Origin of the sequence: Salinispora sp. H7-4 (assembly GCF_013416675.1) — a bacterium.
GTDB classification, from domain to species: domain Bacteria; phylum Actinomycetota; class Actinomycetes; order Mycobacteriales; family Micromonosporaceae; genus Micromonospora; species Micromonospora vitiensis.
Genome location: NZ_JABZED010000004.1, coordinates 125,164 through 181,217, shown reverse-complemented (window position 1 = coordinate 181,217; position 56,054 = coordinate 125,164). Strand labels below are relative to the sequence as shown.

Sequence of the window (56,054 nt, the reverse complement as noted above, 5' to 3'; positions counted from 1 at the left end):
GGCGCAGGGCCTGGGCAGCGGTGAAGGCCAGCTTGAGGCCACCGCCGGATCGATTTAACTCGATAACATTGATGGTCTGGTGTAGATACGAGGTCGCGGCCTCCACGTCCCGGCGGAGGATGCTGGCCAGGACAAGGTTTCCGAGAATGACTGCAGTGGATTTCCGCTGACTGTGGGTGAACTTCCGGGCAGTCTGCAGCGCGGCAAGGGCCTTGTCGGGCCTGTTCAGGAACAGCCAGCAGGAACCTTCGAGCTGTGCGAACTGACTGGGAGCGAAAAGGATTTTGGCCGGATCATTTTGGTCGGCCGCGCGGAGGTGCGTCTCCGCCAGGCTTAGGGCTCTGGAGCAATCCCGGTCCTGACCGAGGATCGCGTGTGCCTCGGCGCGATGAAGGTGGGCGAGCCCGGCGATGACATCACTGTCGCCGCAGCTGACCTGCGCAGCCTTGCTGGTCAGCGCCAACGCCTTGGTAGGCTGCCCGGTTCCGTAGAGGGCGAGGAAGCTTTGCCGCAGCAGTGCATTGCCCTCGGTGACGAAATCTCGCGTTTCCTGGGCGGCGTTGATCGCCTGTTCGAAGTAGGCCGCACTGGCCGCGTGTTCGCGGCGCTGAGAGGCGTCCCAGACGAGCTGGCCCATCAGGGTCGCCGACTCGCCGACAGTTGCTGCCAAAGCGTGTTGAACGCCGCTGTTGGCGTGCTGGCGAAGGAAGAGCACCTGGCCGTGTAGCTGTCCGGCGTCGGCGAGTAGGCGGGTCGAGGGCGTGTGGTCGTAGCGTTCGTCGAGGCGCTGGACGCATTCTCGCAAGTAGGCCACGGTGACCAGGTCGACCCGTTGTGGATAGCGCAGCACATATTCGAGGCGTTCGTTCGGTGGTTCTGGCGGCCGGCCTACGTCGGCCAGTAGATCGGCCAGTTCCTCGACCGACACGCGCAGAGTTGTGGCCAGCCGAGGTCGATGACAGGGCTGTGGATCCGTCTCCGCCCGTTCCCACCGGACAATGGTTGATCGATCGACGCCGAGCTTTTCGGCCAGGTGTTCCTGGCTCAGCCCGATCAACTTCCGGCGTTGAGCCAGTCGTTGCCGCTTGCCCGCCACGCGCCGTTCCTTCCGCCGTGGTTGCTTTCCGGTCCATTCATCCAGCTCAGCAGCCATCGCGCAACTGGGTGCGCCACTTTTGCGCAGTTCCCGCGCTGGAGTCCCACAACGATCCACGGTTGCGTAGAGGTATGGCCCGGGGCGGGTGCTGGCCGATGGCACCAGGCGGCACGGCAAGGCCGCCCGTCCTCACTGCCCGCCCGCCCCGGCGCCACTCCAAGCCCCAAGATGATGCGGAGAGATCCAATGCGCATGGCGAGCAAGATGGAGCCAGTTGATGTCGGTGACCACGTTGCCGACGACAGTTCGCCTCACTCGGAATCGGGCGGACCAGTGTCGTCCGTTGGGTCAGAGTGCGGATTGACATTCCGGCAGGAACTCGTTCCGGTTCTCGTGGCGACCGGACCGGACCAGGTTCGATCATGACCGTGTACGTCTCGCGGTACGCCATGACAGGCGAGCTGTCTCGGAGGACTGCTGCGACTCCGCCGATGCGGTCGGACGCAGTCGATCAACCTCTGCTGACACACGTGTGGCGGATGGTGTTCGAACAGCAAGCCCGGAAGTGCGAACGACGGTGAGCGGTACCGGAGATTGCGTTCGAAAGGTGAACCGGCTGATGCCATCGGAGCATCTACCGCTGCGTCCACTTTGGCTGTGCCGACAGTGCGGTCAGCCCTGGCCCTGCGGGCCGGCGCGGCTCGCTCTGGTTGCCGAATACCGCGACAACCGGGTCAGTCTCTTCCTCTACCTGGCCGGCCTGCTCCACGAGGCCATAGAAGACCGGCACCGACTCAACCCGAGTGCCACCGGTGACGTACCGGACCTGTTCGACCGGTTCCTCGGCTGGCCCATCCGGTCGCAGTCGTAGGCGGCTCCGCTGTGTCCTGCTGGAGTAGCCCGTGGATTGCCGCTGCCGGTCGGCAGCGGCGGGCAGCTGTCAGCGGGTGCCGTAGAAGGCGGGTGGGGCGGCGGGGTCGGAGTCTTCCTCGCTGGCCATCTCCCTCGCGACCTCGGCGGCGGTTGGGCTGAGGGCTGCCATGGTGGCCGCGATGCCGAGGGCGGCGATCGCCACGCCGATCGCTGCACTGAGGAACAGGATCTTGAAAGTGTTCATCTGGACCTCCCCATCGGGGTTGTCTCCCGCGAAGCGCCGGGATTCGGCGATGGTTGACCGTCTCCCGCCACCCGGGCGTCCTCTGCTCGTGCCGGGCGATCGGTACCGGCTTCGTTCAAAAGTAGAACCTGTTACATCAATTGAAGCACACAATGCATGCTGTAGAGAATCATGGAGGTAGTAAAAACTAGAACCTGTTCCTGTGATTAGAGGTCCGGGGTGTCGCCGACGACCCACATCGAGAAGAACTGCGACCCGCCGCCGTACGCGTGACCCAGTGCCGTTTTCGCTCCGGCCACCTGGTGCTCGCCGGCCCGTCCCATCACCTGCTTGGCCGCCTCGGCGAAGCGCAGCATGCCGGAGGCGCCGATCGGGTTGGAACAGAGCACGCCGCCGGACGGGTTGACGGGCAGGCGTCCACCGATCCGGGTCTCGCCCGACTCGGTGAGCTTCCAGCCGTGTCCGGCTTCGGCAAAGCCGAGGTTTTCCAGCCACATCGGCTCGAACCAGGAGAACGGTACGTAGATCTCCGCCACGTCGACCTCGGCGAGGGGATCAGTGATCCCGGCCGCCTGCCACAGCGCCTGGGCGGCCTCGGCGCCGGCCCTCGGGTTCACGTGGTCCTTGCCGGCGAAGTAGGTCGGCTCGGTGCGCATCGCCGTCGCCCGGATCCAGGCCACCGGCCGCTCGCTCGCCTCGGCTGCCGCCTGGTCGCCGATCACGATCGCGCAGGCGCCGTCGGAGGAGGGGCAGGTTTCGTCGTACCGGATCGGGTCCCACAACATCGGCGAGGCCTGCACGGACTCCAGCGTGATCTCCGGCTGGCGCAGGTGCGCGTTGGGGTTGAGCGCACCGTTACGCCGGTCCTTTACCGCGACCATCGCCCCGACGTGCTCGGGTGCGTTCGAGCGTCGAATGTAGGCGCGGACGTGCGGCGCGAAGTAGCCACCGGCCCCGGCCCCGATGGGCGCGGTGAAGGGCGGCTGGATGGAGAGCGCCCACATCGCGTTGGACTCCGACTGCTTCTCGAACGCGACCGCGAGTACGCGTTGGTGCACACCGGCCCGGACCAGGCTGGTCGCCACGACCCCGGTGGCACCACCGACCGAACCCGCCGTGTGCACCCGCAGCAGCGGGCGCCCGGCGGCTCCCAGCGCGTCGGCGAGGAACAGCTCCGGCATCATCACGCCCTCGAACAGGTCCGGCGCCTTGCCGAGCACGACCGCGTCGATCTGCGGCCAGTCGACGCCCGCGTCGGCCAGTGCGCGGTCGATCGCCTCCCGGCACAGCCCGGCCATCGACACGTCGGTACGGCGTGTCTGGTGCTGCGTCTGCCCGGTGCCCAGCACGGCTGCTCGTTTCATGACCTTGCCTCCAGCACACAGATGAGGTTTTGCTGCAACGCCGGCCCGCTGGTGGCGTGTCCGGCCGCCCGCCGGGCCTGGCCGGTCATGACCTGTTCGGCTGCGGCGCCGATGCGCGCCAGCCCGGCCGAGAACATGGGGTTGCCGCAGAGCGCACCCCCGGACGGGTTGATCCGGACCCGGTCGCCGAGGCCGAGCGCCGTGCGTAGCAGTAGCTCCTGGTGGGTGAAGGGGGCGTGCAGCTCGGCCACGTCGAGGTCCGCCGGTAGGGCCACCGCCTCGGCCGCGGCGGTCGCGGACGGCACCGTGGTCAGGTCCCGCTCGCCGAGGCCCTGCGGGTCGACCCGGTGCGCCACGCCGCTGATCCAGGCCGGCTGCTCCCGGTGTCGGCGGGCGCGCTCGCCGGCGGCCAGCACCAGCGCGGCGGCGCCGTCGGAGACGGGAGCGCAGTCATGCGCCCGGAGTGGATCGGCGAGGTAGGGGGTGGCGACCAGCTCGTCCACGGTGGGCTGCCCGGACACCTGGGCGTAGGGATTGGTGGTGGCGTCGGCCCGGCTGCGGGCCGCCACCTCGGCCATGGCCTGCTCGGTGACGACCCCGGCGTCGATGGCGAGCCGGGCCTGGAGCGCGGCGACACTCACCGAGTCGGGCCAGAGCGGCGCGGTCACGTATGGGTCGAGTTGGAGTGCCAGCACCCGGCGCAGCAGGCCGGCCGAGGACTTGCCGAAGCCGTAGACCAGTGCGGTCTCCGCCTCTCCGGCCAGAATCTTGACGTACGCCTCGTAGAACGCCCAGGCCGCGTCCATCTCCACGTGCGACTCGCAGATCGGTGGGTACGCCCCGATCGCGTCGATCGCGTTGACGAAGGAGAACGCCCGGCCGGCGAGGTAGTCCGATGAGCCGGAGCACCAGAAGTCCACCTCGCGGCGGTCGAGGTGGGCCGCTGACAGGGCCTGGTGGAAGAGCGGGACGAGGGTTTCGACGCCACTGGTGGTCCCCGCGGAGGGTCGGCAGGGTGCCTGGGCGAAGCCGATGACGGCGACGGCAGGATTCACAGGTGCTCCTGGTAGGACTCGTACGGCGCATCCGGTTCGCCGGTGGGGCGGAAATGCGCGATGTTCTCCGGGGTGGTGGACCAGGTCGCCCGGTCCCGCCAGACCGCGGCCACCCGCATGCCCATCCGGACGTCACCGGCCTGGCCGATGATCAGGTGGGGGATCGGGATGTCGGCACCGTCGAGGAGGACCTGGGCGACCACGTACGGCGGTTCCAGTCGCTGTCCGGGGAAGGGAACGTTGACCACGCAGAAGGTGGTGACCGTGCCGTGATCGCGGACCGGCACCTCCTCCTCGGTCGGCACCCCGTCAGCCGGGCAGACCCGGGGCGGTACGTAGACCTTGCGGCAGGCCGGGCAGCGCTGGCCGAGCAGCCGTCCTTCGGAGAGCGCGTGCAGGTATCGACTCTCCTCGGCGGAGGCGGTGTGCGTGTAGGAGAGCCGAATCGGAGTCACAATGCCGATCACGGGATCAGCGCTGGTGGCGGGGTCGCTGCCGGCCCCGGGTGTGCCGTTGGTGCCGGGTACACCGCTGGTGGTGTCATCGGGCGTGCGGGGCGGGCCCGGGTCGGGCTCGAAGCAGGCGATGTCGCGGATGTCTCCGGATCGCTCCGTGGCCCAGCGGACGCGGACCCGCATGCCGGTTCGCATCGACTCCCGGGTGCCGGCATCGACGGCGTGCAGTAGCGCCGTGTCGGCCCCGTCGAGCCGGATCAGTGCCCAGCCGAACGGTCGGTCGAGGGGCTGCCCGTCGAGCGGTCGGTCGGTCCAGGTCCAACTGGTCACGGTGCCGGTTGGCGAGACGGGAACGAGCTCGGTGATCGGGGTGTGGGTCGCCGGATCGTATTCGAGGGGGGGAACGTGGACGCGGCCGTCGGCGGTGCGGGCGCCGAGCACTCGACGGTCGCGGAGGCCGGTCATGAATCGCCCCAGGACCGGACCGAGGGAGCGGGTGTAGTCGAAGGCGATGTCCAGTGGGGCGGCGAGCGGGGGCGCCGAAGCGGTATCCACGAGGGTCAGTGAAACATGTTCTAGCGAGATGAATCAAGGTCACTCCTTGCCTGCTGTTCAGGAAGTGGAACACGTTATAGAGTCCGGTCCATGACTGGCATCGGGCTGTGGAACATCGCGAGTCAGGATCCGGATGGGATCGCCGTCGTTGACCCGGATGGCCGGGTCGTCACGTATGGCGAGCTGGCCGCCGAGGCCGACCGAATCGGGCGCGGCCTCCAGGCGCTCGGGCTGGCACCCGGGGACACCGTGGCGATGCTGTTGCCCAACAGCGCCGACCTGCTCGCCGCCGAGTTCGCCACCCTGGAGACGGGGCTGTACTCGGTGCCGCTGAACTGGCATCTGACCGCCGCCGAGATCGCCTACATTCTGCGCGACAGCGGTGCCCGCGCGTTCGTCGCGCACGGCCGGTTCGCCGAGGTGGCCGCGGCCGCCGCCGCCGAGGCCGGCGTTCCCGCCGACGGATGCTTCGCGGTGGCGGGTGGGGTTCCCGGGTTCCGGCCGCTCGCCGACCTCGGCGCCGAGGCCTCCGACCGCCCCACGCCGCGCACCCTCGGTGCGCTGATGGTCTACACCTCTGGAACGTCTGGCCGGCCCAAGGGCGTACGTCGTCCGCTGACCGGCGCCGACCCGGACATCGTTCCGCCGGTGTCACAATGGTTCTTCGGGCTGTTCGGCCTCGAACCCTTCGACTCGCACGTGCACCTGTGCTGTTCGCCGCTCTACCACACCGCGGTGATGAACTTCGCGGTCATCTCGCTGCAACTCGGCCATCCGGTGGTGCTGATGGACCGGTGGGACCCGCACGAGATGCTGCAGCTGATCGAACGGCACCGGGTCACCCACAGTCACATGGTGCCGACCCAGTTCCGTCGCCTGCTCGCCCTGCCGGAGAAGGTTCGGACGGCGTACGACCTGTCGTCGATGCGGGTGATGATCCACGGCGCGGCGCCGTGTCCACACGAGGTGAAGCGGCGGATGCTCGACTGGTGGGGGCCGGTGGTGGTGGAGTACTACGCCGCCAGTGAGGGCGGCGGCACCCTGATCACCGCCGAGGACTGGCTGGCCCGGCCCGGCTCGGTCGGGCAGGCCTGGCCGGGCTCGCAGGTGCGGGTGCTCGGCGCGGACGGCACCGACGCGCCGACCGGTGAGCCCGGGACGGTGTATCTGCAGATGGGCGAGACGACCTTCGAATACCTCGGCGACGCCGAGAAGACCCGGCAGTCCTGGCGCGGCCGCATGTTCACCGTCGGCGACATCGGCTACCTCGACGACGACGGTTACCTCTATCTGTGTGACCGGAAGAGCGACATGATCATTACCGGTGGCGTGAACGTCTATCCGGCGGAGATCGAGGGGGAACTCGCCGCCCATCCGGCGGTGGCGGACGTGGCGGTCTTCGGCATCCCGCACGACGAGTGGGGTGAGGAGATCAAGGCCGTGGTGCAGCCGGAGCTGGGGGTGACGGCGGGTCCGGAGCTGACCGGCGAGCTGCTGGAGTTCCTGACCGGCCGGCTGGCCCGCTTCAAGCTGCCCCGCAGTGTGGACTACGTCGAGGAGTTGCCCCGCGACCCGAACGGCAAGCTCTACAAGCGAATACTGCGCGACCCGTACTGGGCCGCGCAGCAACGCTCGATCTGACCTGGCTACTTCCCGTGGAACTGGGGGGTGCGCTTCTCGATGAAGGCGCGCGGGCCCTCCTTGGCGTCGGTGCTGCGGAACACCGCCGTGCCGATCGGGGCCTCCAGAGTGAACGCCTCGTTCTCGGCCAGGCCCTCGGTCTCCCGGATCGTGCGCAGGATCGCCTGCACCGCCAGCGGGCCGTTCGCCGCGATCATCCCGGCCAGCTCGAGGGCCTTGTTCAGGGCCTGCCCGTCCGGCACCACGTGTCCGATCAGGCCCACGTCCCGGGCCTCGTCGGCACCCAACTGGCGTCCGGTCAGCAGCAGCTCCGCCGCGACGGCGTACGGGATCTGTCGGACCAGCCGGACGGCGGAGCCGCCGAGGGGGAACAGGCCCCAGCAAACCTCGGAGACCGCGAAGCGGGCACTGGCCCCGGCCACGCGGAGATCCGTTGCCTGAAGGATCTCGGTGCCGCCCGCCACCGCCGGCCCCTCCACCGCGGCGATCAGCGGTTTGGTCAGCCGCCGACCTTTGAGTAGCGCGTCGATCCGGGAGAGGTCAGCGCCGTTGAACCGGTCACCGGGGTGGGACTGGTTCATCGCGCGGAGGTCGGCGCCGGCGCAGAAGGCGCCCCCGGCGCCGGTGAGGATGCAGGCCCGGATCTCCGGATCGTTGTCCGCGCGGTCCCACGCGTCCCGCATGATCGCGAGCATCTCGGGGGAGAGGGCGTTGCGGACCCGTGGCCGGTTCATTGTCACTATCAGGATTTGTCCACGTTGCTCCACGAGTGCGTGCGGCTGGTCGGCTGCCGATTCCACGGGCGCCTCCTTCGATGATTTCCAAGGCTTGTCAGCGACGATAACAGGTTCTACTTTTAAGCGATGGTGGCAAATATCGCAGACCTGTTTGAGCATGCGGTTGACGCCTTCGGTGACCGTCTCGCCGTGTTCCTCGGCGACCAGGCGATCAGCTACCCGGAGCTGGAGGAGCGCGCCAACCGGCTGGCCCACTTCCTACGTGACCGCGGCGTGCGCCCCGGTGACCACGTCGGCCTCTACGCCGGTAACTCGATCGAGGCCGTGGTGGCCATGATCGCCGTCTTCAAGGTGCGCGCCGCGGTCGTCAACATCAACTACCGGTACGTCGAGAACGAACTGCGCTTCCTCTTCGCCGACGCGGAGTTGTCGGCGTTGATCCACGACCGTCGCTTCGCGCCCCGCGTCGCTTCCGTGCTGGCCGGCGCCGCCGGTCCGCACACCGTGGTGGCTCTACCCGACGGCTCGGCGGAGGAGATCGGCGGGTACGGCGGCGTGCCGTACGCGGACGCGCTCGCCGCCGGCGACCCGGCTCGGGATTTCGGCGAGCGCTCGGCGGACGACCTCTACCTGCTGTATACCGGTGGCACCACCGGCTACCCGAAGGGGGTGCTCTGGCGGCAGGAGGACGTGTGGCGCGCGCTCGGCGGTGGCGTCGACTTCATGACCGGCATTCCGCTCGAGGACGAGTGGGCCCAGTCCGCCCGCGGCGCCAGCGGGACCGCGATGGTACGCCTCTGCATGGCCCCCCTGATTCACGGCAACGCGCAGTGGGCGGTGCTCGCCGCGCTCTTCGCCGGTGACACCGTGGTGCTGCTGTCGCGCTTCGACCCGGAGGAGGTCTGGCGGACGATCGAGCGGCGCCAGGTGAACGTGCTGGTGCTGATCGGCGACGCGATGGCCCGTCCGATCATCGAGGCCTACGCCGCGGGTGGCTACGACGGCTCGTCGGTGGCCGCGGTCTCGTCCAGCGGTGCTCTTTTCTCCCCGGGGGTCAAGCGGCAGTACCTGGAGTTGCTGCCCGACGTGCTGGTCACCGACGCGATCGGGGCGTCGGAGACCGGCTTCATCGGGCTCGGCGTGGTCGCCGAGGTGCCCGGCGGCGCGGTGCAGGACCCGCGGGTCACACCCGGGCCGACCACGGTGGTGCTCGGCCCGGACGGACGGCCGGTGTCGCCGGGCGGGGAGGGGCGCCTGGCGAAGAGCGGCTTCCTCCCCCTCGGCTACTACAAGGACCCGGTCAAGACCGCCGCCCTGCTGATCGAGGTGGAGGGCGTGCGGTACGCGCTCCCCGGTGACCTCGCCCGGCTTGAGGTCGACGGCACCATCACGTTGCTCGGTCGGGGTAGCACCTGTGTCAACACCGGCGGTGAGAAGGTCTTCCCGGAGGAGGTCGAGGGGGCGTTGAAGACGCACCCCGACATCTTCGACGCACTGGTCGTCGGGGTGCCCGACGAGCGGCTCGGGCAGCGGGTGGCGGCGGTGATCCAGCCCCGCGCCGGCGTCACGCTCGACCTGGCGGCGGTGCGAACGCACCTACGGGAGCGGATCGCCGGCTACAAGGTGCCGCGGTCGATCTGGCTGGTGCCCGAGATCTCCCGCACGATCAGCGGCAAGGCTGACTACAAGTGGGCGCAGCGGCATGCGGAACAACACCCGGCCGAGGAGGTCAGCCATGCGGACTGAGCTGTGTGACCGGCTCGGCATCGCGCATCCGATCGTCGGCTTCAGCCCCTCTGAGCAGGTGGTAGCGGCGATCAGCCGGGCCGGCGGGCTGGGCGTGTTGGGCTGCGTGCGATTCAACGACCCGGAGGAGCTCGACGCGGTCCTCACCTGGCTCGACGAGGAGACCGAAGGCCGGCCGTACGGGGTGGACGTGGTGATGCCCAGCACCGAGCCGGCCGAGGGTGCTGCGGCTGATCTGGACCAGCTGATTCCGGCGGGGCATCGCGACTTCGTGGAGCGAACCCTGCTGCGCCTCGGTGTGCCGCCGCTCGGCGGCAACGGCGAGCACCAGGCCGGCGTGCTCGGTTGGCTGCACTCGGTGGCCCGCAGTCATGTCGAGGTGGCGTTGACGCACCCGGTCCGACTGATCGCCAACGCTCTCGGTTCGCCGCCGTCCGACGTGATCGCCCAGGCGCACGCGCGGGGGGTGCTGGTGGCCGCGTTGGCCGGCCGGGCCGACCATGCCCGCGCGCACGTGGCGAGCGGGGTCGATCTGGTGGTCGCGCAGGGGTACGAGGCCGGCGGCCACACCGGTGAGATCGCCAGCATGGTGCTGGTGCCGGAGGTGGTGGACGCGGTCGGTGAGCAGGTGCCGGTGTTGGCCGCCGGTGGCATCGGGAGTGGCCGCCAGATCGCGGCGGCGCTCGCGCTCGGCGCGGGTGGTGTCTGGATGGGCTCGGTCTGGCTCGGCACGGCCGAGTACGAGAGCGGCTCCGCGCTGCGTACGGCGCTGCTCCAGGCCGGGTCGGCGGACACGGTCCGCAGCCGGATCTACACCGGCAAGCCGGCCCGGCTGCTGCGCAATCGGTGGACCGAGGCGTGGAGCGATGAGGGGGCGCCCCGGCCGCTGCCGATGCCACTCCAGAACCTGCTGGTGGCGTCGGCGCACAGCCGGCTGATGGATTCGGATGATCCGACTGTCGTTCCGATGCCGGTGGGGCAGATCGTGGGTCGGATGAATGAGGTGCGCCCCGTCGCCGACGTGGTGGCGGATCTGGTGGCCGAGGCGGAGCAGAGGTTGGTCCACCTCGGAGGGCTGCGCTAGGGGTGGTCCCTACGGGCTTGGTCAAGCGGGGATGGGCAAGTGGTCGTGGAAACTGCACCGTGTGGTGCCGAAAACGGTCCGTTTTCGGCACCATATTGACCACAAAGTAGAACGCGTTCTATTATGGTCTCGTGCTTACTCAGCCGTTTTCCCACGCCATCGCGGAAGCCGAGCGGGTCATCACCGAGGCGGCCCACGTCCGCGGCCAACAGGATCTGCTCGAGGGCTACGACTACCTGGCTGGTGGCATCCGAAGCTCGATCCAGATGGCCTGGTCCTACGACCGCGAATTCCCCTACTTCGTCCGCTCCACCGGCCCGTACACGAAGATGGGCCTCGACAATCCGGACACCCTCTACTTTCACGCGTGGCTCCACGACGACGCGGAGTACGTGGTGACCGGCCGCCGGGGCAGCACCGCCGACCTGAGCTTCCAGATCCTCGACGGCTCCTACTCCCCGGTCAACGTCCCGGGCAGCCTCACCGCCTTCGATGACCGTGAGATCGAAATCGCTGCCGACGGCACCTTTGAGATTCGGTTCGGGCCGGGGCTCTCCGGCCCGAACACGTTCCCGCTCGCCCCCGGCTCGGCCATGCTCGTGGTGCGCGAGGTGTTCAGCGACTGGGCGGCCGAACGCCCCGGGATGCTACGCATTCACCGCCCCGACACCATCGGCGGGACACCGCCGCCGCTGACCGAGGAGACCCTGGCCAAACGCTACGCGGTGGCCGGCAAGATCCTCACCGGTCGGATTCACACCTTCCTCGCGTTCGCCGAGCGCTTCTACCTGAACCTGCCGGTGAACACCCTGACCCCGCCCCGGCTCACCCCCGGCGGGCTGGCGACCCAATACTCCTCGGTGGGGCACTACCAACTCGCCGAGGACCAGGCCATGGTGATCACCGTGCCGGTCTCCGACGCGCCCTACCAGGGCATCCAGCTGGGCAGCATGTGGTACATCTCGATGGACTACAGCAACCACCAGACGAGCCTCACCGTGCCCCAGGCCCGGATCGATCCGGACGGCATGATCCGGTACGTGATCAGCGAACGCGACCCGGGGTTGGCGAACTGGCTGGAGTGCACCGGCCACGATCGCGGCTACGTGCAGCTGCGTTGGCAGCGGCTCTCGCACGCGTTGACCGCCGCGGACGGGCCGCAGGTGGAGGTGGTCGCGGTGGACGACCTGCCCAAACAGGTGCCGTACTACCAACCGATCGGGCAGGCGGCGTGGCAGGAACGCATCGCCGCCCGGCAGGCCGCGACCGCGGCCCGGATGCTGGGCTGAGCCGTGTTGCTCGCGGAGAAGATCGTTGTGGTGGCCGGGGTCGGCCCCGGGCTGGGTCAGGCCATCGCGGTGCGTGCCGCGCAGGCCGGCGCGGACGTGGTGCTCGCCGCCCGCACCGAGTCCTTCCTCACCGAGGTCGCCGGCAAGGTACGGGCGGCGGGTCAGCGGGCCCTGACGGTACCCACCGACCTCACCGACGGTGAGTCGAGCGCCGCGCTCGTGCGGGCCGCCCTCGCCGAGTTCGGCCGCGTTGACGTGTTGGTCAGTAACGCCTTCGAGATGCCGCCGATGCGCGGTCTCGGGAAGGTCGAGTTGGCCGACCTGCGGTCGAGCTTCGAGGTCAACGTGTTGGCAGCGCTGCGCCTGACTCGGCTGCTGACGCCCGCGTTGGTGGAGTCCGGCGGCGCCGTGGTCATGATCAATTCTGCCGTGCTGCGCCACTCCCGGCAGGCGTTCGGCCCCTACAAGCTGGCCAAGGCCGCGCTCCTCGCCGCCGCGCAGAATCTCGCCAGCGAGCTCGGGCCGAAGGGCGTGCGGGTCAACTCGGTGGCACCCGGCTGGATCTGGGCCGACAGCCTGCGCCTCTGGTTCGACTACCAGGCGAACCAGCGGGGCGTGCCGCCCCAGCAGCTCTACGACGAGGTCGCCGCCACCACCGACCTGCGCCGGCTGCCGGTGCCGGACGAGGTCGCCGACGCCGTCCTGTTCCTCGGCTCCGGCCTGGCGCGAGGCATCACCGGCCAGTGCCTCGATGTCAACTGTGGCGAGTTCCATCACTGACCCCGGGAGCGAGCATGAGCAGCACCCGTACGGACGTCGGCACGATCGAGGACCTCCACGCCTCGGCGACCCGGCTCACCGGGCTCGACGACTTCGGCGACGACGACTACCGCGAGGGGATGGGCGAGCTGCTCGCCGCGTACCGGAATGAGGCGGCCCTCACGCCCACCGGCAGCAAGGTCTCCCGGGCGTTTCTCCGCGCGGCACTGGTGTCCCGACTGCTCAGCGAGGCCGCGTGGCAGCAGTTCCCGGAGTACGCCGAGGTCCCGGTCGCCCGGCCGATCTTCGTGACCGGCCTGCCCCGCACGGGCACCACCGCCCTGCACCGGTTGCTCACCGCCGACCCCGCGCACCAGGGGCTCGAGCTGTGGCTGACCGAGGTACCCCAACCCCGCCCGCCGCGGGCCACCTGGGAGTCGAACCCCGGCTACGCGAGTCTGCAGGCCGGCTACGAGGAGTACCACGAAACCAACCCGAGCCTGCGTGGTGCGCACTACACCGCGGCCGACCAGGTGGAGGAGTGCTGGCGGTTGCTGCGGCAGTCCATGATGTCGGTGTCCTTCGAGTGCCTGGCCTACCTGCCGAGCTACTCGCGGTGGTTGAGTGCGCAGGACTGGACCGCTGCCTATCGGCGGCACCGGCGCAACCTCCAGCTCATCGGCCTGCACGACCGAGACCGTCGCTGGGTGTTGAAGAACCCGAGCCACCTGTTCGCCCTCGACGCGCTGCTCGCCGTCTACCCCGACGCCGTGGTGATCCAGACGCACCGCGCGCCGCGGGAGGTGGTCGCCTCGGTCTGCAGCCTCAACGCGCAGGCGTGCGAGGGCTGGTCGGAGCTGTTCCGCGGGGAGGTGCTCGGTGGGGCGCAGGCGCAGCTCTGGTCGCGTGGGCTGCGGCGGTTCATGGCCGACCGCGAGCGACACGACCCGGCGCACTTCATCGACGTCTCCTACGACGACTTCGTAGCCGACCCACTCCGGGTGGTTGAGGTGATCTACGACCGGTTGGGGGCCCGGTTGACCACTGCCGCGCGAGCCGCGATGAGCTCGCTGCACCAGCGGCGCACGCGCCCCGCACACCGCTACGATCTCGCTGACTTCGGGCTGACCCCGGCTGCGGTGGACGCCACCTTCGCCTAGCTAGTGGATCTTGCTGATCACCTCGTCGGCGAAGCGGCGGATGCCGTCCCGCTTGGCGGCGAGGTCGCCGTCGAAGCCGACGCCGTAGTAGCGCCAGGGCACCACGATCGCGTCGGTGACGCCGGCCTCGGCCTGTTGCTGGAAGCCCACCAGGCCGAATCGGTCAACGCAGACCGCCTGGATCTCGAACGGCTGGTCGGCCCGGTCGTACTCGACGCGTAGCCGGGCAAGCTGGTCGATCGTCGCGCACAGCTCGTCGAAGCGCATCATGGCGGAGGTCCAGCCGTCGCCCAGCCGGGCCGCACGACGCAACGCCGCGTCGGTGTGACCGCCCACGTAGATCGGGACCTGCGCGGTCGGGGCCGGGCTCATCTGTAGCCGGCCGAAGTCGAAGTGCTTGCCGTGGTGTTCCACCATGCCACCGCCCAGGATCAGCCGCAGCACCTCAATCGCCTCGTCGCCCCGGGCGCCCCGGGCGGCGAACGGTGAGCCGCACCAGAGTGACTCCTCCGGCGACCAGCCCAGCCCGACGCCGAGCCCGAACCGGTTACCGGTCAGGTTCGCCACCGACCCGACCTGCCGCGCCAACAGGACCGGGTTGCGGGGCCCGAGTTTGAGCACCTGGGTGTAGAACCGGATCCGGGTGGTGGCGGCGCCGAGCGCGGCGGCGGTCACCAGCGGGTCGGCCCAGGGCGTCTGGGCATCCCAGAACCGGCTGCCGTCCGGCGTGTACGGGTACTTGGCGCTGACCTCTTCGGAGTAGAAGAGCGAGTCGGGGAGAGCGATGGCCGAGAAGCCGCACTCCTCAGCGGTTTGCGCCAGGTCGGTGAGTTGGTCGAGCGGGCTGAACACGATTCCGAGGCTGAACTTCATCTATGAACTGTAACGTGTTCTACACCATCGTGGGAGGGCCCTGGATGGTCTGGTCGCGTCGCATCCCCGGGTCGACCGGTGAATGATTGAGGGTTAATATCCATCAATGGAACCTCTCGATTTCACCGGCCGCGGTGTGGTCGTCACCGGGGGGACGCGGGGGATCGGTGCCGCGATCGCCGCGGCCTTCCTCGCGGCGGGCGCCCGGGTGCTGGTCTGCGGCCGGACCCCACCGTCCTCGGTGGTGCCCGATTTCGTGCCTGCTGACGTCCGTGACCCTGCGCAGGCCGCCGCCGTGGTGGCGGCGGCGACCGACCGGTTCGGTCGCCTCGACGTGGTGGTGAACAACGCCGGTGGAGCGCCCCCGGCGGCGGCGGCCAGCGCCTCACCCCGGCTGCACGCCAAGATTGTGGAGCTCAACCTGGTTGCGCCGTTGCATGTCGCGCAGGCGGCCAATGCGGTCATGCAACAGCAGCCCGGTGGCGGGGTCATCATCATGGTGGGGAGTGTCAGCGGCACGCGTCCATCCCCTGGCTCCGCCGCCTACGGCGCCGCCAAGGCCGGACTGCACCATCTGGCGACGAGTCTGGCCGCCGAGTGGGCGCCGGCGGTGCGGGTGAACAGCGTCGTCCCCGGTCCGGTGGCCGGCGATGGGAGCCTCCGGCTGGATTCGGCGGCGGTGGCGCGCACGGTGCCCCTGGGGCGACCCGCGACGCCGGCCGAGGTCGCCGGCGTCTGTCTGCTGTTGGCCTCTCCGCTGGCCTCCTATGTGACCGGGGCGGCGGTGGCGGTGCACGGCGGTGGCGAGTGGCCGGGTTATCTCGAGGACCTGCGCGGCCCTACTGCTGATCAGTCTTCGTAGGTAGCGAGCTTTCTCGGCGGCCTCCGGGATGAGCGTGGCCTGGACGATCGGGATAGCCGTTCGCGGATCAGCTCGGTCCGGGCAGGTCGGGCTGCGGGTGGGCGGCGGGGATGCTGGCAAGGGCCGGTCGGCAGCACGGCGCCGGTGCTGGGCAGTGCGTCTTGATCAATTGCCGCAATATTTGCAGATTTGTCCTATTTGAAGTACCAGCGCACCGCAACGTGCCTGCTCAGGCCCTTTTATCGCGATGAATCTAGCCTGTGGGCGTTCAGGTGAGTACTGTTAGGACAGAGCCCCTCACGAGGGGGTATTTCATCAGTGGTGGAGGTATTAGTCCTTTGTTGCGTAAACTGATCGGGCTGGCGGCGCTGACGCTGACCACCGCACTCGCCGCGCTGTCAATGCCCAACCCCGCATCCGCAATCAGTGCGCCGTCAATGCCCAGCCTCGAATCCGCACCCAGCGCGTCGGTGTCGGACCTGCCCTGTATTCCCCCTGACCCTGACCTTGTGCGGATATGTCATGAGTTCAGCACGACCGGTTCAGAAACTTGGGTAACGATCGGCTTCGGTATGAGGGTGCCCGTGATCCCCGCCAAATGGCGAGTGCAGATTCTGGACTCGGCGGTCAATGACCTGGTTGTTGACGAGGAGTTTATATACGGGGGTAATGTCGGCACGCCTCCTCCAGATTTTCGTTTTCAGTGTGGCCTAGCGCCCTTTCAGCTTTTTGTGGTGGGCCTGGAATATAGAGGGCAATACATCGAGGATGTGATTTACTGCCCCACGACCTCCCTCGATGAGCCTCTCCAGGCGAGCGGGCAGTAGCGGGTCAGTAGCTGTCCGGAATGCCTGAGAGGCTCCGGACGCGCCAGCTCGGACCGGTATGAAGTGGAGACGCAGAACCTCGGTAGGAGGCGGTCCTTCCGCGGATCCTCACCGAGGTTCTGCGTCGACATGAGTTTGTCACCACGCCGCCGTGCCGACGATACGCGAGGAGGCGGGTGAACCGGCTGGCCGGGCTGCTGGAAGCCGAGCGCGGGCCGGCACCCGGTTTGCGCGGTGCCCTTTTGCCCTTTGTGGCCGTCAAGGCCCCGGGCTACTCACATGTCAACATCGACGGCGTGCTGATCGAGTCCGACCGGTACGGCGCTCTCGGACCGACACCCGGCGTGGATCTCTGGTGGTCGGCCAAGCATGACAACCATGGCGGCAACGCTCACGTGGTCGCCGCCGACGATGGCTCGCCTGATTCGTAGGCGGATTTCTGGCGCAGGACGACAGTATTGCGGTGTCTGCCCTCAAAGGAGGAAGGGCCGAGAAAAGGCCCTCCGGGGTGGATCACGGAAACCTTGGCGATTCCCGTCAGTCCGGTCAGGAGGGCGCTTTCACGTTGCCAATCCGCCGTCACAGAGACTCTGGGTGAAGGGCTGATTGAACCGAGTGGGAGCGGGCCCGGGGTTGGCTTCCTCGGGATAGGTCGGCGGCGAGCCACCACCGTTCCCGGAACTCCGGGGTGGCAAGGGGCGCGGGGGATGTCTAGGGGTGGGCAATTATTCTATTGTCGGCGGGCGAGGTTACCGACTCCTCGGTGTTTATGTCGTAAAAGTGTTCACAGCTGATGTTGTACTTACAAGAGAGAAATAGTCTCCAAGAGGAGGGTTCAATGACAATCTCCGCGGCTGTCTAGGTCCCCGCGGAGATTGCTCCATGCGTCTACTTTGATGTATCACCAAGGCATCGTTGTGATTTGTCTAAGCACTGTGGAGAGGGCAGTCTGTTGTAGATAACCGAGGCTTGTGGTCCGGTCGGTCCAGGGCTGGCGTGGCGACAGTCCTGGCGCGTGTCCGCGGTGGAGGAGAACTCTGGCCACCGGGGGAGGAGCGCTGGCCAGGGGTGGCCCTCAGGTCACCAGTCGGCGGTGGTCCCAGCTGACCACCCGCCGCGGCTCCACCAGATAGGCCGCCCGCTTGGCCGCCGCGTGCGCGACATAGCCGTCGAGTGCCGCTGCCACCTCATCGGGCGGCAGATCGCCTGCCGCCAGCGGGCTGGGCATCCGCGCGGCGATCAGGCGGCCGACCGCGGTGACTCCCGCCAGATCGTCGATCCGGGTGACCTCGCCGGCCACCTGGACGCCGCGCAGCTCGAAGTAGCCGTCGCCCTCCTCGACCAGGCAGGTCACCCGTGGGTCACGGGCCATGTTCCGGGCCTTCTGTGAAACGCGGTAGGTCCAGAAGGCGATGCGCCCGCCGTGCATCGCGTAGAACATGCTGACCAGGTGCGGTGTGCCGTCCCGGTTGACGGTCGCGAGCTGGAGCTTCCGGCCCTGGGCCAAGTGTTCCTCGACGTCCGCTGGTGGCATCGCCACCGTGGCGCGCTGGTTCACGACTCCTCGCCCTCCGCGTCGCTACCCGGGCCGGGTGCGGCCGGCGCTCGATCCAGCGAGGTCATCTCAGTATCCCGGTCCGGACAGTAGCCCGCCGTCTGCCACGAACTCGGCGCCTGTGGTGTATGACGATTCGTCGGAGGCGAGAAACGCCACCAGCCGGGAGATCTCCACCGGCTCGGCGAGTCGGGCGATCGGCAGCGACGTGAGGAAGGCGCCAGGGTCGGTGGCGGGCATGGTCTCGGCGGCGGCCAGCGCCATTGGGGTCAGCACGCCGCCGGGGTGGACCGAGTTGACCCGGATGCCGGCCGACCCGAGCTCCTGGGCCGCGGACCGGGTGATGCCGCGGATCCCGAACTTGCTGGCGCTGTAGGCCGAGAGGCCTGCCGCGCCGACGAAGCCCTCGATCGACGACACGTTCACAATCGAGCCGCCGCCGGCCCTCGTCATTGCCGGCGCCACGGTGTGGATGCCGAGCCAGCAGCCGGTGAGGTTGACGTCGATCACGTGGCGGAACTCGGCCGGGTCCATCGTGGCGATCGCCGCGTGCCGGAAGATGCCGGCGTTGTTGACCAGCACGTCGAGTCGGTCGAATGCCGCCAGCGCGGTGGCGACCGCGGCAGCCCACTCGTCTTCGCTGGTGACGTCGTGGTGCACGTAGCGGCAACGGTCAGCACCGAGGCTGTCGGCGAGGGCCGTGCCGCGGTCGTCGAGGATGTCGCCGATGACCACCCGGGCCCCCTCGGCGACGAACTGCCGGGCATGTGCCTTGCCCATGCCGCGCGCGCCACCGGTAATGAGCGCCACCTTGCCGTCCAGTCGCCCCATCAGCCCTCCTGCCAAGCGCTTGCTTGGGAGCATAGCATCGGCAGGACACCAGCGCCGCCACAAAACGGCCGCCGCGGGCTGCAGCCCGCGGCGGCCGTGGACAATCGCGTTGTCGCCCGACCTCCCGAAGATTCGTCAGGGTACGAGGACCACCTTGCCGATGTTGCGACGCTCGCCGATCCGGCGGTGCGCCGCCGCGGCCTCCTCGAACGGAAACACCTGGTCGATCCGGGGCTTGATCGCACCCTCACGCCACAGGTCCAGCAGCGCGGTCAGCTCCTCACGCAGCAGGTCGGTGCGCTCCCACAGGTGCCCCAGATTGACGCCACTGACGGTGTGGTTGCGGTCCATCATCCCGTACGGCGTCAGCAGCGGCACGCCGGTTAGCTGGCCGAGGAGTCGGCGATAGCTGCGCCGCTCACCGGTGGACAGGTTGGCGAAGCCGTACGCGATGAGTTGCCCAACCGGCCGGAGCAGGCTCATCCCGCGCTTCCAGTCGCGACCACCCAGGGAGTCCAGCACCAGGTCGAGGCCCTCGCCGCCGGTGAGCTCCCGTACCCGGGCGACGTAGTCCTCGGTGCGGTAGTCGATGGGATGGGTGCAGCCCTCCTCGCGGAGCACGGCGTGCTTGGCCGCCGAGGCGGTACCGAAGGTGACAACTCCCGGTACGGTGCGACACAGCTGCAGCACCGCGGTGCCGACCCCACCCGCGGCCATGTGTACCAGGACGCGGGCCTCGGGGCGGAGGTTCGCCACCCGAAAGAGCATGTGGTAGGCGGTCAGGTAGTTGACCGGGATCGCGGCTCCCTCAATGAAGTCGAGGCCGTCGGGCATCGGCAGGACCCGCGCCGCGGGCACGCAAACCGTGTCGGCGTGGCCGCCGAAGCGCACCAGGGCCAGCACTCGCTGCCCCACCTCGAGGCCGGTGACCTCGGCGTCAACGGCGTCCACGACCCCGGCCACCTCGTACCCCACCACGGACGGTGGCTTCGGAGCGTCCGGATACAGCCCCTGCCGGGCCATGACCTCGGCGAAGTTCAACCCGCAGGCGCGGACGGCGATACGCACCTCACCACGACCCGGTTCCGGATCGGGGGTTTCCCGTACCGCAAGGACCTCGGGCCCACCCGGCTTGGTGATCCAGACAGCGCGCATCGATTCCTCGACCTCCAACGTTTTACGCCGACTACTCCGCCGGCGGTCATCCGCTCGCCCGGGTGTTGGCCGCATGGGCTACCCGGGCGAGGCGGTGACCGCCGAAGGCCAGCGTAAGGGGTGCTGGTGGGCCCGAGACGGCTGCCGTCAGTCGCGGGACGCCTCGGCGATGTCCAATGCGGCCAGGTAGCCGAAGGTCATCGCCGGACCGAGCGTCGACCCTGCTCCGGCGTAGCCCTTCCCCATGACGGCCGCGCTCGCGTTGCCGGCGGCGTAGAGACCGGGAATGACCGTGCCGTCCTCCCGCAACGCCCGGCCCCGCTCGTCGGTTCGGATGCCGCCGTTGGTGCCGAGGTCGCCGGGGACGATCCGCATCGCGTAGAACGGTGGCAGCACGAGCGCGGCCAGGCAGGGGTTCGGATCGTTGGTGGGATCGGCGTAGTAGTGGTCGTAGCTACTGTCGCCCCGATGGAAATCGGTGTCGCGACCGGCCTTGGCGAGGGCGTTGAAGCGGTTTACGGTGGCGCTCAGGGTTGCCGAGGGGACGCCGATCTTGTCGGCCAGGCCCTTGATGGTCCAGTCCCGGACCAGGGCGCCGGAGTCATACCACTCCTTCGGATAGGGCAGCAGCGGTGGGAGGTCACGGAACAGGTAGCGGTTGCGGTACCGCTGATCCGTGATCATCCAGGCCGGGAAGGCGTCCTGCGCGTACATGGTGCGGACCACGTCGCCGTAGGGGGCGGCCTCGTTGACGAACCGCTCCCCGGCCGGGTTGACGAAGATGTTTCCCGGCAGCGTGCGTTCGGAGAGGCAGAAGTAGGGGCCGGTCGGCAACGGGATCATCGGCCCCCACCAGGCGCTGTCCATGAGGTCCAGAGCGGCGCCGGCCTCGGCGCAGGCCCGGATGCCGTCCCCGGTGTTCGAGGAGGCGCCGACGGTCCAGTCAGTGCCGGTGGGAGCCTCCTGGTACTGCTTGCGCATCGCCTCGTTGTGCTCGAAGCCGCCGGACCCGACGATGACTCCGCGCCGGGCGGTGAGGAGGACCTCCTCCCCGTCCCGGACCACCCGTACCCCGGTGACTCGCCCCTCGCTGACGACCAACTCGGTCAGGGGGGTGTTCAACCAGACCGGTACGTCGGCGGCGAGCAGGCCGGCACGCAGACCGCCCGCGAGTGCCTGGCCCATGGTGATCGGCTTTTCTCCCTTGGCCCATGCCGCCAGGTAGCGCTGGACAATCTCGGTGGCCGTCGTCAGCCCGCGTGGGTGGCGGGCGATGAGGGCCAGCCACTTGTAGTCGACGTCCATGACCACCGTGCCGGGCGGAATGGCCATGTACGGCGCGTTCAGCGCGGCGTACTCGGCGCCGAGGACATTGGCGTCGAGCGGTTGCGGCTCGATCGACCGACCACCGGCCAGGCCACCGGGCAGCTCGGGGTAGTAGTCGGGGTAGCCCTCCATCCAGGCGAACCGCAGCGGTGTGTGTTCCAACAGGAAGGAGATCATGGCCGGCCCGGCCGAGAGGTACGCCTGCAGGCGTGCGGCGGGGACCTCGTCCCCGACGACTGCGGCCAGGTACTCGGCGGCCTTGGTCGGAGTGTCCGGCACTCCGGCATCGAGGAGCACCTCGTTGTTGGGTATCCAGATTCCCGCCCCGGAGCGGGCGGTGGTGCCGCCATAGACATCGGCTTTCTCTACCACAACGGTCTGCAGGCCGCGTTTCGCCGCGGTTAGCGCACCCACCATGCCGGCCGCGCCGGCACCCACCACCACTACGTCGTACTCGACCACCGTCGTCATTGGACCCCCAGCCCAGCGGAAACAGATGGTAGAACACGTTACTGTATTTAGATCGGCGCCGGGAGGTATCGCATGTACATACTTCAATCGATGTATTGATCTTGCTATGCGTCGACCGTCGATCGCGGTGCTGCCCGGCCCGGACCGCCGCGAGCGACGGGGACGCGATCGAGCCGGCGCCGCAACGGTGTCATGATGGCCGTAACCGGTCGAGAACGAGGTGCACGACGGTGACGATGAGTAGGTCGAACTACGAGCGTTGGCGCAGCCACCACCCCATGCGGGAACAGCGGGACGACAGTCCCGCCCTGCTGGACCGGCGGGAGGCGATAGCAGAGTTGGGAGATGCCTTACGCGACCTGGTCGAGCAGGCGGTCACCACGGAGATTCCGGCAGACCAACTCCGTCAGGTCACCGCCGACCTGCGCCGAGCGGCTCGTCCGTTGGCCACCCGTGAGCGGGAGGTGACGCGGATACCGAGCGCTGACGACCTGTTGGGTGGAGTCCGGATGTACAACCCGGTGACCGGCGTCGGCAGTGCCCTGGCTCCGCCGCTGCGCATCGACCTGGTTGACGGGGTCGCGGTCGGCGCGTGCACCCTGGGGCCGGCCTTCGAGGGGCCGCCCCGGTACGCCCATGGCGGAGTCAGTGCCCAACTGCTGGACCAGCTACTCGGCTATGTGGCGAGTGCCACCGGCAATGCGGGGATGACCGTCCGGCTCGACACCCGGTATCGGGCACCCATCCCGTTGCGCACGCCGCTGCACCTGACGGCCCGGGTTACCGCCGTGAACGGCCGGAAGACCACCGCCCACGGCGGCATCTCGACCGCTGCCCACCCCGACGACCTCTTGGTCGAGGCGACCGGGGTGTTCGTCGCGCCCCGACCGGAACAGTCCTGGCAGCTCTTCGGCGCGGCACCGTACTGGGAGGCCGGCAATCCCTCCGTCGAGCACGACTGAGCCGCCGTGGCCCGCGGCGCCGCCGTGGCCCGCGGCGCCGTTGGCGGAGGCGGCTTCGGAGCGCTGGCTATGCCACGACGCCGGTGCGGCAGAGGAGCATGAGCTGCTGGAGGGTGAGCTCCTGGGTGTGGGCGGCAGCGAGGCTGCTGGCCCAGCCGAACACGGTCTCGGCTGGTTGTTGGTTTGGCGTGCCCGGAGTCACGTCGTAGCCGTCGGAGGCGACGATCTTCTCGATCATCCTGGCGAGTTCGGCCGGCCCGCTGCCCGGGTAGCCGGTGCTGTAACCGGCGGTCTGCTTCTCGGGCAGGATGTGCAGGGTGCCCCGGTCGGTGCGGGCCCAGACCATGTCGGCCTCGCGGTCGATGATCAGGGCGGTCAGCTGTTCCCCGTCGGGAAGCGCGAGGGGAGCGTAGGTGTGATGGTCCCAGTGCTCGTGGTTGCCGGTGACTGTCCGATAGTGGTGCACGGCGACGGGCAGCCAGGTGATCGGATCACGGAAGGCGCGCCAGCAGAGGCAGCCGTCGCCGGCGACCGCGGAGGGAGAGTCGGGGTCGTCGTAGACGCAGGGATGCCAGAGCTGGGGCGCCTCGTCCGGGGCGACGAGGGTGACGTGCAGGGCGTCTGGGGCGCAGGGCGTGAGTCGGTCCCGCCACTCGGCCGCGTATCGACTGGCGTAGGTATCGAGCTGCCGGCCGGCGTTGATGGCGCCGCTGGTGTACGCCGGTGGTTCGATGTAGAGCATGAAGTGCCAGTAGCCCCGCTCCGGGCTGTGGGTGAGATGCAGGTCCCGGTCGTGCTGGTAGGTCATCGTGGATGCTCTCCTGTCCTTCCCGGCGGATACCCTGCATCGCAACGCTGGTCCGCTTCCGGTCAGCGGACCCGACGCGGCGGGCCCACCAGCGGAGAGCTCAGCCCGCCCGGCGCCCCGTCGTCAACGGCAGCGTCGTGGACGAGAGCAACGGGCTCACCCTCGTGGGCAACGATCGCGTCATCAGGTAGTCCCCTCCCAGGCCACCTCATTGACCCAAGCCGGGATTTGGGCCCGCGTGGAGCCCTTGGTGCGCCGCCGACCTTCGCCCCCAGCACCGTAGGACAAGCGGAGTGACTGCGCCACCACCTAAGGTGAGTATCTATCGAATACCGGGAACCGGCCCCCGGTTACCCCGGTGGACCGGGGCCGGTGTCGTTCGCGGCCCGGTGGGCGACGGGCTATCCGGCTATGCCGCCTTTCCGTCAGCGCAGCAACAGGCGGGCAGCGAGTTCGAGGTGCTCGTGCACGTCGTTGGCCGAGGCGCGGCGGGTGACCCAGGCGACCAGGCTGGAGAGCCAGACATCACCGATGACGCGGGCCTTGGCCCGGTCGTCCGCCGATGGCTGGCCGTCCTGCATGGCCATGATGAACATGTCTTCCATGAGTCGGGCGACGGCGTTGACCTCGGTGGCGGCGGTCGGGTCGGCGAACATGAACGCCCGGGTCATCGCTTCGGTGAGCATGGGGTCGCGCTGCATGGCGCGGGTGACCCGGCCGAGGACGAACGCGGTCCGCTCGTGTGCCGTCTCGCCCGGAATGGCGGTGCGACGGAGCCGGTCCTGCGTCCGCTCGAACTCTCTGGCCAGGGCGGAGACCAACAGGTGGATTTTGGAGGGGAAGTAGCGGTACAACGTACCGAGGGCGACGTTGGCGTGTTCGGCGACGGTCCGCATCTGCACCGCGTCGTATCCACCCCTGGAGGCCAGGATGAGGGTGGCGTCCAGGATGCGCCGTCGGCGTTCTCGCTGCGCCGCCGACCCCTGCTCGGTGTCGGTCAGGCTGCCCGCGCCCGGGCTTCTGGTATGTGTTCTCGACGCCACCATCTTGCCTTCCGTGATCTTGGCCGATATTGGCAGCGGCCATGCCATCCCAAGTCTAGCAACGGGCGGGCGCCGTGCGCTCAGGACGGCTGGCGGTAGCTAGTAGAACGTGTTCTACTAGCGTGAGGTGTTTGGAGTGGGGAGGGTCGATGCCGATCGCGATGACCACCGACCAGTTGGCGCTCCAGGACGCGATCCGGCAGTGGGCTGCCGGTGCCGACGTCCTCGCCACCGTACGCGGGCTGGAGAACGGCCCGCCGGCAGCGGCCGACCGGCACTGGGCCGGTCTGACCGGCCTTGGTTGCTTCGCCCTGGCCGTGCCGGAGCAGCTCGGTGGTGACGGTGGCCGGGCCGGTGAGCTGGCCGCCGTGCTGGAACAGCTCACCGCTACCCTGGTCCCCGGCCCGGTCATGCCCACCCTGCTCGCGGCCCTGACCCTCGCGTCCACCGGGCCGACGCCCGTCGCGAAGAGCCTGCTGCCGGACCTTGCGGCCGGCAAGATCTCGGTCGGGGTGGCACTCACTCCGGGAGCGTTGACGGCCGTGCCGGTCGCCGGGGGAGCCTACCGGGTGACCGGGCAGGTCAACGCCGTACTCGGTGCGGGGAGCACCACCCACCTGATGTTGACCGCTGGCACCGAGACCGAAGCGTTGTCGTTCGTGCTCGATTCGGCGCATGCGGGGGTTCACCGCACCGCACGTACGCCGGTGGACTTCTCCCGGCCCCTGGCCGACGTGCGATTGGCGGAAGTGCTCGTCGAGCCCGATCAGCTCCTGCCCGCACCCGGGCCGGACCGGCTCCGCGACTGCGCGGCGCTGCTGGCCGCGGTGGAGGCGGCAGCGGTGGCCTCCTGGTGCCTGCACACCGCCACCGAGCATGCCAAGGTGCGGCGCCAGTTCGATCAGGTGATCGGGTCGTTCCAGGCGGTCGGGCACCTCTGCGCCGGGATGCTCTGCCGGTCGGAGCGGGCCAACGCGGTGGCCTGGGACGCGGCCCGCGCCTATGACCAGGCGCCGGAGGAGCTTCCCCTGGCCGCCGCCACCGCCGCCGCGATCGCTCTGGACGCCGCGGTCGACAACGCCAAAGACTGTATTCAGGTGCTCGGCGGGATCGGGTTCACCTGGGAGCACGACGCCCACCTCTACCTGCGTCGAGCACTCGCCCTACGGCAGTTGCTCGGCGGCGGTACCCGATGGCGGCAGCGCTGCGCGGAGTTGACGTTGGCCGGTGCGCGTCGGCAGGTGTGGGCGGTTGGCGAGGAATTCCGGGCCGCAGCGGAAACGGCACCATCGTCGTCCGGAGCGGAGCGGGACGCCGACTCCGCGGACCGGTTGGCGGTACGAGCCCAGCTCCGGGCGATCGCGCAGCTTCCCGAGGCCGAGCGCCGGGCTCGGTTGGCGGCCGTGGGATATCTCACGCCACACTGGCCCGCGCCGTACGGGCTCGACGCCGCACCCGCCCGGCAACTCCTTATTGACGAGGAGCTGGACCGGGCCGGCGTCATCCGCCCGGACCTGGCGATCGCCGGCTGGGCCGTCCCGACGATTCTGCGCTACGGCAGTGCCGCCCAGCGGGATCGGTTCGCCGGCCCGTCCCTGCGTGGCGAGCTCACCTGGTGTCAGCTCTTCAGCGAGCCGGAGGCCGGTTCGGACCTGGCCTCGCTGCGCACCCGGGCGAACCGGGTGCCGGGCGGTTGGCGGCTGTCCGGCCAGAAGGTCTGGACGTCGCTGGCGGCCGAGGCGGACTGGGCGATCTGCCTGGCGCGCACCGATCCCACGGCGAGCAAGCATCGTGGTCTGACCTACTTCCTGGTCGATATGCGCAGTACCGGCATCGAGATTCGCCCGCTGCGCGAGATCACCGGGCTGTCGGTCTTCAACGAGGTCTTCCTGGACGACGTCTTCGTCCCCGACGAGGGTGTGGTGGGCGAACCAGGACAGGGCTGGCGGCTGGCCCGGGCGACGCTCTCCTACGAGCGGGTCGCCATGGGGCGCGGCCCCGGATTCGGTGCCGACGTGGACCGACTGGTCCGGATGGTGGGGGCGGGTGGAGTCGCCGGCGAGCCGGGGATGCGGGAACGCCTGGGTGGCCACGTCGCGGACGGTCTCGCTGTCTCCCTGGTGGAGTGCCGGGCCACGCTACGGCAGCTCGGTGCAGGTGGAGGTGGGCCAGAGTCGGCGGTGGCCAAGTTGATCGGGGTCAGCCATCGACAGGCGGTGGCCGAGACCGCGCTGACGCTCTGCGGTCCGGACGGTGCGGCGGCCGACGGCGCGAGTGTGGAGCCAGTCCACCACTTCCTCCTCACCCGATGCCTCAGTATTGCCGGCGGAACCACCCAGATCCTGCTCTCCCTGGTGGCTGAACGGGTTCTCGGCCTGCCCCGGGCAACCGCGGGCTGACTGTGGATCAGGCCAGTCAACGGGGGACGAGGGAGGAACCGATGGAGGGCACCATCACTGCCGCCGTGGAGCGGATCCGGGCGGCCGGTGCGGGGCCGGCCCGGCCGGCACGCGATCCGGTCAACCTACCGATGATCCGGAACTGGCTGGAGGCGATCGGCGACCGCAATCCCCGCTACGAGCAGGAGGGTCTGGCACCACCGGCGATGACGCAGGTCTGGACGATGCGTGGCCTGCATCCGGCCGCGGATCCCGCCGATCCGCTGTCGGCCATGTCCGCCGTACTCGATCAGGCCGGGTTCACCTCGGTGGTGGCGACGAACTGCGAGCAGACGTACCACCGGTATCTGCGCGACGGCGAACGGGTTGAGGTGCGCAGCCGGCTGGTAGACGTGAGCGGACCCAAACGCACGGCGCTCGGCGAGGGCTGGTTTGTCACCACCGACAGCACCTGGTACGTCGGTACGGAGGCCGTGGCGTCGATGACCTTCCGGGTGCTCAAGTTCCGGCCGCCGGACTCCACCGCGGCCGCTCCGGCATCCGAGCCGGCTCCGGCATCCGAACCGGGTCCAGCCGCCGCGTCCGAGCGGACTCCGGCACCGGTACCGGAGCCGGCTGACGTGCTCCGGCCGGTCGTCACCCAGGACACCGCCTTCTTCTGGGCCGGCACCGCCGCCGGCGAGCTGCGCATTCAGCGGTGCGGCGGTTGTGGTCAGCTGCGACATCCACCGGGGCCGGTCTGCCGACAGTGCGGCGCCGACCGCCAGGACCACCTGGTCGCCCGCGGTACGGGTGAGGTCTTCAGTTTCGTGGTGCACCGGCACCCGCCGGTGCCGGGGCGGCGGTTGCCGATCGTGATCGCGTTGGTGGAGCTGACCGAAGGGGTACGGATGGTGGGCGAGTTACTCGGCGCAGACCCGGCGCAGGTGCGGATCGGCGCTGCGGTCCAGGTCGACTTCGTACCGGTGGACGCCGAGCTGACCCTGCCGGCATGGCGGCTGCTGCCATGAACGTGGCGGTCGGCGTCGTCCTGCCGGAACTGCGGATCCCGGTCACCCCGACCTTCGTGGTCAGCACCGCCCTGGCCACCCGGGACTTCCAGGATGTGCACCACGATCGGGACCAGGCCGTTCGGCGGGGCTCGAAGGACATCTTCCTCAACATTCTGACCACGACCGGACTGGTGCAGCGGTACGTGACCGACTGGGCGGGAGCGACAGCGATGGTGCACCGCGTCGCTATCCGGCTCGGGGCGCCCTGCTACGCGTACGACACGCTCGTCCTGACCGGTCAGGTGACGCAGGTGTCATCCACCGGGTGTGTGGTGGCCGTGGTGGGGCGGGTTCCCGGGGGCGATCACGTCACCGGGCAGGTTGAGGTCGGGAGGCTTCCGTGATCTCGGGAAGAGCGGCGATCGTCGGGGTCGGTGAGACGGAGTTCTCCAAGGACTCGGGCCGCAGCGAGCTCCGGCTGGCGGTGGAGGCGGTCCGTGCCGCACTCGCCGACGCCGGGCTGGCGCCGACCGATGTCGATGGTCTGGTGACCTTCTCCATGGACAGCACCGCCGAGGTCGCCCTGGCCCGGGAGATCGGTGCGGGGGAGCTGCGTTTCTTCAGCCAGGTCGGCTACGGCGGCGGCGCCGCCTGTGCCACGGTGCAGCAGGCGGCCCTGGCGATCAGCGCCGGGATGGCGCGGGTGGTGGTCTGTTACCGCGCGCTCAACGAGCGCTCCGGCCGCCGCTTCGGCCGGGTGTCTCGAGACGTCTCGAGCGCACCGACCAGCTCCGGCGTCGACAATGGCTGGCACTACCCGATGGGGTTGGGCACCCCGGCCGCCACCGTGGCCATGGCCGCCCGGCGCTACCAGCACGTCTTCGGGGCCACCGGGGAGGACTTCGGCCGGGTGGCGGTGGCTGCTCGCCGGCATGCCGCGACCAACCCGCGAGCCTGGTTCTTCGAACGACCGATCACCCTCGCCGACCACCAGGCGTCCCGGTGGATCGCCGAGCCACTTCGGCTCCTGGACTGCTGCCAGGAGAGCGATGGAGCGGTCGCCGTCGTGGTGGCCGGCGTCGAGCAGGCCGCCGATCTGCGGCAGCCACCCGCGGTGATTACCGCTGCCGCGCAGGGCAGCGGAGCGGACCAGTACATCATGACCAGCTACTACCGCGACAACCTGACCGGGCTACCGGAGCTCGGCGTGGTCGGGCGGCAACTCTGGGAGCAGTCCGGTCTCGGTCCCGACGAGGTGCGGGTCGCGGTGCTGTATGACCACTTCACCCCGTACGTCCTGATGCAGTTGGAGGAGTTGGGGTTCTGCCCGCCGGGCGAGGCACGACACTTCATCGCTGACGGCGCGATCGAACTGGATGGTCGGCTCCCGGTCAACCCGCACGGCGGACAGCTCGGCGAGGCGTACATCCATGGCATGAACGGCATCGTGGAGGCGGTCCGGCAGGTCCGGGGAAGCTCGGTCAACCAGGTCGCCGGGGCCGGCCCGGTGCTGGTGACCGCCGGCACCGGCGTACCCACCAGCGGCCTGCTGCTCGGGCCAGCGGGCCTCGCCAACGGCGGGACCTGAGCCCTCCGGCTCCGGCTGCAGGTGGGCCCTGCGCGGTCTGGTGTAGCCGACGCAGGCCACCCTGCCAGCGCCCGTGCGCAGTCGGCGCTCAACTGGTTGAATCACGCGGATGACGAGTGTGTATCCCGAGATCGAACCCTTCGCGACTGGCCTGCTCGATGTCGGGGACGGTCATCTCGTCTACTGGGAGAGCTGCGGCAACCCATCCGGCAAGCCGGCGCTGGTGTTGCACGGCGGCCCCGGTTCCGGCGCCAGCGCCGGCTGGCGGCGGCTCTTCGATCCGGCCGTCTACCGGATAGTCCTGTTCGACCAGCGGGGGTGCGGGCGCAGCACACCGGACGCGGGCGACGTGCGAACCGACCTGTCCACCAACACCATGCCGCACCTGCTGGCCGACATCGAAAAGCTGCGGACCCACCTGAACATCGACCGGTGGTTGCTGCTCGGCGGATCGTGGGGCAGCGCTCTCGGCCTTGGCTACGCCCAGCGGTACCCCGACCGGGTCACCGAGATGGTGTTGTTCAGCGTCGTCACCAGCACCCCGGCCGAGCATCGGTGGCTCACCCGTGACCTCGGACGGATCTTCCCCGAACAGTGGGACAGGTTCTTGGATGCGGTACCGGCCGCCGAACGCGACGGCAACCTTCCCGCCGCCTACGCCCGGCTGTTGGCCGATCCGGACGAGACGGTACGGGACCGCGCCGCCCGCGCCTGGTGCGCCTGGGAGGACGCCCTCGTCTCGAACCTGCCCGGCAGTGGACCCGACCCCCGGTTCGAGGACCCGGTGTTCCGGATGACCTTCGCCCGCCTTGTCACCCACTACTGGGCGCATGACGGCTGGTTCGCCGACGGCGAGTTGCTGGCCGGTGCACACCGGCTCGCCGGAGTTCCCGGGGTGCTTGTCCACGGCCGGCTCGACCTGGGCAGCCCGGTGGACGTCCCGTGGCACCTGTCCAAGGTCTGGCCCGCCGCGCGGTTGGAGCTGGTCGACCAGGCCGGTCACGGCGCCGGGCACGGCGTCGGGGACGCGGTCATCACCGCCTTGGACCGCTTCGGCGCTTCCTACCGCTGAGCGCCGATCACCGCCTCCGCGAGCCGGGCGAGATGTGCCCGCGGGTGACCGAAGAGGTGAGCTGCCCCGTGGGCCCGTTTGAAGTAGCGGTGCGCGTCGTGCTCCCAGGTGATGCCGATGCCGCCGTGTAGCTGGATCATCTGCGCGGCGGCCTGCTCGAGCGCCTCGGCGCAGTGGACCGCGGCCCCGGCGGCGAGCAGGTGGGCATCGGGCGCGTCGGAGTCGAGGCTCGACACCGCCGCGTACGACAGGGAGCGGGCGCTCTCCACCACGACGTGCAGGTCGGCCAGCCGGTGCGCGATCGCCTGGAAGGCGCCGATCAGCCGGCCGAACTGGACCCGGCTCAGCGCGTACGCCACGGTCAGCTCCACCGCCCGCGTAGCCGCACCGACCTGCTCGGCGCTGAGCGCGACGCAGGCGATGTCCCGGACCCGCTCCAGCGGGTTCACCTCGCCCAGCTGATGACCGGATGCCCCGTCGAGCATGACCACCCCCAGTCGGCGGGTCAGGTCCACGGTGGTGACCGGGCGTCGTCGGACGCCGACAGCGTGCGGGTCCACCTCGAAGAGTCGGACCCCCGCGGGGGTGCTCGCGGCGACCAGCAACACGTCGGCCAAGGGGGCGTCGAGCACGTAGTGCGCCTCGCCGGTGAGCCGGCCGCCCTTCGTCGCGGTGAACGCGGGTCGGTGTGGATCCCAGTCACCGTGCTGGTCGGTCCAGGCGAGCGCGGCCAGCCGTTCTCCGCCGACCAGGTCGGGCAGGATCCGTCGACAGGCCGCCTCGTCCCCGCTGTGCAGCAGGGCCTGGCCGGCGAGGACCGCGCAGCCGAGCATCGGCGCGGGGGTGAGGGTGCGGCCCAACTCGTCCAACACGACATGGGCCTCGCCCAGGCCGGCGCCGAGCCCACCGAACCGTTCGGGTACGGCGAGTCCCGCCACTCCGATCTGGCCACACAGCACCTGCCAGAGCTCGGCGTCGTCTCCCGCCGTCGACTCGGTCCGCTCGGCGATGGACCGGTCGGCGGTGTGCCGGGACAGCACACCGCGGACGCTCATCCGAAGGGCTTCCTGCTCCGCGGTCATGTCAGAGCTCCAGTGGCTAGTGCGGTCCGGATCCGGTCGCGGTGCCAGGACTGGGTGCCCCAGGTCCGAGCCAGTGCCCAGATTCTGGTCAGCCAGGAGTCGAGGCCGGACTCCCGGGCGTACCCGATCGCCCCGTGTACCTGTAGTGCGGTGCGGGCCGCCCGCTGGGCGGCGTCGGTGCAGGCCACCTTCGCGGCGGAGACGTCGCGGGCAGCCGTGGGCGGGTGGTCGGCGAGGGCGACGGCGGCGGCGTACAGCAGCGGCCGGGCGAATTCGAGGCCGATCGCCACGTCGGCGAGCTGGTGCTTGACCGCCTGAAACTGCCCGATCGGTTGGCCGAACTGGGTGCGTTGGCCGGCGTACCGGAGGGTCGTCTCGAGCAGTGCGTGGCCCGCTCCGAGAAGCTGCGCCGCGCAGGCCAGCGCGCCGGCGTTGAGGGCGTGGGCGACAGCCGGGCCGACGGCCGGGCCGGCCGCCAGCAGCGCTCCGTCGGCCACCTCGACCAGTCGTCGGGTGTCGTCCACCGAGCGCCGTCGCGGCCCCGGCACCCCGAGGCGTAGCGCCTGCTCGTCCGCCCGGAGAACCAGGGACACGACATCGGCGTCCGTCGCGTACGGCACGTGCGGCGGCACGGCGAGCGTACCGATCACCTCCCCGTTGGTGAGCCGGGGCAGCCAGGTCTCGCAGAGTGCGTCGTCGCCGAGCATCGTGAGCAACATGGGCAGGGCGGCGATGGACTCGGCGGCTGGACCGGGCAGGGCGTGGTGCCCGAGTTCCTCGCACGCGACGACGAGGTCCGCCGGGTGCGCGGCCAGGCCGCCCCACCGCGCCGGCACCGCCAGACCCGTCACGCCGAGCTCGGCCAGCCGGCGCCAGAGCACCTGCCCGGGCGCCGGGTCGCCGGCGGCCCACTGGCGGGCGACGGTGGGAATGTCCGCCTCGGTGAACATCGCGTGGAGGGCGGCGGCGAACTGCTCCTGCTCCACGGAGGGGGTCAGCTTCATCGTTGACCCCGGGGGAGGCCGAGTACCCGTTCGGCGATCACGGTGCGCTGGATCTCGTTGGTGCCGGCATAGATCGGACCGGCCAGGGAGAACAGGTAGCCGTCCAGCCAGGCGTCCGTGTCGTCGGCATCGCCGGCCCGGCCCGCCGAATCCGTCCGGAGACCGCCCGTTTCGGCGTGCGGCCCGAGCAGGTCGAGCGCCACCTCGTGTAGGGCGACGTCCAGTTCGGACCAGAAAACCTTGGTCATGCTGGCGGCGTGGCCACTGCCCCGCCATGCCGTCGCACCGGCCTGCGCTGGTCGATCGGCTCGGCCGGAGGGTGGCGCAGGCTCGGGTGTGCGGTCGGCGGCCTCCCGGGTGGCCGTACCGTAGCTGTGCAACTGGTATGCCCGGGCGGCGATCCAGCCGGCAACGACGCGGTCGGACAACGCCGGGTCGGTGTGCGCACCGGCCTGACACCACAGCCGTACGAGCCGCTGGGCGGCGGCGGTGAAGCGTCCCGGGCTGCGCAGCGACAGCCCGCGCTCGTGGCCCGCGGTGCTCATCGCGACGGTCCAACCCTGGTCTACCGCGCCGAGTACGTCGGCGTCGGGCACGAACACCTGGTCGAGGAAGATCTCGGCGAAGCCGGTCGCACCGCCTACCTGTTGGATCGGTCGGACCGTGACGCCCGCGGCGCGGAGGTCGAACATCAGGTACGTCAGGCCACGGTGGCGGTCCACCCCGGTGCGGAAGAGCCCGAACGCGTGATCGGCCTGCGCCGCCCGGGTGCTCCAGGTCTTCTGCCCGGACAGGAGCCACCCGCCGTCGGTGCGTACCGCACGGGAGCGGATTCCGGCCAGGTCGCTGCCGGCCTCCGGCTCCGACCAGGCCTGCGCCCACACGTCGTCGGCCCGCGCCATCCGTGGCAACAGGCGGGCACGCTGCTCGTCCGTACCGTGGGTGAACAGGGTTGGCGCCAGGAGGAAGAGGCCGTTCTGGTTGATCCGGACCGGAGCCCGGGCGCGGTGGTACTCCTCCTCGAAGATCAGCCACTGCAGGGGCGATACGTCGCGTCCACCGTAGGCGATGGGCCAGGACACCACCGACAGCCCGGCCGCGGCGAGGCGCCGCTCCCACGCCCGGTGGGCTCGGTCACCCTCGGGAGTGTCCACGGGTGGCAACGGTGTGGTGGGCACATTCGTGGCCAGCCACGATCGGACCTCCGCCCGGAACGCGCGGGTCTCGTGGTCGAGGTCGAGGTTCATCGTGCCGGCCGGGCTCACGAACTGGACCTTGCCTTCATGCTTGCGGCATCCATTCCGGCCAGCGGGTCGCCGGCCACCTCCGCGTTGTGCGCGTGCGCGAGGTGGTGCAGACCGAAGGCGGCGTCCATCGCCGAACGCATTCCCATCAGATCCTCGGCCTGGTTGACGGCCCGTTTGGTCAGGGCCAGTCCAAAGCGGGGCATCTCGGCGATCCGTTGCGCGAGACCGAGGGTGTGGGAGTGCAGTTCCGCGCGGGGGACTACCCGGTTGACCATGCCGACCTCGTACGCGCGCCGGGCATCGAACCGGTCCCCGGTGAAGAGGATCTCCTTGGCGAAGCGGGGGCCCAACGTCCACGGATGGGCGAAGTACTCCACACCGGGGATACCCATCCGGACCACGGGGTCGGCGAAGTATGCGTCCTCGGCCGCGACGATCAGGTCGCAGACCCAGGCGAGCATGAGCCCGCCGGCGAGGCAGGCCCCCTGCACCATCGCGATGGTCGGCTTCGGCAGCTCCCGCCAGCGCCGGCACATGCCAAGGTAGACCTCCATCTCCCGGGCGTACCGCTGATCTGCGCCGGACCGGCCGACGTGGTCCCACCAGAGCACCGCCCGGCGCTCGAAGCTCTTTTCGACGTCCCGGCCGGGTGAGCCGATGTCGTGGCCGGCGGAGAAGTGCTCACCGGCGCCGGCGAGCACGATGACCGCGACCGAGTCGTCATTCACGGCCGTGGCGAAGGCGGAGTCGAGGGCGTAGGTCATCGCCGAGTTCTGGGCGTTCCGGTAGCGGGGCCGGTTCATCGTGATCACCGCGGTGGCGCCCTGGCGTTCGAGTCGTACCAGCTCGTCCTCTGTCACTGTGCTACCTCCTGCCGAAGCACCTGCTCGAGTGGTTTGTCGGTCGGGTTGGGTGGCGTGGTTTCCTGCTTTGCTCGGTGTTCCATCGACACCTCCTCACACAAGCAAGTGCTTGGTAGGGTGAGCCTACGCGTGTTTCGGGAGGTGACACCAGTGCACGACGACGAGTTCCGGCGGGCGGTGCGCGCCTGGCTGGCGGAGAATGTCAGCGCTGAGCTGCGGGGGGCGGGTGGACCGGGCCGGGAGCACGAGGCGTACCCCGAACGGCTGGCTTTCGACCGCCGGCTGGCCGCCGCCGGCTGGACCTGTCTCGGCTGGCCGGTCGAGCACGGCGGTCGGGGCGCGACGCTCGCCCAACAGGTCGCCTTCCACGAGGAGTACGCCCGGGCCGGTGCCCCGGCGCGCGTCGGCCACCTGGGTGAGGAGTTGCTCGGCCCGACGTTGATCGCCTATGGCACGCCGGAGCAACGCCGGCGCTTCCTACCCGGGATTCGCGCTGTCGAACAGCTGTGGTGCCAGGGGTACTCCGAACCGGGGGCGGGGTCTGATCTCGCCGCCGTGGCGACCCGAGCCCGACTCGTCGGTGACGAGTGGATTATCGATGGGCAGAAGGTGTGGACCTCGCTGGCGCACGTGGCGCACTGGTGCTTCCTCCTGGCCCGGACCGAGCCCGTCGGCACCGGGCCGCGCCAGGCCGGGCTCTCCTATCTGCTGGTGCCGATGCGGCAACCCGGCATTACGGTGCGGCCCATCCGTCAGCTGACCGGTACCTCGGAGTTCAACGAGGTCTTCTTCGACGGCGCCCGCACCTCGCGGGACATGGTTGTCGGCGAGGTGGGCCAGGGGTGGCGGGTGGCGATGGGCACCCTCGCGTTCGAGCGGGGCGCGGCGACGCTCGGCCAGCAGGTCGGGTTCCAGCGGGAGCTGGACCGCCTGGTGGCGCTTGCCCGGCACACCGGTGTCGCCGGTGAGCCGGCGCTGCGCGACGGGCTCGCCCGCGCCGCTGTCGGACTCTGGGCGCTGCGCGCGCACACCCTACGGACGATGGCTGAGGCTGACCAGTCGGGCCCGGGGCGGGGAGCGTCCGCGGTGAAGTTGCTCTGGTCGCGGTGGCATCAGCAGCTCGGCGAGTTGGCGATGCAGGTGCGCGGTGCCGCCGGAACAGTTGCCCAGGACGCCCCCTACGACCTGGACGACTGGCAGCGCCTCTTCCTGTTCGGTCGCGCGGAAACGATCTACGGCGGGTCGGACGAGATCCAACGGGGCATCATCGCCGAGCGGGTTCTCGGTCTACCACGACAGGCCCGCGGATGAGGCCCCCGGGCCCGCCGCCGCTTCGCCCGGCCGGTCGGGAACTGCTCGCGGAGAAGGTGGTGGTGGTGACTGCGGCGGCGGGATCCGGGATCGGGACGGCCGTGGTGGAGCGCTGCCTGGACGAGGGGGCGTTCGTGGTGATCAGCGACCGGCATGTCCGGCGGCTTGCCGAGAGCCACGAACGGCTCTCGGCGGACCACCCGGGCCGGGTCCGGTCGGTGCCCTGCGACGTGACCGACGAGCAGGCAGTCGAGGAGTTGGTCAACGCCGCCGTGACAGGTTTTGGACGGCTGGATGTGATGATCAACAATGCCGGGCTCGGCGGCACCGCGTCGGTCATGGAGATGACCGACGACGAGTGGTCGCGGGTGCTGGACGTGACTCTGACCGGCACCTTTCGCTGTACGCGGGCGGCGGTACGGCAGATGCTGGCGCAGGGCCACGGTGGTGTGGTGGTCAACAATGCGTCGGTGCTGGGCTGGCGGGCCCAGGCCGGTCAGGCGCACTATGCGGCGGCCAAGGCGGGGGTGATGGCGTTCACCCGGTGCGCGGCGCTGGACGCGGCGCCCCACGGCATCCGCGTCAACGCCGTGGCGCCCAGCCTCGCCATGCACCCCAACCTGTCGAAGGTGACCAGTGCGGACCTGCTCGCCGAGCTCACCGGTCAGGAGGCGTTCGGCCGGGCGGCGCAGCCCTGGGAGATCGCGGCCGTCATGGCCTTCCTCGCCAGCGACTACGCCTCCTATCTCACCGGTGAGGTGGTGTCGGTCAGTAGTCAGCATCCCTGAGTGCCGCCACACCCCAACGGCGGGCAGCGCCGCCCGTGGGTCAGAGGCGCTCGATGATGGTCGCGGTGGACATGGCGCCGCCCGCGCACATTGTGATCAATGCGGTACGGGTGGCGGTTCGCTCCAACTCGTGTAGGGCGGTGGTGAGCAGCCGGGCCCCGGTGCTGCCCACCGGATGCCCGAGGGCGATGGCGCCACCGTTGACGTTCACCTTCTCCGGGTCGGCGCGGTGGGCCGACAGCCAGGACAGCACCACGGCGGCGAACGCCTCGTTGACCTCAAACCGATCGATATCCTCGATCTTCATGCCGGCGCGGGCCAGCACGCGTTCGGTCGCCTGCACGGGGCCGTCCAGGTGGTAGTAGGGCTCGGCGCCGACCAGGCACTGGGCGACGATCCTGGCCCGGGGGCGGAGGCCGAGCGCGCGGGCCCGGTCCGCCTCCATCAGCAGTACCGACGCGGCGCCGTCGGAGATCTGCGACGAGGTGCCGGCGGTGTGCAGCCCGCCCTCGACCACCGGTCGCAGTCGGTTCAGCGCCGCCAGGGTGGTGTCCCGCAGGCCCTGGTCCCGCTCCACCGTGTGGGTTTCTCCGGTCGGCTGTCCCTCGCTGTCGAGAACCGGCGCGGTCACCGGTACGACCTCGCGGTCGTAGTGCCGCTGCGCCCAGGCCCGAGCGGCGTTGGCCTGTGAGCGGACGCCGAACTCGTCCACCGCCGTGCGGGACAGTCCTCGCCGGACGGCGATTCGTTCGGCGGCGACGTACTGGTTGGGTAGGTCGATCTCCCACGAGGCAGGCCGGGGTGTGCCGGCGTCAACGCCGAGATTCGCGCGGAGCGGTACCCGGCTCATCGCCTCGACACCACAGGCGATGCCGACCTCGATGGCGTCGGTGGCGATGAGACCGGCGACGAGATGGGCGGCGTGCTGGGATGAACCGCACTGGGCGTCGATGGTGAGACAGCCCGTCCCGTACGGCAGGCCGGCGTGTAGCCAGGCGGTGCGGGTGATGTTGTTGGACTGCTCGCCGCCCTGGGTGACGCACCCGCCGATGACCTGCTCGACTGTGTCCGGGTCGAGGTCTGCATGGGTGACGAGGGCGCGTTGTGCCGCGCCGAGCAGCTCGGCGGCGTGCAGCCCCGCCAGCCAGCCGCCCCGCTTGCCGATCGGCGTGCGAACCGCGTCAACGATCACCGGAGTGCCCATGGCACCGTCCCTTCGGAGAGTGAACGTGTTCTCCGTGCCGGAGCTCACGCTACGTTGTCGAAACAACATTTGATCTGTTTGAATATTAGAACAGGTTACAGTAGGAGGTTCGATGACTGAGCCGCGTATTCCAGTGGGATTTGACTTCACCGACCCGGCCGTCCTGGAGCGCCGTGTGCCTCGGGAGGAGTTCGCCGAGTTGCGCCGGACGGCCCCGGTCTGGTGGAACGCCCAACCGAAGGGATCGGGCGGTTTCGACGACGACGGGTACTGGGTGGTCACCCGGTACGCCGATGTCATGGCGGTTTCCCGGGACAGCGAAACGTACTCGACCCGGGAGAACACGGCGATCGCCCGTTTCCAGCCGGGCACCACCCAGGCGGATCGAGAGATGCAGCGGGTCATCATGATCAACGTTGACCCGCCGGAGCACACCAAGCTACGGGCCATCGTGTCCCGTGGCTTCACTCCCAGAGCGATCAACGCGTTGCGTGGGTCGTTGGCGGAGCGCGCCGAGCGCATCGTGCGGGACGCGGCCGCGCGTGACACGGGTGACTTCGTCACCGATGTCGCCTGCGAACTGCCGCTGCAGGCGATCGCAGAGCTGATCGGGGTGCCGCAGCATCACCGTCGCAAGGTCTTCGACTGGTCGAACCAGCTGATCGGCTACGACGATCCGGCGTACGGCGTGGATCCGATGGCCGCCTCAGCCGAGCTGCTCGCGTACGCGATGGAGATGGCCCACGAGCGACAGCGCAACCCGAGCGACGATCTGGTGACCCAGCTGGTCAACGCGCAGATCGACGGGGAGCACCTGACCGCCGACGAGTTCGGCTTCTTCGTGATGCTCTTGGCGGTGGCGGGCAACGAGACGACCCGGAACGCGATCACCCACGGCATGTTGGCCTTCCTCGAGAACCCAGACCAGTGGGAACTGTTCAAGGCCGAGCGCCCCCGGAGCGCGGTCGAGGAGATCATCCGTTGGGCGACCCCGGTGAACGTCTTCCAACGCACCGCGTTGGTCGACACCACCCTGGCCGGACAGGCGATTTCCGCCGGCCAACGGGTGGCGCTCTTCTACGGGTCGGCCAACTTCGACGAGTCGGTGTTCGAGGAGCCGGAACGGTTCGACATCACCCGTAGCCCCAATCCGCACCTGGGGTTCGGCGGTAGTGGGGTGCACTTCTGTCTGGGTGCGAACCTCGCCCGCCTGGAGATCGAACTGATCTTCAATTCGATCGCCGACCATTTGCCGGACATCCGCCAGCTGGCCGATCCGCAGCGGCTGCGGTCGGGCTGGATCAACGGGATCCGAGAGCTGCCGGTGCAGTACCACTGAACGGGGGGCCCGGCACGCGGCCGGGCCCCCCGTACGGGTCAGGAGTGCTCAGCGAGGAACCGGTCCATGCAGCGTTCGGCGTTCGCCGTGATGGTCAGGGAAGGGTTAGCCAGGCAGGCCGTACCCGGCAGGATTGAGCCATCGATGCAGAAGAGGTTGGGGTAGTCGAGGCAACGACCGCCGAAGTCGGTCGCCTTACCCATGACCATGCCGCCCAACGGGTGCCAGGTGTTCGCCGCGCCGAGTCCGGTGCCGAGGTTCCGGGCATAGGTCGGCAGCCCGTTCAGGAGGTATCCCTTGCGACCCTCGGTCTCCCACCACAACCGGGTAACCAGGTCAACCGCCGCCTTCTCGCCGGTGGTCTCCAGCACCCCGTACGGCCAGTGCACCTTGCCGGCGCCGGTATCCGGGTCGTAGCGAATCTCGCCTCGTTCCGGAGCCATGGTGGTCACCAGGTGCGCCGTGGTGCGCGGCATCCAACGGGGAACCGGTGCCGCCTCCCACGCCATCGAGGTGGGTGCGTACGGGTTGTCCTCGTCGATGTACTTGACGCTACCCGGACCGCCCTGGGCGTGGCCGACGTCCTTTCGTAGGTTGACCCGGGTCACCAGGAAGTCGCCGTTGTTGCCCCAGCCCTTACCCACCTCCTGGTTGACCAGGCGGGGAAGCCCGCCCTTGGCCCGGGAGGTGAGCAGCAGCGAGGTGGTGTAGACGGAGCCGGCCGCCATGAACAGGTAGTCACAGACGAAGGTCTTGGTGGAGAGGACCGTGCCGTGCTCGTCGATCTGTCGGCACCTGATCTCGAACTTGTCCTGGCCGGACACCTCGTGAATTTCGGTGACCTCGTGCAACGCCAGGGTGGTCACGTTGCCGGTCGCGGTGGCCCAGGCGAGGTAGTTGCGGTCCACGCTGTTCTTCGCCCCGGAGTTGCTGCCGTACGGGCCCTCGCCGATCGTGTGGCAGGGCACGGCGTCACCGGCGAGTTCGGCGCGGACCACGTCCCAATCCACGGCGAACGGGATGGGGAGGGGGGTCTGCCTGAACTCCGACAGGTATTCCAGCCAGGCTCGGGCCGCCCGGTAGGGACCGCTGTTCTGGACGTCCTCGGGGATCGGCGCGGCGCCGAGGCGTTGCCGAGCCCGGGGCCAGTAGACATTGTTCATCTCGTCGTAGCCGACCTCGGTCGGGTACACCTGCTCCCACTCGCTGCGTCGCGGCTGCGGTAGGAACATCCCGATGGCGAGGGAGCCCCCGCCAACTCCGGTTCCGCTCAGCACCGAGATTCCATCTCCCTCGTGGCGGGCGATCAACCCAGCACGTTTCTCGATTGTCGAGCCGAGGTTGAGGCCCAGTGGTGGGGTGTCCAGGAACCAGCCACACCGCCAGTCCGGCTCATTGATGCTGCAGAACGTGGTGCCGGAGCCGTCCACATCCCAGCGGCGACCACGCTCCAGCACGGTGGTGGCCACTCCGGCCTGGCCGAGTCGGTAGGCGGCGACCGCCCCGCCGAAGCCACTTCCAATGACCACGGCGGTCTTTCCGGCCAACGCGGGTACCGGACCACCCGCCTGGGCCGCCTGGTGCCCCAAAGCGGCCCCGGCGACGGCGGCGCCGGCGCCGAGCGTGGTGGCCCGGAGTAGGCCACGTCGGGAAAGGTTTGTACCTGTCATGCTCGGCCCCTTCAATCGTTGGTCGTGATCGGTGTCCGATGCCCATTGGTTGCGTCGGGCGCGCGCCGACCGTCCTTCGGCTCAGGTCTCCCGCCTGGTGGTGACCGGCTCGCAGCTTCGATCGAGGTTGATCAATAGGCGGATGGCGGGATCGCCGGTGGCTGGCGGCCGACCGCATCCGTGGCGATCGCCGTCCGGGTCAACCCGGTCGCGGCGGTCACCACCAATCAGGTCGGAGGGGGAGTGGTTCTCGGGGTTGCGTCGAGGGCCCCGTGTGCCAACTCCCATTAAATCCATGTTTGTCAATCTATGGTGTGTTCTCCGTGCCGTCAACGTCTCGAAGGTAGACCCGCGAGGCGGTTGGCTGCGGCCCGCCGTGCCGCCCTCCGGGTTCAGGCGGCGGCTGTTGACTCACCGGCCGAGCCATCGTGGTCTTCCCACTCGGTCGAGGTGAGGGCGGCCCCGATCGCCCGTAGTTGGGCGGTGGCACCGCCCAACCGGAACTCGTGGTGCTTCGCGGCAAGAAAATAGCGGTGGAGTTGGTGGTCAAGGTCGATTCCTACGCCACCGTGGAGGTGGACGGCGGTGTGCGCGACCCGGTGTCCGGCATCGGCGGCCCAGAACTTGGCCGTCGCCACCTCGGTGGGGCAGGGTAGCCCTTCGGCGAGCCGCCAAGCCGCCTGCCAGAGCGTGAGCCGGATCGCTTCAACATCGATGTAGGTGTCGGCGAGTCGCTGCGCCACCGCCTGGAAGGTGCCGATCGGGCGACCGAACTGGACCCGGTTTCGGACGTACTCCGCGGTCAACTCCAGCGCCCGCTCGGTCACCCCGAGCTGGAGGGCGCAGGATCCGATGGTGGCCCGGGTGGTGAGCCAGGCGGCGATGGCGCTGCCGTCCGCAACGGTGCCGAGCAGTCTTTCGTCGGGAAGAGCCACCCGGGCCAGGTCCAGCCAGCCAGCCCCCTCACCCCCCGCCACCTGCTGCGGCTCCACCGTAACCCCGGGGTCGTCGGGGCAGACGAGGAAGACCACGGTCGTACGGCCGAACTGGGCCGGGACCAGCACCAGGTCGGCGTCCGGCGCGGCCGGAACGGTCGTCTTCGTCCCGGTCAACACCCAACGGCCGGCGACGCGCTCGGCACCTACCTCACCCTCCGTGAGGGCGGCGGTCAGGACAATGGTCCCCTCCCGGGCTGGAGTGACCCACCGAGTGACCTGCTGGTCGTCACCGAAGGTGGCCAGTCCGGCCGCCGCCGTCACGATGCTGGACAGGTAGGGCACGGGGGCGACGCTCCGGCCCACCTCGACCAGAACGCCGCACTGCTCCATCAGGCCCAGCCCGTCACCACCCGCCCGGTGGGGCAGCGCGGCGGCGAGCACCCCCGCCGTGGCGAGTTCCCGCCAGAGTGGTCGGTCCAGGTAGGTGTCCTTCGCCTCGAGGTCCCGGAGCCGGTCCGTGGTGACCTGGTCGGTGAGGATCTGCCGGGTCAGCCGGGCGAGGTCGCGGTGGCTCTCGCTTGGGGCGAATCTCATGACTACTCCTGCCGTTGGGTGCGCCGACGGGCCGCTGGCAGACCCAGGCCGACGGTGGCGATGATGTCTCGCTGCACCTCGTTGGTGCCGCCGCCGAAGGTGAGGATCAGGGCGGAGCGATGCAACCCCTCCACCCGCCCGCGCAGCAAGGCACCGCGGGACCCCTGCCGTACCGCCGCGTTCGTGCCGAGCACCTCCATGAGCAGCCGGTACGCTTCGATGGCGAATTCGGTTCCGTAGACCTTGGTAGCCGAGGCGGCGGCCGGGTCGAGGCCGCTGGCGGACTCGGCGGCGAGTCGCCAGTTGTAGACCTTGAGGAACTCTGCCTTGGCGTGCACCCGGGCCAGGTGCAGCTGGACCCACTCCTGGTCGATGACCCGTTTCCCGCCCGGCAGGGTGGTGGCCTGGGCCCAGTCCCGCACCTCCCGTAACGCGTGTCGGATCGGGGCGGCCGAGGTGAGCGCGACCCGCTCGTGGTTGAGCTGGTTGGTGATCAGCGGCCAGCCCTGGTTCTCCGCGCCCACCAGCGCGGAGCGCGGTACCCGGACGTCGGTGTAGTAGGTGGCGCTGGTGGTCGGCCCGGCGACGGTGCGCACCGGAGTCCACGAGAAGCCCGGCGAGTCGGTCGGCACGATGAGGATTGACAGACCCTTGTGCCGGGGGGCCTCCGGTGCCGTGCGGCAGGCCAGCCAGACGTAGTCCGCGTACTGGATGAGGCTGGTCCACATCTTCTGGCCGTTGACCAGATAGCTCTCACCGTCGTGGACCGCGGTGGTGCGCAGGGCGGCCAGGTCGGTGCCCGCCTCCGGTTCGGAGTAGCCGATCGAGAAGTGCAGCTCGCCGGCGGCGATCCGGGGCAGGTACTCGGCGCGTTGCCGCTCGGTGCCGAAGCGCATCAGCGTCGGTCCGATGGTGTTGATGGTCAGGAACGGAACCGGCACGCCCGTGACCGCCGCCTCGTCGGTGAAGATGAGTTGATCCAGCATGGACCGGTCCCCGCCGCCGTACTCCCGGGGCCAGCCGAGCGTCAGCCAGCCATCCTGGCCCAGGCGTCGCACGATGTCGCGGTAGACCTTGCCGTCTCCATACTCGCCATCGGTCATGGCGAGTGCCTCGCGGACTTCGGGGCTCATCAGCTCGGCGAAGTACGCGCGCAGTCGGGAACGGAGTTGTTGTTGTTCGACCGAGTAGGAGAGGTGCATAGCGCTGCCCCATTCGGCTAGATTTAGAACGCGTTCTAGCATAACGGAGGAGGCTCGGATGAGCGAGGCATACCTTGTCGACGCGGTGCGCAGCCCGGTGGGGCGGCGCGGTGGTGGGCTGGCCGAGGTGCACCCCGCAGACCTCGGTGGTCAGGTCATCGCGTCCCTACTGGACCGGGTGGGGGTTGACCCTGCCGCGATTGATGACGTTGTGTTCGGCTGCGTGGACACCCTCGGGCCCCAGTCCGGTGACATCGCCCGGACGGCTTGGCTGGCGGCTGGCCTACCGGAGGAGGTGCCCGGGGTGACCGTCGACCGACAGTGTGGCTCGTCCCAGCAGGCGGTGCACTTCGCCGCCCAGGCCGTCCTGGCCGGCACCGCAGACCTGGTGGTCGCCGGTGGCGTGCAGAGCATGAGTCAGGTGCCGATCGCGAGTGCGATGGCCCCGCACGGCCCGTACGCCGGCTCCGTCGGGTGGGCGGCTCGCTATGGGGAGGAAGAGATCTCCCAGTTCCGCAGCGCAGACCTCATCGCCGCCCGGTGGGGGATCACTCGTCCCGAGATGGAACAGTACGCGTTGCTCAGTCACGAGCGGGCGGTCCGCGCCCGGGAGGCGGGACGGTTCGCCGCTGAGATCGTGCCCTGTGCCGGCAGTACGGTCGACGAGTGCCCGCGACCGGATACCTCCCTGGCGGCGATGGCCACCCTTGCCCCGCTACGTCCCGACGGGACGACCACCGCGGCGCTCGCCAGCCAACTCGCCGACGCGGCCAGCGTCGTGCTGGTCGCCTCCGAGCGGGGACTCCGGCTGCACGGGCTGTCGCCCCGGGCCCGCGTCCACCATCTCAGCGCCCGGGGCGACGACCCGGTGCTGATGCTGACCGCGCCGATCCGGGCAACCGAGGTCGCGTTGCGGCGGGCCGGGATGACGCTCGACCAGATTGACCTGATCGAGATCAACGAGGCGTTCGCCAGTGTGGTGCTCGCCTGGCTGCGGGAAACCGGCGCGGAGCTGGATCGGGTCAATGTCAACGGTGGGGCGATCGCCCTTGGGCATCCGCTCGGTGCGACCGGCGCGCGGCTGATGACCACCCTGCTGCACGAGTTGGACCGCTCCGGCGGTCGGTATGGGTTGCAGACGATGTGCGAGGGGGGTGGCCAGGCGAACGTCACCATCATTGAGCGGTTGTAAGCCGGGATAGGCAGCCATCTGCCTCGGCCATGATCCGGTCGATGAGCTCCGCGCACGAGGGCAGGTCGTCGATGAGCCCCACCACCTGCCCGGCGGACATCACCCCGAGGTCGGCTCGGCCGTCCACCATCGCCGCGCGAAGTAGCACCGGGGTGTTGGCAGCCATCAGCGTCTGGGACCAGGAGAGTTCGCGGCTGCGCCGGGCGGCGAAGCCGTCCCGAATCAGCGTCGACCACGGCATCGCGGTGCGTCGGCGCAACGCGAGGGCCCGCCCGAACGCGTTGGCCAGGGTGCTGATCCGTCCCGATCGTTCGAGCCGGTCCACGAACCGGGTTCGGAGGACCCGGTGCGGTACACCGTCGACCTGCGTGGTGACCACGGTGTCGGTGGGGCCGCTGTCGAGATAGGTCTGTTTCACTGCCGAGCCGACCGGGCTGTCGCTGGTCAACAGGAACCGGGTACCCATGGCGATTCCCGCCGCGCCGTAGGCGAGGGCGGAGACCAGGCCGCGGCCGTCAAAGAAGCCGCCCGCCGCGACCACCGGTATGTCGACCGCGTCCACCACCTGGGGCAGGAGCAGGCTGGTGGGCACCGGCCCCGTGTGCCCACCACCCTCGCCCCCCTGGACCAGGACGGCGTCCGCCCCCCAACCGGCCACCTTCTCCGCGTGCCGGAGGGCGCCGACGGACGGGATCGTGATCACCCCGGCGTCGCGGAGCCGGCTGATGAGGTCGCGGCGCGGCGCGAGCGCGAACGAGACGACCCGGACCGACTCCGCGATGACCAACTCGACCCGCTCCCGCACGTCCGTTGCGTCCGCGCGCAGGTTGACCCCGAATGGCGCGGAGGTACACCGACGCACCTCGTGGATCGCGGAACGCAACTCGTCGAGGTTCATCGTGGCCGAGGCGATGATGCCGAGGCCGCCGGCCCGGGCTGTCGCCGCGGTCAACCGGGCACCGGAGACATAGCCCATGCCGGTCTGCACGATGGGGTACCGAACGCCGACCAACTCGGTCAACTGGGTGCGCAGTGCCGGGTGCATGGTGGTCTCCCTGTCGTTACCGGGCAGGAACAGCCGGACGGGCGTCGGGGATTCACCGACCCAACTCGTGATCTCGTAACCCGGCCGGATCCAGTCGATCGCGGATGAGTCGCAGCTCGTGATCGCTGGGGGTCCTGGTCGCCGGGATGTGATCCGGCAGCTGCAACGGGAAGCCGGTTGCGGCCACGACCTCGTCCACGCTGACGCCGGGGTGTACGGAGCGCAACCGCATCCCCCGATCTGGGGACTGGAAGTCGAGGACCGCCTTGTCCGTCACCACCATGCGGATCTCGTGGAACCGGTTGCCCGGAGGACCGAGGGCGGCGGCCTGGTCGTAGCCGATGCCGCAGACCACGTCGACCCGGTCCACGAAGACCCGTCGGGTGTGGCGGGGCACCCAGTAGCTGGTGGGATGGTTGATGGTGTTGCCCGGGGCGCCGCGTACCCCGAGCAGCTGGGTGGTGGGCTGTGCCCAGGAGCCGATGCAGGAGATGTTCTGGTTGCCGTACCGGTCCAGCTGGCTTGCCCCCATCATCATGTGGCGACGACCGGCAGCGGCGATGCCGAGCACCGCACGGTAGGGCAGCCACCCCTCGGCCCCGTCGTCGCCGACCAGCCCGGCCTCGCCGTCGCTGAGCACCAGGTCGGGAGCGAAGGTCCGGCGGGCCAACTGGGCGGCCAGACGGGGGATCAGTCCGATGGAGCTGGCCAGGATCTCGCCGTCGCCCCGCCATGCCTCGGCGCAGGCGACGATGCAGACCTCGACCCGGCTGGCCCCGGTCACGACACGGCTCGCTGGTAGTGGGCCTCATCCGCATCGAGGTAACGAGCCCGGAATCGGTCCCAGGCCTGCGGGCTGGCAGCGGATTCCGCGTACTCACGCTGGAACGCCTCGTCGCGGTCGTAGTCCGGCACGCAGCTGGTGAAGTGCGCGCCATGCGGGGTCTCGAGGACGCCGTTGACCATCATGCGGCTGATCAGGAGGCTCTGCGCCGGGCCGCCGGAGCGTAGCTCGACCGGGTCGACCAACCGCTCGCAGGAGATGAAGCTCCGGGCAGCGGCGAGGCAGAAGAGATCGTCGAAGTACGGGTCCGGGCCCAGGTACTGACCATTGCCCTGACGGTCGGCCCGGTTCAGGTGTACGAACGCAACATCCAGGGTGAGGGCCGGCATCGCCACCAGCTCCTCGCCGTCGGAGTAGGGGGACCGCACCGTACGGAGTTCAGGGTTTATCCGCAGGACATCGGAGCCCAGCCCGGCGCGGATCGGCAGGTAGGGAAGTCGTCGCGCGGCGGCGAGCAGCCCCCAGTGCAGCATTCCCTCGTCCAGCTCGGTCAGCTCGACGGCACCCAGCTGCCGGGCTCGCCGAAAGTGGGGCTCGAGGGGGATGCTGTCGAGGGAGACGAACCCGGTCACCACTCGCCGCACCCGCCCCGCCGCCACCAACAGGCCGATGTCGGGTCCGCCATAGGACACGATGGTGAGATCGGTGAGGGCGGACCGGGCGATGGCGCGGACCAGCGCCATCGGCTTCCGTCGGGACCCCCAACCCCCGATGCCGATCGTCATGCCGGAGCGCAGCTCGCCGACTGCCTCCGCGATGCTCACTACCTTGTCGGCCATGGGTCAGGCCACCCTCCCTCGTCGATCGGTCAGTGCTTGCCTCGGTCGAAGAAGCTCTGTCTCGCCTGGTCGGAAACGCCCGCGAGGCTCAGCTCGTAGGTGAAGCCCTGCTCGTAGCGGTAGGACCGGCGGAGGTCGATGGGGTCGATCCCGTTGAGTGACTCCTTTGCCCGACGAATGATGACTGGGTCCTTGGCCGCGATCTCCTCGGCGACCCGGCGAGCCGTGGCCGCCAGTTGCTCCCGTGGCACCACGTCGAGCACCGACCCGAAGTCCCGCAGCTCCGGTGCGGTGATCTGCCGGCAGGTGTAGACCATCGCCCGCATGAGTTGTTGCGGCACCAGCCGGGACAGGTGCGTCGCTGCGCCCAAGGCACCCCGGTCCACCTCTGGTAGACCGAAGGTGGCATCGTCGGCGGCCACCACGATGTCGGCGGTGCCGGCGAGGCCGACACCGCCACCGAGGCAGAAGCCGTGGACGGCTGCCACGACCGGCACCGGACACTCGTAGACGGCGGCGAAGGCGGCATAGCAGCCCCGGTTGACGCCGATCAGCGCCGCGTGGTCGGTACTGTGCTGGAGCTCCTTGAGATCCACACCGGCGCAGAATCCTCGCCCCTCGGCGCTGAGGATCACGGCCGCCACAGTGGGGCTGGCAGCAGCGGTGTGGATGGCGTCGGCCAATGCGAACCAGTCGTCGCCCGCCAGGGCGTTGACCGGGGGGATGGCGATGACCACCTCGCTGATCCGTTCGTCGCCGCGAATGTCGATGCCCATCGTTGATGCCTCCAGCTCCACCGGCTGCTCCGTAACGGATTCCACCGTCTGCTCCGAACGGAAAGCGACACGCACGGCCAGCCCCCGAACGCCGCCCAGACAGCTGCCACGAACCTAGCGCTTGCTTGGCGGAATCTATCACGAAGCCGAGCTGTGTATCGATGCCTCACCCGGAGCCTGGCAGCGCCCACGGGTTCGGCGTATCCTGCCGAGAAATAGAACAGGTTATACCTGATTGCTGTGGAGGGTGGGCATGGTTCTCTCGATTAAGTCACGACGGGACGCGGTGGGACTGACCCGGGGGGAACTGCTCCTCGCCGGTGACTGGCGGCCGTCGCGGGATGACCGGACCTGGGTGCACCTGCATCCGGCGACGGGTGAGGAGGTGGGGAAGTTCGCGGTCGCGGACGCCGTCGACGTGGACATCGCCGTCCGAGCCGCCCGAACTGCGTTCGACGAGGGGCCCTGGCCCCACAGCCGGGCGAAGGAGCGCATCCGGGTGCTGCGGCGGACCGCTGACCTCATCCGGGAGCACGCCGACGAACTGCTTGCGCTCCAGGCGCTCGACAACAGTGTTCCGTTGAGCTTTGGTGACGCCTATGCGGTGTCGGCCGAGTGCGCGGCCGACATCTTTGATCATCACGCTGGCTGGGTCGACAAACTCGCTGGCGAGACGCTGCCGCCCTACCAGGGGGGTGACCACATGGTGTTCACCCTGCGCGAGCCGATCGGGGTGGTGGCGGCGGTCATCCCGTGGAATGCGCCCCTCCTGCTGGCGGCGCAGAAGCTTGCGCCGGCGTTGGCCACCGGATGCACCGTGGTGCTGAAGCCGTCGGAGTACGCCACCTTCGCCGTACTGCGACTGGTGCGGATTCTCGAGGAGGCCGGCGTTCCTCCGGGCGTGCTCAACGTGGTGACCGGTCCCGGGGAGACCACCGGCGAGGCGCTGGTCACCCACCCGCTGGTAGACAAGATCACCTTTACCGGCAGCCGTGGTGTGGGCCGGCGCATCCTGCATGCTGCGGCGGACAGGATCACCAGGGTGAGTCTGGAGCTCGGGGGAAAGAGCCCATCGATTGTCTTCGCCGATGCCGACATCTACGCCGCGGCGGCCCTGACGATGGGAACAGTCACGGTGGGACTGTCGGGCCAGGTCTGTGTGGCCCACACTCGAGCGCTGGTCCAGCGGGAGGTCTACGACGACTTCCTCTCAATCGCCGCCGGTGCGACCGCCCTGGTGAACTACGGAGATCCCTTCGACGCCGAGACCACCGCCTCTCCGCTGATCAACACACGGCAGCTGGACCGCGTGCTCGGCTATGTCGGGAAGGGGCAGGAGGAGGGGGCCCGCCTGGTCTGCGGTGGTGAACGGGTTGGTGGAGAGCTGGCTGCCGGCAACTTCGTGACGCCGGCGCTCTTCGCCGACGTGACCAGCGACATGACCATCGCCCGGGAGGAGATCTTCGGCCCGGTGCTCGGGGTGACGCCGTTCACCGACGAGCAGGAGGCGGTACGCCTGGCGAACGACACCGAGTACGGACTCGCCGCCACGGTGTGGACCAGCGATGTGAAGCGGGCCATGCGGCTGACCCGAGCCGTGCGGGCCGGAACCGTCGGCGTCAATGGTTACCAGGTAGAGCCCCATGCGGCCTTTGGCGGATTCGGCCAGTCCGGTCTCGGGCGAGAGGGCGGGCGCGTCTCGGCGGAGGCATTCACCGAGGTGAAGGCCGTCCTCCTGCCCACCACGGATGAGCTCATGTAGGTGGTGGTCGTCGTCGCCGACCCGGCGTGGTGTCCCGGTCGGCGACCGGCGACCGGCGGCAGTTGCGGCGGCAGGGCGGCGGCGACCATCGATCGCCGCCGCCCTGCCGCACCCGGGGTTGGCTACCGGCTCTCGCCGAAGGTGGTCGCCGCCAGCGGCAGGGTGGCCTCGCTGGCGTAGCCCGTTCCGGATGCCTGCTCGCCGAAGAGGGGCCCCATGGCGTCGTGGAGGGCGGTGGGCGACCAGGACTTGCCATCGGTGTGGAAACTTGCGCGCACGGTGGGTGGGGCCAGCACCGCGGCCACGCCTCCGTGGATCACGAAGACCTCGCCGTTGATCGGACCTCCGGCCGGGCTCGCGAGGTACCGCACGAGCGGTGCGACGTGCGTTGGGGACAACGGATCGGTCGCATCCTCGGGGGAAGGTCCCATGAGCTCGCTGGTCATCGCCGTGCGCGCTCGCGGGCAGATGGCGTTGGCCCGGACGCCGTACCGGGCACAGCTTCGCGCGGTCGCGACGGTGAGTGCCACAACGCCGGCTTTCGCCGCGGCGTAGTTCGGCTGGCCGGGCGAGCCGAGGAGAAACGCCTCCGAGGAGGTGTTGATGATCCGGCCGTACACCGGGGTGCCGAGTGCCTTGCTGCGTTCGCGCCAGTAGGCGGTGGCGAAGCGGGTGGTGACGAAGTGGCCCCGCAGGTGCACCCGCAGGACAAGGTCCCACTCCTGCGCCGACATCGTGAAGACCATCCGATCGCGGAGGACGCCGGCGTTGTTCACCAGGATGTCCAGCCGGCCGTACGTGTCGAGGGCGGTTTTCAGGAGAGACTCACCGGTGGACCAGTCGCCGATGTCACCGGTGCACACCGTCGCCTCGCCGCCCGCCGCGGTGATCTCGGCGGCCACCGTCGTGACGGCATCGCCGGGAAGGTCGTTGAGGATGAGCCGGGCTCCGCCTGCCGCCAGCTCGAGGGCTTCTGCGCGCCCCAAACCGTTACCGGCCCCGGTCACGATCGCGACCGTGCCGTCCAGTGTGAACTGCTGATCTGTCATTGGTGCTCCCTCGTCCGCGGGCAGTCGTAGCTCCGCCGGGCACATTGGTTGACCAATCGCTTGCTTGGGAGCGTATCAGCTTCGCGTTGGCTTCGCCCGGGGAGAGCGATCCCTCGGTGACCCCCCAGTCGACCTGCTCTCCGGAGCGAGAATTCCGTCGAATATCAGGCGCAGGACCGCGTCGGCGATCTGGTCGGCATTCCAGCCGTTGCTGCCGTTCTGCCCCCACCGCGTCGGTATCCACAACACGTCCCGCAGCAGCCGGTAGGTCAGCTTGGTGTCCAGATCGGAGCGGAAAAGTCCACTCTGCTTCCCCCGCTCCAACTGGTCTACCCAGAGGCGTTCGATCTCCCGGGTGGCGTCGCGCAGATAGTCGAAGCGGGGTACGGAGCGGAAGTGGTTCCAGTCGTTCTGCAGCATGGTCAGGGCGGCGCGATGTCGGGCCAGCGTCGCCGCGCTGGAGCGTACGAACTGCTCGATCGTGCGGCGTGGGTCGTCCGTGTCGGCGATCGCCTCGCGGTAGCCGGTGAGCACCTCGTTGAGGAAACCGGAGAGGAGTTCGTCCCCGATCGACTCCTTGGAGTCGAAGTGGTGGTAGAGGCTGCCGGAGAGGATTCCGGCCGCGTCGGCGATCTCCCGCACGGTGGTGGCTCGGAAGCCCTTCTCGGCGAACAGTTCCCCGGCCAGGCGTACGAGGTGGGTGCGACGCTCCGACGGCAGGCCCGCGCTGCTGGCTTTCTTTGTGGTCACGGGTCGAATTATGCCGGTCGCCCCGGCTGCGCCCCAGCCGCTTGCCCGGGCCCTTGTCAAGCCCTAGGCTAGAACAGGTTTCACTTTTGGAGGTGATTTCGTGAGGGCGGCGATCTTTCACACGGTGGGTGACGACAAGGTCGAGATTCGCGATGACGTGACGGTGCTCGGGCCGGGCGCGGGGGAGGTCCGGATCCGGGTTCGAGCGGCCGGGGTGTGTCACTCCGACCGCTCAACGCGCGAGGGGGTGCTGCCACACCCGATGCCCGTGGTGCTGGGGCACGAGGCATCCGGCGATGTCATCGCGATCGGCGATGGCGTGGAGGACCTGGCCGAGGGGGACCGGGTCGTGGTCAACTGGCTACCCGCGTGTGGGTCCTGCTCCTCCTGCGCGCGCGGGGAGCCCTACCTGTGCTTGACCAATGTGCTGGCCGGCTACGCCCAGCCGCGTTTCCTGGCCGGCGAGACCCCGGTCTTCGCGATGGCCGGGTGCGGCGCCTTCGCCGAGGAGATCGTTATTCCCCGTGCCGGCGCCGTGAAGGTGGCCCCCGATGTGCCGTACGAGGTGGCCGCGCTGGTCGGCTGTGGCGTGATGACCGGCGTCGGCGCCGTGATCAACACGGCCCGGGTCGAGCCCGGTGCCGCCGTCGCGGTGATCGGCTGCGGCGGCGTGGGTATTGCGGCGATCCAGGGCGCGCGGCTCGCTGGCGCCGCCGTCATCGTCGCGGTCGACACGGTCGAGGCCAAGCAGCAGACCGCGCTGCGGTTCGGGGCAACCCACGGGTGTGGCCCGGAGGCTTTGGGTGAGCTGTCGGCTCAGCTCACCGATGGTGAGGGCTTCGACACCGTCTTCGACGTGGTGGCGGTGCCGCAGACGCTGCGTGCGGCGTGGACTGAGGCACGTCGGGGTGGGGCGGTGGTGGTCGTGGGTGCCGGTCGTTCCGATCAGCAGGTCACGTTCAGTCCCTTCGAGCTGTTGTTCGAGGGGAAGAGCATCACTTCCTCGCTCTACGGTGCGTCGCAGGCGCCGCGAGACTTCGACCGGATGTTTGACCTCTGGCGGGCTGGCCGACTCGACCTGAGTTCGATGATTACGCACCGGCTGCGACTGGAGGAGGTCGGGGATGCCCTCGCCGCTCTCGGTCGCGGCGACGTGATTCGGCAGGTCATCTGCTACGACGGCGCCAGTTGAGCCGCCGGTGTGATTGACTCGGCGACTCCGGTGGCCCACCGCCGCGGCGGCGCGGGCCGCAGCTAGGTGGGCCAACCGGGGTCGGGCGATCGGCTGGACGAGTGCTCAGCCCACCACTTCAGCGATCTGGCGTAGCTGCTGGGCGTTGCCCTGGACCAGCAGCGTCGTGACCACCGTCTCGCGCCACCGCTGCAGCTCATCGCGGACCTTGGCGACCGGGCCGATCAGGGCGATGTCCTCCACCAGCGCGGTCGGCACGGCGGCGGTGGCCCGCTTCTTGTCGCCCGCCAGGTACGCCTCGGTGATAACGTCGCACTCCTTCTCGTAGCCGAGGCGGGCGAAGACATCCCGGTGGAAGTTGACTGACTTGGCTCCCATGCCGCCCACGTAGAGCGCGACGAAGGGTCGGAGCCGATCCGCCGCCCGCTCGATGTCGTCGTGGACGACGATCGGTACGGTCGCGGCGACCTCGAATGTGTCCAGGTCACGGCGGGCGCCAGGGCGGGCGAAGCCCTCGGTCAGCGCGGCCCGGTAGAAGCTGTCCGCCTTGGGGGAGAAGAAGATCGGTAGCCAGCCGTCGGCGATCTCGGCGGCCAGGGCGACGTTCTTCGGCCCCTCGGCGCCGAGGAAGATCGGGATGTCGGCGCGTAGCGGGTGGACGGTGGACTTCAGCGGCTTACCCAGCCCGGTGCCGCCGCGATGCGGTAGTTGGAAGAAGTCGCCGTCGTAGGTGACCGGTTCGGACCGGGCGAGGACGGCACGGATGATTTCGATGTACTCCCGGGTGCGGGCCAGCGGTCGCGGATAGGGCTGGCCGTACCACCCCTCCACGACCTGCGGGCCGGACACGCCGAGCCCGAGGACGAAGCGGCCGCCGGAGAGGTGGTCGAGGGTGAGCGCGGCCATCGCCGCGGCGGTCGGAGTGCGGGCCGACATCTGCATGATGTTGGTGCCTAGGCGGACGGTGGAGGTGCTCGCTCCCCACCACGCGAGTGGGGTGAGGCAGTCCGATCCGTACGCCTCGGCGGCCCAGACGGAGTCGAAGCCGAGTCGGTCGGCCTCGGCGATGGCCGCCGTGACGCCCTCGGGCGGCCCGGAGGACCAGTAGCCGGTCGTGTAGCCAAGCTTCATGGGGGTGTCCTTCCAGGTCCCCGGGAGTCCCGGGTGCGGGGGAAGCCGGTGGGGGCCGTCTCGCTCCGCGTGGTGACGGTGGGCAGGGTGCCGCTGGGCAGGATCGACGGTCGGGAGGACTGCCGCCGGTAATCCACAACAGGAATAGTCATATCATTGAGTATGGTTCGGGGGAAGGGTCGGCGAGGCGGTGCCGGCCCGCCGAACTCCGTCCTCACCCGGAGCGGGAGGTGTGGCCATGGCGCTGCGGCACGCGGTGTTGGCGGTGCTGCTCGATGGGGAGTACAGCGGCTACCAGCTGGCCAAAATCTTCGATGTTTCCTGCTCCAACTTCTGGTACGCGGTGCCCCAGCAGCTCTACGCCGAGTTGACCAAGCTGGAACGGGCGGGGTTGATCACCGGTCGTCAGGTCATCCAGCACGACCGCCCCAACAAACGGCTGTTCACGGTCACCCCCGCCGGCCTCGCCGAACTGGCCTCCTTCGCCGCCGTGCCGTCGAAGCCGTCGTCGACCCGGGAGGACCTGCTCGTCATGGTCCAGGCCGTGGACCGACTCGACCCGGCACCGGTCATCGCCCAGCTCGAGGAGCGGGCGGTCATCGCCGCCGCCAAGGTGGAACTCTTCGACCGGATGCTCCGGCAGTTGCGCGGTGACCTGACCGAGGAGACGTTCCTGCGCGAGAGCAACCGGATCGGACCGTACCTCACCTGCCTGCGGGGACGTCGCTTCGAGCAGGAAAATCGCGAATGGTGTGTGCAGGTTGCGGACCTGCTCCGCGCTCGTGCTCCAGTGCCGGGCTGACCTGCCAGTGTCGCGCTGACGTGCCGGTGCCGGGCTGCCCTCCGCCCGCCCGCCAGCACGGGGCGGGGCAGTGTCGGCCGGTCAGCCACGCCGGGCGGTATTCGACCAAGCCGGCGTGCCGGGGCAGTGCGGCGTGGAATGGTGAGAGCCATGAAGCGGGACCGGGATGAGGTGTTCGTCGAGTACACAAAGTCGATCTGCCCGGTCTGCAAGGTCGTCGTCGACGGACAGGTCAACCTCCGCGACGACAAGGTCTACCTGCGGAAGCGCTGTCCGGAGCACGGCCAGTTCGAGGCGCTGGTGTACGGCGACGCGCGGATGTACCTCGACAGCGCCCGTTTCAACAAGCCCGGCACGATCCCGCTGACCTTCCAGACCGAGGTGCGCGACGGCTGCCCGGCGGACTGTGGGCTGTGTCCGGAACACAAGCAGCACGCCTGTCTGGGCATTATCGAGGTCAACACCGGCTGTAACCTCGACTGCCCGATCTGCTTCGCCGACTCCGGTCACCAGCCCGACGGGTACGCCATCAGCCTCGCGCAGTGTGAGCGGATGCTCGACGTCTTCGTGGCGAGTGAGGGCGAGGCCGAGGTGGTGATGTTCTCCGGCGGAGAGCCCACCATCCACCGGCAGATCCTGGACTTCGTGGACGCCGCCCAGGCCCGCCC

General features: G+C 69.5%; 53 protein-coding genes and 1 pseudogene (2 of these 54 only partly in view). 25 read left to right on the top strand and 29 right to left on the bottom strand.

Annotated features, from left to right (window positions below):
- Positions 1–1,153 carry the 5' portion of a helix-turn-helix transcriptional regulator gene (locus tag H0524_RS06040; RefSeq protein ID WP_218941495.1) on the bottom strand. It extends 65 nt beyond the left edge of the window, so only the first 1,153 of its 1,218 coding nucleotides appear in the window; its start codon is at positions 1,151–1,153; its stop codon lies off the left edge, out of view.
- 365 nt (positions 1,154–1,518) lie between these two features.
- Between H0524_RS06040 and amcA the strand changes: the two genes are divergently transcribed.
- Entirely contained in the window at positions 1,519–1,677 is a 159-nt protein-coding gene (gene amcA / locus H0524_RS25265; protein WP_304610799.1) for a multiple cyclophane-containing RiPP AmcA, read from the top strand.
- Positions 1,678–1,715: 38 nt separating this feature from the next.
- A complete protein-coding gene (locus H0524_RS06035) occupies positions 1,716–1,967 on the top strand; it encodes a hypothetical protein (RefSeq protein ID WP_050565345.1) in 252 nt (83 codons plus the stop codon).
- Positions 1,968–2,036: 69 nt separating this feature from the next.
- On the opposite strand, the gene H0524_RS06030 is transcribed toward H0524_RS06035, so the two are convergent.
- The 4 genes from H0524_RS06030 to H0524_RS06015 all read right to left on the bottom strand — a co-directional run bounded on the left by H0524_RS06030 (position 2,037) and on the right by H0524_RS06015 (position 5,642).
- Positions 2,037–2,213 carry a hypothetical protein gene (locus H0524_RS06030; protein WP_018215817.1) on the bottom strand — a complete coding sequence of 59 codons (177 nt, stop codon included), beginning with the start codon at positions 2,211–2,213 and terminating at the stop codon, positions 2,037–2,039.
- A gap of 206 nt (positions 2,214–2,419) precedes the next feature.
- The gene (locus H0524_RS06025; RefSeq protein ID WP_180197758.1) at positions 2,420–3,577 is read right to left on the bottom strand and encodes a thiolase domain-containing protein; all 1,158 of its coding nucleotides are present in this window, start codon (positions 3,575–3,577) and stop codon (positions 2,420–2,422) included.
- Complete coding sequence (locus H0524_RS06020; protein WP_018215815.1) at positions 3,574–4,632, bottom strand: thiolase domain-containing protein; 1,059 nt, start codon at positions 4,630–4,632, stop codon at positions 3,574–3,576. Before H0524_RS06020 ends, H0524_RS06025 begins: the two co-directional genes overlap by 4 nt.
- On the bottom strand, positions 4,629–5,642 hold the full coding sequence (locus tag H0524_RS06015; protein WP_180197757.1) for a Zn-ribbon domain-containing OB-fold protein: 1,014 nt from the start codon (positions 5,640–5,642) through the stop codon (positions 4,629–4,631). The genes H0524_RS06020 and H0524_RS06015 overlap by 4 nt, the downstream gene beginning before the upstream one ends.
- Positions 5,643–5,732: 90 nt before the next feature.
- Here H0524_RS06015 and H0524_RS06010 point away from each other — a divergent pair, with 90 nt between their 5' ends.
- Positions 5,733–7,283, top strand: a complete 1,551-nt coding sequence (locus tag H0524_RS06010; RefSeq protein WP_180197756.1) for an acyl-CoA synthetase — start codon at positions 5,733–5,735, stop codon at positions 7,281–7,283.
- Positions 7,284–7,288: 5 nt separating this feature from the next.
- Here H0524_RS06010 and H0524_RS06005 read toward each other — a convergent pair whose 3' ends face one another.
- Entirely contained in the window at positions 7,289–8,083 is a 795-nt protein-coding gene (locus H0524_RS06005; protein WP_180197755.1) for a crotonase/enoyl-CoA hydratase family protein, read from the bottom strand.
- Positions 8,084–8,146: 63 nt separating this feature from the next.
- Here H0524_RS06005 and H0524_RS06000 point away from each other — a divergent pair, with 63 nt between their 5' ends.
- From H0524_RS06000 to H0524_RS05980, 5 genes are all read left to right on the top strand, one after another.
- Positions 8,147–9,766 (top strand): acyl-CoA synthetase, encoded by a 1,620-nt coding sequence (locus H0524_RS06000; RefSeq protein WP_180197754.1) that lies wholly within the window; start codon positions 8,147–8,149, stop codon positions 9,764–9,766.
- Entirely contained in the window at positions 9,756–10,850 is a 1,095-nt protein-coding gene (locus H0524_RS05995) for a nitronate monooxygenase family protein (protein ID WP_018724652.1), read from the top strand. The genes H0524_RS06000 and H0524_RS05995 overlap by 11 nt, the downstream gene beginning before the upstream one ends.
- A 131-nt stretch (positions 10,851–10,981) precedes the next feature.
- The gene (locus H0524_RS05990; protein WP_180197753.1) at positions 10,982–12,139 is read left to right on the top strand and encodes a hypothetical protein; all 1,158 of its coding nucleotides are present in this window, start codon (positions 10,982–10,984) and stop codon (positions 12,137–12,139) included.
- A 3-nt stretch (positions 12,140–12,142) separates the two neighbouring features.
- The gene (locus H0524_RS05985) at positions 12,143–12,919 is read left to right on the top strand and encodes an SDR family oxidoreductase (protein WP_018724654.1); all 777 of its coding nucleotides are present in this window, start codon (positions 12,143–12,145) and stop codon (positions 12,917–12,919) included.
- 14 nt (positions 12,920–12,933) lie between these two features.
- Entirely contained in the window at positions 12,934–14,058 is a 1,125-nt protein-coding gene (locus tag H0524_RS05980) for a sulfotransferase (protein ID WP_180197752.1), read from the top strand.
- Here the strand turns inward: H0524_RS05980 and H0524_RS05975 are convergent, their stop codons facing one another.
- Entirely contained in the window at positions 14,059–14,931 is an 873-nt protein-coding gene (locus H0524_RS05975; protein ID WP_180197751.1) for a TIGR03619 family F420-dependent LLM class oxidoreductase, read from the bottom strand.
- 106 nt (positions 14,932–15,037) lie between these two features.
- Between H0524_RS05975 and H0524_RS05970 the strand changes: the two genes are divergently transcribed.
- From H0524_RS05970 to H0524_RS05960, 3 genes and pseudogenes are all read left to right on the top strand, one after another.
- On the top strand, positions 15,038–15,793 hold the full coding sequence (locus H0524_RS05970; protein WP_180197750.1) for an SDR family oxidoreductase: 756 nt from the start codon (positions 15,038–15,040) through the stop codon (positions 15,791–15,793).
- A 341-nt stretch (positions 15,794–16,134) separates the two neighbouring features.
- A complete protein-coding gene (locus H0524_RS05965) occupies positions 16,135–16,620 on the top strand; it encodes a hypothetical protein (protein ID WP_180197749.1) in 486 nt (161 codons plus the stop codon).
- A 218-nt stretch (positions 16,621–16,838) separates the two neighbouring features.
- A pseudogene (locus H0524_RS05960) lies at positions 16,839–17,042 on the top strand (IS5/IS1182 family transposase); the annotation flags it as partial.
- A gap of 653 nt (positions 17,043–17,695) precedes the next feature.
- Here H0524_RS05960 and H0524_RS05955 read toward each other — a convergent pair.
- The 4 genes from H0524_RS05955 to kstD all read right to left on the bottom strand — a co-directional run bounded on the left by H0524_RS05955 (position 17,696) and on the right by kstD (position 21,958).
- Entirely contained in the window at positions 17,696–18,178 is a 483-nt protein-coding gene (locus H0524_RS05955; RefSeq protein WP_180197747.1) for a pyridoxamine 5'-phosphate oxidase family protein, read from the bottom strand.
- A gap of 66 nt (positions 18,179–18,244) precedes the next feature.
- Complete coding sequence (locus tag H0524_RS05950) at positions 18,245–19,006, bottom strand: glucose 1-dehydrogenase (protein ID WP_180197746.1); 762 nt, start codon at positions 19,004–19,006, stop codon at positions 18,245–18,247.
- Positions 19,007–19,141: 135 nt separating this feature from the next.
- The gene (locus tag H0524_RS05945) at positions 19,142–20,161 is read right to left on the bottom strand and encodes a medium chain dehydrogenase/reductase family protein (RefSeq protein WP_026322165.1); all 1,020 of its coding nucleotides are present in this window, start codon (positions 20,159–20,161) and stop codon (positions 19,142–19,144) included.
- Positions 20,162–20,308: 147 nt separating this feature from the next.
- The gene (kstD, locus tag H0524_RS05940) at positions 20,309–21,958 is read right to left on the bottom strand and encodes a 3-oxosteroid 1-dehydrogenase (protein WP_180197745.1); all 1,650 of its coding nucleotides are present in this window, start codon (positions 21,956–21,958) and stop codon (positions 20,309–20,311) included.
- 278 nt (positions 21,959–22,236) lie between these two features.
- On the opposite strand from kstD, the gene H0524_RS05935 reads away from it, so the two are divergent.
- Positions 22,237–22,920, top strand: a complete 684-nt coding sequence (locus H0524_RS05935) for a PaaI family thioesterase (RefSeq protein WP_180197805.1) — start codon at positions 22,237–22,239, stop codon at positions 22,918–22,920.
- 67 nt (positions 22,921–22,987) lie between these two features.
- Here H0524_RS05935 and H0524_RS05930 read toward each other — a convergent pair whose 3' ends face one another.
- Both H0524_RS05930 and kstR read right to left on the bottom strand, forming a co-directional pair.
- Positions 22,988–23,728, bottom strand: coding sequence for a hypothetical protein (locus H0524_RS05930; protein ID WP_018724665.1), 741 nt, complete (start codon positions 23,726–23,728; stop codon positions 22,988–22,990).
- A 425-nt stretch (positions 23,729–24,153) separates the two neighbouring features.
- Positions 24,154–24,774, bottom strand: coding sequence for a cholesterol catabolism transcriptional regulator KstR (kstR, locus tag H0524_RS05925; protein ID WP_180197804.1), 621 nt, complete (start codon positions 24,772–24,774; stop codon positions 24,154–24,156).
- 146 nt (positions 24,775–24,920) lie between these two features.
- Between kstR and H0524_RS05920 the strand changes: the two genes are divergently transcribed.
- The 5 genes from H0524_RS05920 to pip all read left to right on the top strand — a co-directional run bounded on the left by H0524_RS05920 (position 24,921) and on the right by pip (position 30,822).
- Positions 24,921–27,170, top strand: a complete 2,250-nt coding sequence (locus H0524_RS05920; RefSeq protein WP_180197744.1) for an acyl-CoA dehydrogenase — start codon at positions 24,921–24,923, stop codon at positions 27,168–27,170.
- A 41-nt stretch (positions 27,171–27,211) separates the two neighbouring features.
- Positions 27,212–28,180, top strand: coding sequence for a bifunctional MaoC family dehydratase N-terminal/OB-fold nucleic acid binding domain-containing protein (locus H0524_RS05915; protein ID WP_180197743.1), 969 nt, complete (start codon positions 27,212–27,214; stop codon positions 28,178–28,180).
- Positions 28,177–28,566, top strand: coding sequence for a MaoC/PaaZ C-terminal domain-containing protein (locus tag H0524_RS05910; RefSeq protein ID WP_018724669.1), 390 nt, complete (start codon positions 28,177–28,179; stop codon positions 28,564–28,566). Before H0524_RS05915 ends, H0524_RS05910 begins: the two co-directional genes overlap by 4 nt.
- A complete protein-coding gene (locus H0524_RS05905; protein ID WP_180197742.1) occupies positions 28,563–29,750 on the top strand; it encodes a lipid-transfer protein in 1,188 nt (395 codons plus the stop codon). The genes H0524_RS05910 and H0524_RS05905 overlap by 4 nt, the downstream gene beginning before the upstream one ends.
- 109 nt (positions 29,751–29,859) lie before the next feature.
- The gene (gene pip, locus H0524_RS05900; protein ID WP_180197741.1) at positions 29,860–30,822 is read left to right on the top strand and encodes a prolyl aminopeptidase; all 963 of its coding nucleotides are present in this window, start codon (positions 29,860–29,862) and stop codon (positions 30,820–30,822) included.
- On the opposite strand, the gene H0524_RS05895 is transcribed toward pip, so the two are convergent.
- Genes H0524_RS05895 through H0524_RS05880 form a run of 4 tightly spaced genes read right to left on the bottom strand, consistent with a single transcriptional unit; the run spans position 30,813 to position 35,015 of the window.
- A complete protein-coding gene (locus H0524_RS05895; RefSeq protein WP_180197740.1) occupies positions 30,813–31,904 on the bottom strand; it encodes an acyl-CoA dehydrogenase family protein in 1,092 nt (363 codons plus the stop codon). The genes pip and H0524_RS05895 overlap by 10 nt on opposite strands.
- Positions 31,901–32,908, bottom strand: a complete 1,008-nt coding sequence (locus tag H0524_RS05890; protein ID WP_180197739.1) for an acyl-CoA dehydrogenase family protein — start codon at positions 32,906–32,908, stop codon at positions 31,901–31,903. The genes H0524_RS05895 and H0524_RS05890 overlap by 4 nt, the downstream gene beginning before the upstream one ends.
- Positions 32,905–34,173, bottom strand: coding sequence for an acyl-CoA dehydrogenase family protein (locus H0524_RS05885; RefSeq protein WP_309225021.1), 1,269 nt, complete (start codon positions 34,171–34,173; stop codon positions 32,905–32,907). The genes H0524_RS05890 and H0524_RS05885 overlap by 4 nt, the downstream gene beginning before the upstream one ends.
- Positions 34,170–35,015: an enoyl-CoA hydratase gene (locus H0524_RS05880; protein ID WP_018724675.1), complete on the bottom strand. Its 846-nt coding sequence runs from the start codon at positions 35,013–35,015 to the stop codon at positions 34,170–34,172. The genes H0524_RS05885 and H0524_RS05880 overlap by 4 nt, the downstream gene beginning before the upstream one ends.
- A gap of 153 nt (positions 35,016–35,168) precedes the next feature.
- Between H0524_RS05880 and H0524_RS05875 the strand changes: the two genes are divergently transcribed.
- Positions 35,169–36,329 carry an acyl-CoA dehydrogenase family protein gene (locus H0524_RS05875; RefSeq protein WP_026322168.1) on the top strand — a complete coding sequence of 387 codons (1,161 nt, stop codon included), beginning with the start codon at positions 35,169–35,171 and terminating at the stop codon, positions 36,327–36,329.
- Positions 36,326–37,117, top strand: coding sequence for an SDR family oxidoreductase (locus H0524_RS05870; RefSeq protein ID WP_180197738.1), 792 nt, complete (start codon positions 36,326–36,328; stop codon positions 37,115–37,117). The genes H0524_RS05875 and H0524_RS05870 overlap by 4 nt, the downstream gene beginning before the upstream one ends.
- A gap of 40 nt (positions 37,118–37,157) precedes the next feature.
- On the opposite strand, the gene H0524_RS05865 is transcribed toward H0524_RS05870, so the two are convergent.
- Positions 37,158–38,321 carry a steroid 3-ketoacyl-CoA thiolase gene (locus H0524_RS05865; RefSeq protein WP_180197737.1) on the bottom strand — a complete coding sequence of 388 codons (1,164 nt, stop codon included), beginning with the start codon at positions 38,319–38,321 and terminating at the stop codon, positions 37,158–37,160.
- Between the two features lie 112 nt (positions 38,322–38,433).
- Here H0524_RS05865 and H0524_RS05860 point away from each other — a divergent pair, with 112 nt between their 5' ends.
- Positions 38,434–39,660 carry a cytochrome P450 gene (locus tag H0524_RS05860; protein ID WP_180197736.1) on the top strand — a complete coding sequence of 409 codons (1,227 nt, stop codon included), beginning with the start codon at positions 38,434–38,436 and terminating at the stop codon, positions 39,658–39,660.
- A gap of 38 nt (positions 39,661–39,698) precedes the next feature.
- On the opposite strand, the gene H0524_RS05855 is transcribed toward H0524_RS05860, so the two are convergent.
- The 3 genes from H0524_RS05855 to H0524_RS05845 form a co-directional block, all read right to left on the bottom strand.
- The gene (locus tag H0524_RS05855) at positions 39,699–41,330 is read right to left on the bottom strand and encodes a GMC oxidoreductase (protein WP_180197735.1); all 1,632 of its coding nucleotides are present in this window, start codon (positions 41,328–41,330) and stop codon (positions 39,699–39,701) included.
- Positions 41,331–41,722: 392 nt separating this feature from the next.
- Positions 41,723–42,862 carry an acyl-CoA dehydrogenase family protein gene (locus H0524_RS05850; RefSeq protein ID WP_180197734.1) on the bottom strand — a complete coding sequence of 380 codons (1,140 nt, stop codon included), beginning with the start codon at positions 42,860–42,862 and terminating at the stop codon, positions 41,723–41,725.
- Positions 42,863–42,864: 2 nt separating this feature from the next.
- Positions 42,865–44,064, bottom strand: a complete 1,200-nt coding sequence (locus H0524_RS05845; RefSeq protein ID WP_180197733.1) for an acyl-CoA dehydrogenase family protein — start codon at positions 44,062–44,064, stop codon at positions 42,865–42,867.
- 58 nt (positions 44,065–44,122) lie between these two features.
- Here H0524_RS05845 and H0524_RS05840 point away from each other — a divergent pair, with 58 nt between their 5' ends.
- A complete protein-coding gene (locus tag H0524_RS05840) occupies positions 44,123–45,256 on the top strand; it encodes an acetyl-CoA C-acetyltransferase (protein ID WP_180197732.1) in 1,134 nt (377 codons plus the stop codon).
- Here the strand turns inward: H0524_RS05840 and H0524_RS05835 are convergent.
- The 4 genes from H0524_RS05835 to H0524_RS05820 are packed head-to-tail and all read right to left on the bottom strand — an operon-like array spanning position 45,240 to position 48,700.
- The gene (locus tag H0524_RS05835; protein WP_255435811.1) at positions 45,240–46,328 is read right to left on the bottom strand and encodes a nitronate monooxygenase family protein; all 1,089 of its coding nucleotides are present in this window, start codon (positions 46,326–46,328) and stop codon (positions 45,240–45,242) included. The two genes, H0524_RS05840 and H0524_RS05835, sit on opposite strands and share 17 nt — an antisense overlap.
- Before the next feature lie 25 nt (positions 46,329–46,353).
- Positions 46,354–47,085, bottom strand: a complete 732-nt coding sequence (locus H0524_RS05830; protein ID WP_180197730.1) for a CoA-transferase — start codon at positions 47,083–47,085, stop codon at positions 46,354–46,356.
- Positions 47,082–47,924, bottom strand: coding sequence for a CoA transferase subunit A (locus H0524_RS05825; RefSeq protein ID WP_180197729.1), 843 nt, complete (start codon positions 47,922–47,924; stop codon positions 47,082–47,084). The genes H0524_RS05830 and H0524_RS05825 overlap by 4 nt, the downstream gene beginning before the upstream one ends.
- A 29-nt stretch (positions 47,925–47,953) precedes the next feature.
- Positions 47,954–48,700 carry an enoyl-CoA hydratase family protein gene (locus tag H0524_RS05820; protein ID WP_180197802.1) on the bottom strand — a complete coding sequence of 249 codons (747 nt, stop codon included), beginning with the start codon at positions 48,698–48,700 and terminating at the stop codon, positions 47,954–47,956.
- Between the two features lie 253 nt (positions 48,701–48,953).
- Here H0524_RS05820 and H0524_RS05815 point away from each other — a divergent pair, with 253 nt between their 5' ends.
- Positions 48,954–50,462, top strand: coding sequence for an aldehyde dehydrogenase (locus H0524_RS05815; protein ID WP_180197728.1), 1,509 nt, complete (start codon positions 48,954–48,956; stop codon positions 50,460–50,462).
- A 122-nt stretch (positions 50,463–50,584) separates the two neighbouring features.
- On the opposite strand, the gene H0524_RS05810 is transcribed toward H0524_RS05815, so the two are convergent.
- Positions 50,585–51,511: an SDR family NAD(P)-dependent oxidoreductase gene (locus tag H0524_RS05810; protein ID WP_180197727.1), complete on the bottom strand. Its 927-nt coding sequence runs from the start codon at positions 51,509–51,511 to the stop codon at positions 50,585–50,587.
- A 75-nt stretch (positions 51,512–51,586) separates the two neighbouring features.
- A complete protein-coding gene (locus tag H0524_RS05805; RefSeq protein WP_180197726.1) occupies positions 51,587–52,261 on the bottom strand; it encodes a TetR/AcrR family transcriptional regulator in 675 nt (224 codons plus the stop codon).
- A 100-nt stretch (positions 52,262–52,361) separates the two neighbouring features.
- Here H0524_RS05805 and H0524_RS05800 point away from each other — a divergent pair, with 100 nt between their 5' ends.
- Positions 52,362–53,453, top strand: coding sequence for a Zn-dependent alcohol dehydrogenase (locus H0524_RS05800; protein ID WP_180197725.1), 1,092 nt, complete (start codon positions 52,362–52,364; stop codon positions 53,451–53,453).
- Between the two features lie 105 nt (positions 53,454–53,558).
- Here the strand turns inward: H0524_RS05800 and H0524_RS05795 are convergent, their stop codons facing one another.
- Entirely contained in the window at positions 53,559–54,584 is a 1,026-nt protein-coding gene (locus H0524_RS05795; protein WP_180197724.1) for an LLM class F420-dependent oxidoreductase, read from the bottom strand.
- The gene (locus H0524_RS05790; RefSeq protein WP_180197723.1) at positions 54,581–54,736 is read right to left on the bottom strand and encodes a hypothetical protein; all 156 of its coding nucleotides are present in this window, start codon (positions 54,734–54,736) and stop codon (positions 54,581–54,583) included. Before H0524_RS05790 ends, H0524_RS05795 begins: the two co-directional genes overlap by 4 nt.
- 86 nt (positions 54,737–54,822) lie before the next feature.
- Here H0524_RS05790 and H0524_RS05785 point away from each other — a divergent pair, with 86 nt between their 5' ends.
- Complete coding sequence (locus H0524_RS05785) at positions 54,823–55,386, top strand: PadR family transcriptional regulator (protein WP_180197722.1); 564 nt, start codon at positions 54,823–54,825, stop codon at positions 55,384–55,386.
- 150 nt (positions 55,387–55,536) lie between these two features.
- Positions 55,537–56,054: the 5' end (the start) of a radical SAM protein gene (locus H0524_RS05780; protein ID WP_180197721.1), read on the top strand. 1,075 nt of this gene lie beyond the right edge of the window; the window shows 518 of its 1,593 coding nt (coding positions 1–518); it begins with the start codon at positions 55,537–55,539; its stop codon lies off the right edge, out of view.

What these genes read in the sequence shown, in the direction of transcription:
- amcA (WP_304610799.1), top strand. Translation starts at nt 1,519, where the DNA reads ATGACCGTGTACGTCTCGCGGTACGCCATGACAGGCGAGCTGTCTCGG.
- H0524_RS06035 (WP_050565345.1), top strand. Translation starts at nt 1,716, where the DNA reads ATGCCATCGGAGCATCTACCGCTGCGTCCACTTTGGCTGTGCCGACAG.
- H0524_RS06030 (WP_018215817.1), bottom strand. Translation starts at nt 2,213, where the DNA reads ATGAACACTTTCAAGATCCTGTTCCTCAGTGCAGCGATCGGCGTGGCG.
- H0524_RS06025 (WP_180197758.1), bottom strand. Translation starts at nt 3,577, where the DNA reads ATGAAACGAGCAGCCGTGCTGGGCACCGGGCAGACGCAGCACCAGACA.
- H0524_RS06010 (WP_180197756.1), top strand. Translation starts at nt 5,733, where the DNA reads ATGACTGGCATCGGGCTGTGGAACATCGCGAGTCAGGATCCGGATGGG.
- H0524_RS06000 (WP_180197754.1), top strand. Translation starts at nt 8,147, where the DNA reads ATGGTGGCAAATATCGCAGACCTGTTTGAGCATGCGGTTGACGCCTTC.
- H0524_RS05995 (WP_018724652.1), top strand. Translation starts at nt 9,756, where the DNA reads ATGCGGACTGAGCTGTGTGACCGGCTCGGCATCGCGCATCCGATCGTC.
- H0524_RS05980 (WP_180197752.1), top strand. Translation starts at nt 12,934, where the DNA reads ATGAGCAGCACCCGTACGGACGTCGGCACGATCGAGGACCTCCACGCC.
- H0524_RS05975 (WP_180197751.1), bottom strand. Translation starts at nt 14,931, where the DNA reads ATGAAGTTCAGCCTCGGAATCGTGTTCAGCCCGCTCGACCAACTCACC.
- H0524_RS05970 (WP_180197750.1), top strand. Translation starts at nt 15,038, where the DNA reads ATGGAACCTCTCGATTTCACCGGCCGCGGTGTGGTCGTCACCGGGGGG.
- H0524_RS05950 (WP_180197746.1), bottom strand. Translation starts at nt 19,006, where the DNA reads ATGGGGCGACTGGACGGCAAGGTGGCGCTCATTACCGGTGGCGCGCGC.
- H0524_RS05945 (WP_026322165.1), bottom strand. Translation starts at nt 20,161, where the DNA reads ATGCGCGCTGTCTGGATCACCAAGCCGGGTGGGCCCGAGGTCCTTGCG.
- kstD (WP_180197745.1), bottom strand. Translation starts at nt 21,958, where the DNA reads ATGACGACGGTGGTCGAGTACGACGTAGTGGTGGTGGGTGCCGGCGCG.
- H0524_RS05935 (WP_180197805.1), top strand. Translation starts at nt 22,237, where the DNA reads ATGCGGGAACAGCGGGACGACAGTCCCGCCCTGCTGGACCGGCGGGAG.
- H0524_RS05930 (WP_018724665.1), bottom strand. Translation starts at nt 23,728, where the DNA reads ATGACCTACCAGCACGACCGGGACCTGCATCTCACCCACAGCCCGGAG.
- kstR (WP_180197804.1), bottom strand. Translation starts at nt 24,774, where the DNA reads ATGGTGGCGTCGAGAACACATACCAGAAGCCCGGGCGCGGGCAGCCTG.
- H0524_RS05920 (WP_180197744.1), top strand. Translation starts at nt 24,921, where the DNA reads ATGCCGATCGCGATGACCACCGACCAGTTGGCGCTCCAGGACGCGATC.
- H0524_RS05915 (WP_180197743.1), top strand. Translation starts at nt 27,212, where the DNA reads ATGGAGGGCACCATCACTGCCGCCGTGGAGCGGATCCGGGCGGCCGGT.
- H0524_RS05910 (WP_018724669.1), top strand. Translation starts at nt 28,177, where the DNA reads ATGAACGTGGCGGTCGGCGTCGTCCTGCCGGAACTGCGGATCCCGGTC.
- pip (WP_180197741.1), top strand. Translation starts at nt 29,860, where the DNA reads ATGACGAGTGTGTATCCCGAGATCGAACCCTTCGCGACTGGCCTGCTC.
- H0524_RS05895 (WP_180197740.1), bottom strand. Translation starts at nt 31,904, where the DNA reads ATGACCGCGGAGCAGGAAGCCCTTCGGATGAGCGTCCGCGGTGTGCTG.
- H0524_RS05890 (WP_180197739.1), bottom strand. Translation starts at nt 32,908, where the DNA reads ATGAAGCTGACCCCCTCCGTGGAGCAGGAGCAGTTCGCCGCCGCCCTC.
- H0524_RS05870 (WP_180197738.1), top strand. Translation starts at nt 36,326, where the DNA reads ATGAGGCCCCCGGGCCCGCCGCCGCTTCGCCCGGCCGGTCGGGAACTG.
- H0524_RS05865 (WP_180197737.1), bottom strand. Translation starts at nt 38,321, where the DNA reads ATGGGCACTCCGGTGATCGTTGACGCGGTTCGCACGCCGATCGGCAAG.
- H0524_RS05860 (WP_180197736.1), top strand. Translation starts at nt 38,434, where the DNA reads ATGACTGAGCCGCGTATTCCAGTGGGATTTGACTTCACCGACCCGGCC.
- H0524_RS05855 (WP_180197735.1), bottom strand. Translation starts at nt 41,330, where the DNA reads ATGACAGGTACAAACCTTTCCCGACGTGGCCTACTCCGGGCCACCACG.
- H0524_RS05850 (WP_180197734.1), bottom strand. Translation starts at nt 42,862, where the DNA reads ATGAGATTCGCCCCAAGCGAGAGCCACCGCGACCTCGCCCGGCTGACC.
- H0524_RS05845 (WP_180197733.1), bottom strand. Translation starts at nt 44,064, where the DNA reads ATGCACCTCTCCTACTCGGTCGAACAACAACAACTCCGTTCCCGACTG.
- H0524_RS05840 (WP_180197732.1), top strand. Translation starts at nt 44,123, where the DNA reads ATGAGCGAGGCATACCTTGTCGACGCGGTGCGCAGCCCGGTGGGGCGG.
- H0524_RS05825 (WP_180197729.1), bottom strand. Translation starts at nt 47,924, where the DNA reads ATGGCCGACAAGGTAGTGAGCATCGCGGAGGCAGTCGGCGAGCTGCGC.
- H0524_RS05820 (WP_180197802.1), bottom strand. Translation starts at nt 48,700, where the DNA reads ATGGGCATCGACATTCGCGGCGACGAACGGATCAGCGAGGTGGTCATC.
- H0524_RS05815 (WP_180197728.1), top strand. Translation starts at nt 48,954, where the DNA reads ATGGTTCTCTCGATTAAGTCACGACGGGACGCGGTGGGACTGACCCGG.
- H0524_RS05810 (WP_180197727.1), bottom strand. Translation starts at nt 51,511, where the DNA reads ATGACAGATCAGCAGTTCACACTGGACGGCACGGTCGCGATCGTGACC.
- H0524_RS05795 (WP_180197724.1), bottom strand. Translation starts at nt 54,584, where the DNA reads ATGAAGCTTGGCTACACGACCGGCTACTGGTCCTCCGGGCCGCCCGAG.
- H0524_RS05790 (WP_180197723.1), bottom strand. Translation starts at nt 54,736, where the DNA reads ATGACTATTCCTGTTGTGGATTACCGGCGGCAGTCCTCCCGACCGTCG.
- H0524_RS05785 (WP_180197722.1), top strand. Translation starts at nt 54,823, where the DNA reads ATGGCGCTGCGGCACGCGGTGTTGGCGGTGCTGCTCGATGGGGAGTAC.